Source organism: Methanoregula sp. (genome assembly GCF_028712425.1).
Taxonomy (GTDB): domain Archaea; phylum Halobacteriota; class Methanomicrobia; order Methanomicrobiales; family Methanospirillaceae; genus Methanoregula.
Window position 1 is genome coordinate 1 of the sequence record NZ_JAQTQD010000018.1, and the last position, 55120, is coordinate 55120.

At 53.2% G+C, this 55120-nt stretch carries 49 protein-coding genes and 1 pseudogene; 24 read left to right on the forward strand and 26 right to left on the reverse strand.

The features are described 5' to 3' along the window. Nucleotides 1-217 precede the first annotated feature (217 nt). Nucleotides 218-835 carry a Stigma-specific protein, Stig1 gene (locus PHF39_RS10050; protein WP_300223558.1) on the forward strand — a complete coding sequence of 206 codons (618 nt, stop codon included), beginning with the start codon at nt 218-220 and terminating at the stop codon, nt 833-835. Between the two features lie 142 nt (nt 836-977). On the opposite strand, the gene PHF39_RS10055 is transcribed toward PHF39_RS10050, so the two are convergent. Then, nucleotides 978-1292 carry a hypothetical protein gene (locus tag PHF39_RS10055; protein WP_300223560.1) on the reverse strand — a complete coding sequence of 105 codons (315 nt, stop codon included), beginning with the start codon at nt 1290-1292 and terminating at the stop codon, nt 978-980. 1086 nt (nt 1293-2378) lie between these two features. Continuing rightward, the gene (locus PHF39_RS10060; protein ID WP_300223562.1) at nt 2379-2654 is read right to left on the reverse strand and encodes a hypothetical protein; all 276 of its coding nucleotides are present in this window, start codon (nt 2652-2654) and stop codon (nt 2379-2381) included. A gap of 1083 nt (nt 2655-3737) precedes the next feature. On the opposite strand from PHF39_RS10060, the gene PHF39_RS10065 reads away from it, so the two are divergent. The 3 genes from PHF39_RS10065 to PHF39_RS10075 are packed head-to-tail and all read left to right on the forward strand — an operon-like array spanning nt 3738 to nt 7934. Next, on the forward strand, nt 3738-5099 hold the full coding sequence (locus PHF39_RS10065) for a radical SAM protein (RefSeq protein WP_300223644.1): 1362 nt from the start codon (nt 3738-3740) through the stop codon (nt 5097-5099). Beyond that, on the forward strand, nt 5099-6256 hold the full coding sequence (locus PHF39_RS10070) for an SPASM domain-containing protein (RefSeq protein WP_300223564.1): 1158 nt from the start codon (nt 5099-5101) through the stop codon (nt 6254-6256). Before PHF39_RS10065 ends, PHF39_RS10070 begins: the two co-directional genes overlap by 1 nt. Further along, nucleotides 6216-7934 (forward strand): ABC transporter ATP-binding protein, encoded by a 1719-nt coding sequence (locus tag PHF39_RS10075; protein ID WP_300223566.1) that lies wholly within the window; start codon nt 6216-6218, stop codon nt 7932-7934. The genes PHF39_RS10070 and PHF39_RS10075 overlap by 41 nt, the downstream gene beginning before the upstream one ends. Nucleotides 7935-8445: 511 nt before the next feature. Here PHF39_RS10075 and PHF39_RS10080 read toward each other — a convergent pair. From PHF39_RS10080 to PHF39_RS10100, 5 genes are all read right to left on the reverse strand, one after another. After that, nucleotides 8446-9840 (reverse strand): NEW3 domain-containing protein, encoded by a 1395-nt coding sequence (locus tag PHF39_RS10080; RefSeq protein ID WP_300223568.1) that lies wholly within the window; start codon nt 9838-9840, stop codon nt 8446-8448. A 77-nt stretch (nt 9841-9917) separates the two neighbouring features. Further along, entirely contained in the window at nt 9918-11069 is a 1152-nt protein-coding gene (locus PHF39_RS10085; RefSeq protein ID WP_300223570.1) for an ABC transporter permease subunit, read from the reverse strand. A gap of 108 nt (nt 11070-11177) precedes the next feature. Further along, nucleotides 11178-12332 (reverse strand): ABC transporter permease subunit, encoded by a 1155-nt coding sequence (locus PHF39_RS10090; RefSeq protein WP_300223572.1) that lies wholly within the window; start codon nt 12330-12332, stop codon nt 11178-11180. Further along, on the reverse strand, nt 12325-13257 hold the full coding sequence (locus tag PHF39_RS10095; protein WP_300223574.1) for an ABC transporter ATP-binding protein: 933 nt from the start codon (nt 13255-13257) through the stop codon (nt 12325-12327). The genes PHF39_RS10090 and PHF39_RS10095 overlap by 8 nt, the downstream gene beginning before the upstream one ends. Nucleotides 13258-13612: 355 nt before the next feature. Next, entirely contained in the window at nt 13613-14281 is a 669-nt protein-coding gene (locus tag PHF39_RS10100) for a winged helix-turn-helix domain-containing protein (RefSeq protein WP_300223575.1), read from the reverse strand. 774 nt (nt 14282-15055) lie between these two features. Here PHF39_RS10100 and PHF39_RS10105 point away from each other — a divergent pair. Next, nucleotides 15056-15520 carry a peptidase domain-containing protein gene (locus PHF39_RS10105; RefSeq protein WP_300223577.1) on the forward strand — a complete coding sequence of 155 codons (465 nt, stop codon included), beginning with the start codon at nt 15056-15058 and terminating at the stop codon, nt 15518-15520. Here PHF39_RS10105 and PHF39_RS10110 read toward each other — a convergent pair. After that, complete coding sequence (locus PHF39_RS10110) at nt 15499-15774, reverse strand: hypothetical protein (RefSeq protein ID WP_300223650.1); 276 nt, start codon at nt 15772-15774, stop codon at nt 15499-15501. The genes PHF39_RS10105 and PHF39_RS10110 overlap by 22 nt on opposite strands. A gap of 43 nt (nt 15775-15817) precedes the next feature. On the opposite strand from PHF39_RS10110, the gene PHF39_RS10115 reads away from it, so the two are divergent. Beyond that, on the forward strand, nt 15818-16345 hold the full coding sequence (locus PHF39_RS10115; RefSeq protein ID WP_300223646.1) for a winged helix-turn-helix transcriptional regulator: 528 nt from the start codon (nt 15818-15820) through the stop codon (nt 16343-16345). 705 nt (nt 16346-17050) lie between these two features. Here the strand turns inward: PHF39_RS10115 and PHF39_RS10120 are convergent. The 3 genes from PHF39_RS10120 to PHF39_RS10125 all read right to left on the reverse strand — a co-directional run bounded on the left by PHF39_RS10120 (nt 17051) and on the right by PHF39_RS10125 (nt 17978). Beyond that, entirely contained in the window at nt 17051-17245 is a 195-nt protein-coding gene (locus PHF39_RS10120) for a hypothetical protein (protein ID WP_300223579.1), read from the reverse strand. 241 nt (nt 17246-17486) lie between these two features. Continuing rightward, nucleotides 17487-17708, reverse strand: coding sequence for a type II toxin-antitoxin system HicA family toxin (locus PHF39_RS13970; protein WP_366144228.1), 222 nt, complete (start codon nt 17706-17708; stop codon nt 17487-17489). A gap of 54 nt (nt 17709-17762) precedes the next feature. Next, entirely contained in the window at nt 17763-17978 is a 216-nt protein-coding gene (locus PHF39_RS10125) for a type II toxin-antitoxin system HicB family antitoxin (RefSeq protein ID WP_015286258.1), read from the reverse strand. Nucleotides 17979-18475: 497 nt separating this feature from the next. On the opposite strand from PHF39_RS10125, the gene PHF39_RS10130 reads away from it, so the two are divergent. The 4 genes from PHF39_RS10130 (at nt 18476) to uvrA (ending at nt 25172) form a co-directional block, all read left to right on the forward strand. Beyond that, the gene (locus PHF39_RS10130; RefSeq protein WP_300223582.1) at nt 18476-19627 is read left to right on the forward strand and encodes a DNA methyltransferase; all 1152 of its coding nucleotides are present in this window, start codon (nt 18476-18478) and stop codon (nt 19625-19627) included. A 5-nt stretch (nt 19628-19632) separates the two neighbouring features. After that, the gene (locus tag PHF39_RS10135) at nt 19633-21147 is read left to right on the forward strand and encodes a hypothetical protein (protein ID WP_300223584.1); all 1515 of its coding nucleotides are present in this window, start codon (nt 19633-19635) and stop codon (nt 21145-21147) included. Next, nucleotides 21144-22250: a phospholipase D-like domain-containing protein gene (locus PHF39_RS10140; protein WP_300223586.1), complete on the forward strand. Its 1107-nt coding sequence runs from the start codon at nt 21144-21146 to the stop codon at nt 22248-22250. The genes PHF39_RS10135 and PHF39_RS10140 overlap by 4 nt, the downstream gene beginning before the upstream one ends. Nucleotides 22251-22349: 99 nt before the next feature. After that, nucleotides 22350-25172 carry an excinuclease ABC subunit UvrA gene (uvrA, locus tag PHF39_RS10145; protein ID WP_300223588.1) on the forward strand — a complete coding sequence of 941 codons (2823 nt, stop codon included), beginning with the start codon at nt 22350-22352 and terminating at the stop codon, nt 25170-25172. 33 nt (nt 25173-25205) lie between these two features. Here the strand turns inward: uvrA and PHF39_RS10150 are convergent, their stop codons facing one another. Next, a complete protein-coding gene (locus PHF39_RS10150; RefSeq protein ID WP_015286255.1) occupies nt 25206-25460 on the reverse strand; it encodes a tetratricopeptide repeat protein in 255 nt (84 codons plus the stop codon). Between the two features lie 217 nt (nt 25461-25677). Between PHF39_RS10150 and uvrC the strand changes: the two genes are divergently transcribed. After that, a complete protein-coding gene (gene uvrC / locus PHF39_RS10155; RefSeq protein ID WP_300223592.1) occupies nt 25678-27273 on the forward strand; it encodes an excinuclease ABC subunit UvrC in 1596 nt (531 codons plus the stop codon). 108 nt (nt 27274-27381) lie between these two features. On the opposite strand, the gene PHF39_RS10160 is transcribed toward uvrC, so the two are convergent. Further along, the gene (locus PHF39_RS10160; protein WP_300223594.1) at nt 27382-27696 is read right to left on the reverse strand and encodes a transcription factor S; all 315 of its coding nucleotides are present in this window, start codon (nt 27694-27696) and stop codon (nt 27382-27384) included. A gap of 168 nt (nt 27697-27864) precedes the next feature. On the opposite strand from PHF39_RS10160, the gene artA reads away from it, so the two are divergent. Next, nucleotides 27865-28743, forward strand: a complete 879-nt coding sequence (gene artA / locus PHF39_RS10165; protein WP_300223596.1) for an archaeosortase A — start codon at nt 27865-27867, stop codon at nt 28741-28743. 280 nt (nt 28744-29023) lie between these two features. Further along, the gene (locus tag PHF39_RS10170; protein WP_300223598.1) at nt 29024-29152 is read left to right on the forward strand and encodes a hypothetical protein; all 129 of its coding nucleotides are present in this window, start codon (nt 29024-29026) and stop codon (nt 29150-29152) included. A gap of 207 nt (nt 29153-29359) precedes the next feature. Here PHF39_RS10170 and PHF39_RS10175 read toward each other — a convergent pair whose 3' ends face one another. Further along, complete coding sequence (locus PHF39_RS10175) at nt 29360-29992, reverse strand: CDP-alcohol phosphatidyltransferase family protein (RefSeq protein WP_300223600.1); 633 nt, start codon at nt 29990-29992, stop codon at nt 29360-29362. Nucleotides 29993-30131: 139 nt separating this feature from the next. On the opposite strand from PHF39_RS10175, the gene PHF39_RS10180 reads away from it, so the two are divergent. Together PHF39_RS10180 and sppA are read left to right on the forward strand one after the other, a co-directional pair. Continuing rightward, the gene (locus tag PHF39_RS10180) at nt 30132-30818 is read left to right on the forward strand and encodes a dihydrofolate reductase family protein (protein WP_300223602.1); all 687 of its coding nucleotides are present in this window, start codon (nt 30132-30134) and stop codon (nt 30816-30818) included. Nucleotides 30819-30828: 10 nt separating this feature from the next. After that, a complete protein-coding gene (gene sppA, locus PHF39_RS10185; protein ID WP_300223604.1) occupies nt 30829-31698 on the forward strand; it encodes a signal peptide peptidase SppA in 870 nt (289 codons plus the stop codon). Here the strand turns inward: sppA and truD are convergent. Then, entirely contained in the window at nt 31695-32969 is a 1275-nt protein-coding gene (gene truD, locus PHF39_RS10190) for a tRNA pseudouridine(13) synthase TruD (protein WP_300223606.1), read from the reverse strand. The genes sppA and truD overlap by 4 nt on opposite strands. Further along, nucleotides 32966-33328 (reverse strand): peptidyl-tRNA hydrolase Pth2, encoded by a 363-nt coding sequence (gene pth2 / locus PHF39_RS10195; protein ID WP_015286245.1) that lies wholly within the window; start codon nt 33326-33328, stop codon nt 32966-32968. Before pth2 ends, truD begins: the two co-directional genes overlap by 4 nt. Before the next feature lie 285 nt (nt 33329-33613). On the opposite strand from pth2, the gene PHF39_RS10200 reads away from it, so the two are divergent. Further along, nucleotides 33614-34129, forward strand: coding sequence for a class I SAM-dependent methyltransferase (locus PHF39_RS10200; protein WP_300223609.1), 516 nt, complete (start codon nt 33614-33616; stop codon nt 34127-34129). A gap of 70 nt (nt 34130-34199) precedes the next feature. Further along, nucleotides 34200-34841 (forward strand): class I SAM-dependent methyltransferase, encoded by a 642-nt coding sequence (locus PHF39_RS10205; RefSeq protein ID WP_300223611.1) that lies wholly within the window; start codon nt 34200-34202, stop codon nt 34839-34841. A 617-nt stretch (nt 34842-35458) separates the two neighbouring features. Here PHF39_RS10205 and PHF39_RS10210 read toward each other — a convergent pair. Then, the gene (locus PHF39_RS10210) at nt 35459-35782 is read right to left on the reverse strand and encodes a cupin domain-containing protein (protein WP_300223613.1); all 324 of its coding nucleotides are present in this window, start codon (nt 35780-35782) and stop codon (nt 35459-35461) included. A 119-nt stretch (nt 35783-35901) separates the two neighbouring features. Here PHF39_RS10210 and PHF39_RS10215 point away from each other — a divergent pair, with 119 nt between their 5' ends. The 3 genes from PHF39_RS10215 (at nt 35902) to PHF39_RS10225 (ending at nt 40469) form a co-directional block, all read left to right on the forward strand. Further along, complete coding sequence (locus PHF39_RS10215) at nt 35902-36909, forward strand: ATP-binding cassette domain-containing protein (RefSeq protein WP_300223648.1); 1008 nt, start codon at nt 35902-35904, stop codon at nt 36907-36909. A 2-nt stretch (nt 36910-36911) separates the two neighbouring features. Beyond that, nucleotides 36912-37748, forward strand: coding sequence for an ABC transporter permease (locus tag PHF39_RS10220; RefSeq protein WP_300223615.1), 837 nt, complete (start codon nt 36912-36914; stop codon nt 37746-37748). A 129-nt stretch (nt 37749-37877) separates the two neighbouring features. Further along, nucleotides 37878-40469, forward strand: coding sequence for a calcium-translocating P-type ATPase, PMCA-type (locus PHF39_RS10225; protein ID WP_300223617.1), 2592 nt, complete (start codon nt 37878-37880; stop codon nt 40467-40469). A gap of 89 nt (nt 40470-40558) precedes the next feature. Here PHF39_RS10225 and PHF39_RS10230 read toward each other — a convergent pair whose 3' ends face one another. Both PHF39_RS10230 and PHF39_RS10235 read right to left on the reverse strand, forming a co-directional pair. Continuing rightward, nucleotides 40559-40939, reverse strand: coding sequence for a response regulator (locus PHF39_RS10230; protein WP_300223619.1), 381 nt, complete (start codon nt 40937-40939; stop codon nt 40559-40561). A 114-nt stretch (nt 40940-41053) separates the two neighbouring features. After that, the gene (locus PHF39_RS10235) at nt 41054-43117 is read right to left on the reverse strand and encodes a PAS domain S-box protein (protein WP_300223621.1); all 2064 of its coding nucleotides are present in this window, start codon (nt 43115-43117) and stop codon (nt 41054-41056) included. 814 nt (nt 43118-43931) lie between these two features. On the opposite strand from PHF39_RS10235, the gene PHF39_RS10240 reads away from it, so the two are divergent. Continuing rightward, a complete protein-coding gene (locus tag PHF39_RS10240; RefSeq protein ID WP_300223623.1) occupies nt 43932-44144 on the forward strand; it encodes a hypothetical protein in 213 nt (70 codons plus the stop codon). Here PHF39_RS10240 and PHF39_RS10245 read toward each other — a convergent pair. From PHF39_RS10245 to nudC, 3 genes are all read right to left on the reverse strand, one after another. Further along, nucleotides 44133-44285, reverse strand: a complete 153-nt coding sequence (locus PHF39_RS10245; RefSeq protein ID WP_300223625.1) for a hypothetical protein — start codon at nt 44283-44285, stop codon at nt 44133-44135. The two genes, PHF39_RS10240 and PHF39_RS10245, sit on opposite strands and share 12 nt — an antisense overlap. A 120-nt stretch (nt 44286-44405) precedes the next feature. After that, on the reverse strand, nt 44406-47432 hold the full coding sequence (locus PHF39_RS10250) for a response regulator (protein WP_300223627.1): 3027 nt from the start codon (nt 47430-47432) through the stop codon (nt 44406-44408). 205 nt (nt 47433-47637) lie between these two features. Continuing rightward, nucleotides 47638-48519: an NAD(+) diphosphatase gene (gene nudC, locus PHF39_RS10255; protein ID WP_300223629.1), complete on the reverse strand. Its 882-nt coding sequence runs from the start codon at nt 48517-48519 to the stop codon at nt 47638-47640. 131 nt (nt 48520-48650) lie between these two features. On the opposite strand from nudC, the gene PHF39_RS10260 reads away from it, so the two are divergent. Beyond that, nucleotides 48651-49610: an aldolase gene (locus PHF39_RS10260; RefSeq protein WP_300223631.1), complete on the forward strand. Its 960-nt coding sequence runs from the start codon at nt 48651-48653 to the stop codon at nt 49608-49610. A 25-nt stretch (nt 49611-49635) separates the two neighbouring features. Here the strand turns inward: PHF39_RS10260 and PHF39_RS10265 are convergent, their stop codons facing one another. Genes PHF39_RS10265 through PHF39_RS10275 form a run of 3 tightly spaced genes read right to left on the reverse strand, consistent with a single transcriptional unit; the run spans nt 49636 to nt 52545 of the window. Next, nucleotides 49636-50430 (reverse strand): ATP-binding cassette domain-containing protein, encoded by a 795-nt coding sequence (locus tag PHF39_RS10265; protein ID WP_300223633.1) that lies wholly within the window; start codon nt 50428-50430, stop codon nt 49636-49638. A gap of 47 nt (nt 50431-50477) precedes the next feature. Then, nucleotides 50478-52226 carry an MBL fold metallo-hydrolase gene (locus PHF39_RS10270; RefSeq protein WP_300223635.1) on the reverse strand — a complete coding sequence of 583 codons (1749 nt, stop codon included), beginning with the start codon at nt 52224-52226 and terminating at the stop codon, nt 50478-50480. Next, the gene (locus PHF39_RS10275) at nt 52213-52545 is read right to left on the reverse strand and encodes an STAS domain-containing protein (RefSeq protein ID WP_300223638.1); all 333 of its coding nucleotides are present in this window, start codon (nt 52543-52545) and stop codon (nt 52213-52215) included. Before PHF39_RS10275 ends, PHF39_RS10270 begins: the two co-directional genes overlap by 14 nt. Before the next feature lie 124 nt (nt 52546-52669). On the opposite strand from PHF39_RS10275, the gene PHF39_RS10280 reads away from it, so the two are divergent. Both PHF39_RS10280 and PHF39_RS10285 read left to right on the forward strand, forming a co-directional pair. After that, on the forward strand, nt 52670-54049 hold the full coding sequence (locus PHF39_RS10280; protein ID WP_300223640.1) for a SpoIIE family protein phosphatase: 1380 nt from the start codon (nt 52670-52672) through the stop codon (nt 54047-54049). 2 nt (nt 54050-54051) lie between these two features. After that, complete coding sequence (locus tag PHF39_RS10285) at nt 54052-54477, forward strand: ATP-binding protein (RefSeq protein WP_300223642.1); 426 nt, start codon at nt 54052-54054, stop codon at nt 54475-54477. 16 nt (nt 54478-54493) lie between these two features. On the opposite strand, the pseudogene PHF39_RS10290 reads toward PHF39_RS10285, so the two are convergent. Continuing rightward, nucleotides 54494-55120: pseudogene (locus PHF39_RS10290) on the reverse strand (anti-sigma factor antagonist); the annotation flags it as partial.

Here is a 55120-nt window from a genome sequence, read left to right on the forward strand (position 1 = left end):
GGACGATCTTTTATTTGTCTCCTTACTAGTTGAGCACACATCTTGGTATGGAGACAATGTACCTTAGATCTTTTGGTCATTCGCCGTTCTCTTTTCTCTCGTTCAAAGCATTTCTACAGAGCAAAAAATTTCAACGGCATTGAAAAATACTCGTCCTATTAAAAAAAACTACATCGTTTGAAATAAATATGCATCTCTCATTAATTTATGTACAATTATGTCGTATATTAAGGATAAATTTTACAAAATATCTCCCGTCATTTTTGTCGGGTTACTCTTCGCGCTGATCCTTCTCTCCGGATGTACAGATAAATCTGAACCACCGGTAACTCCGGCTTCCACACAGACTTCGGCAGTACCTGTCACAATAGTAACGACCGGTACGCCCGGCGCATCCGTTACAATGAAAATTCCAACAACTACGAATACGCCGAAAAATCCCGCCTGTTCGTCCGGCCAGACTCTCTGCGATGGTTCCTGTGTCGATACACAGAGCGACCGTCAGCACTGCGGGAAATGCGGGAATGTATGCAATGAAAGTGAACCCTGTTCAGAAGGAACATGCCTGTCGTGGACGGGATCCTGGAAAAGGGATGACGGATGGGTATACAAGCTGACACAGACTGGGACATCGGTGAGTGGGACTAATGATTATAATAATGTAATAATATCCGGTTCAACCAGCGGGAATCCCCCGAGACTTATCGGTATCCTGACTTGGCAAAAGAGTGGAAATTCTGACCCACTAACATTGGATATGGCCCCGGATGGGAAATCGTTTTTTGGCGGGATACCTGGAAAAAATATTCTCACGTTTTTCCGGGAACTTGAGTGACCTGTTACTGGGGCACCTTTTTTAAATATTCTCCCGGACTTTTTATCGTGCAACCCAGGAGTAATGATTTTTAAAATCAGCGTAATTGAAAAATATCAACGGGATTAAAATTTTTCAACGGGATTAAAAAAACGTACACCATTTAAAATAAATTTGTATCTCGCATTATTCTCTCAATAAAAATGTCGTCTATTATGAAAAATAAAATACTCCCTGTCATTTTTGTCGGGTTGCTCTTCGCGCTGATCTTTGTCTCTGCGTGTACAGATACATCCCAGCCACCGGTATCCTTGACACCCGGGCAGAGTCCGGACGTGCCGGTGAATCCAAGAACCTCCGAAACTCCCGGTGCATCCGTCACAACAAAAATTCCAGCAATTACGGATACTCCGGGGAATCCATCCTGTCCCTCCGGCCAGACCCTCTGCGACGGATCCTGTGTCGATACGCAGAGCAATAGTCAGCACTGTGGGGCATGCGGGAATGTATGTAATACCAGTGAACCCTGCTCAGAGGGAAAGTGCCTGTCGTGGACGGGATCCTGGGTCGATCAGTTTGGGTGGGAGTATGAGCTGACACAGACCGGGACATTGGTGAACGGCACCGACTCTTATAAGCAGATAATAATATCCGGTTCAACAAGCGGGAATCCTCCGAGACTAACCTGTACTTGGGTACAAGGAAGAGGTAAATCTTCTGACCCCTGTACGTTTGATATGGCCCCCGATGGGAATTCTTTCACTGGCTCATTGCTCGGATGTAATGTCTTCACCACTTATCGGCAACAGGATTGATTTATTACCGGGTGACCTTTTTTTTAATATCTTCTAGGCTTTTTTTATCGTGTAACTCTGGAGTACAGTTTTTTTAAAATCAGCGTAATTGAAAATTATCAACGGGATTAAAAAACACTCGTCATAATAAAAAAATCTGGACCATTTGAAATAAATATACATATATCATTAATTTATGTACAATTATGTCGTATAATGGGGAAAAATTTTACAAAATATCATCCGTCATTTTTGTCGGGTTGCTCTTCGCGTTGGTCCTTGTCACTGCGTGCACAGATACATCCCAGCCACCGGTAACTCCGGCTCTCGTACAGACATCGGCTGCGTCGGTCACAACAGTAACATCCGATGCATCCGTAACAACAAAAATTCCAGCAACTACAAATACACCGGAAAATCCATCATGTCCCTTCGGCCAGATGCTCTGCGATGGGTCCTGTATTGATACGCAGAGCAACAATAAGCATTGCGGGGCATGCGGGCATGTATGCAATGCAAGTGAACCCTGCTCAAACGGAACATGCCTGTCGTGGACGGGAACCTGGGTCCAGGAGGGAGGGTGTATATTCAAACTCACACAGACCGGGACATCGGTGAGCGGGACCGACACGTATAAGATAAATATATCCGGTTCTACAAGCGGGAATCCTCCGAGACTAACCTGTACCTGGGCGATCGAACGTACAGATCCATGGGTTGAACCCTGTACGTTTGATATGGCCCCCGATGGGAAAACGTTTACCGGGGGGTTACACGGATATCAAATCCTCACATATACCCGTGAAGAGGACTGACTTGTAACCGGGGGCGGATTCCTCTATCCTGAAGTTGTGCAACATGAAAAACACAATATCACACATCCTTGCTGTCGGGTTACTCTTCGCACTGATCCTTGTTACTGCGTGCACAGATACATCCCAGTCACCGGTATCACCGCCTCCCGTGCAGACTTCGACAGTACCGGTCACAACAGTAACATCCGGAACTCCTGATGCATCCGTCACAACAATAATTCCAGCCACCACGATTACGGCAGGAAAACCATCATGTCCGTCCGGCCAGATTCTCTGTGACGGGTCATGTATCGATACACAGAGCAACAGTAAACATTGCGGGGCATGCGGGCATGTATGCAATACCAGTGAACCGTGTTCGGAGGGAACGTGCCTGTCATGGGCAGGATCCTGGGCCGAAGAGTCGTCCGGGTGGAAATTTGAGCTGACACAGATCGGGACATCGGTGAACGGCACTGACTATTATAATCAGGAAATTTTTTATGGTTCAACAAGTGGGAATCCCCCAAGACTTACTGGTACCTGGGTGTCACATGGTAAACGTTCTTACCCCTTTACATTCGAAATGTCCCCGGATGGGAAATCGTTCTCTGGCGCATTGCTCGGAATGAATACCCTCACCTATATTCGGCCGGACTAACTCGTTACCGGGGGACCTTATTTTTTTTAAATCTCTCCCGGACTTTTTTATGCAATCCAGAAGTTATGTTTTTCAAAATCAGCGTGATTGAAAATTATCAACGGGATTAAAAAACACCATTCATAATAAAAAAACAACCATCATTCGAAATATATTACTATAATTTAAAGGAATGGTTTGGCAGGAATATCCGCTGTGTGAATGAATCACGAGACTTCGGATATGATGACTGTCAGAAAAAGTGGGACGGGTTCACCAAAGTTTGCACACTCGATGAACCCGCGCCTGCCAAGAGGCAGAAGTGTGATTGTCGTAACAGGATTTATGATTAACTCCTCCTGCCCCGGAAAAAGACAAAATGGAGGTAAAAAATGGAAACCCTTGGAGTCATTGAAGATGTATCGCCCATGGCCAACTGCAATTGTGCAGCTAATTGCAAACCCTGCACCCCAGCACTCCCTTTTTCAAGTATTGAGAATACGAACAAGGCGATCGACTACGTTGACGCATAATATGCGGGTAACTGCCGATCCCTAATCCTAACTATTTTTTGGAGGAAAAACATGGAATTTGAAAGCCTGTCCGGAAACACCTATTATTATGATAATCAAATCGGGATCGCTTTTCCTTCGAACCCCCTCATGAAAAAACTAATTTCAGCAAATCCCCGGCAAATGGAGGAGATTGCTGCAACCGAAAAAAACAAGGAAGATCTTCTCTTTTACTCCCGGTTTTTGGAAAAGCTCAACAGGATCCGTCCGAAACAGGGAGGTGTTAAACCGAGGTCCCCCCTCAAAGCAGATGACATCAGGCCGCTGATAATACGGGAGGGACTGCAACAGATCATCTTAGGGGTAACCGAAAACTGCAACATGAGATGTCGGTATTGTATTTACTCTGAAGCATATTCCCTCTCCCGGAACCGGACAACGAAAAAAATGGATCTCCCCACAGCGAAAATGGCATTGGATTATTATGTATCATTGTTCCTGGAAGGTCTGGAGTACAACCCAACACGGCTGCCGTCAGTGGCGTTCTATGGCGGAGAACCCCTAATGAATTTTGATCTGATAAAAAAATGCGTAAAATATCTCGAAACCACGTATCCTGAACTGGTTTTTCGCTTCTCGTTCACCACGAACGGGACCCTCCTGACCGAGGAAAAAGATGATTTCCTGCTGGAACATGGTTTTTTTGTTAATTTTAGCATTGACGGGCCGGAAGAAGAGCACAACCGGAAACGTGTGTACCCGGGAGACAAAGGCTCGTTTTCCGATGTGATGAAAAATGCGCAACGGTTCATGAAAAAGAAGTCTGACAGATGCGGCGCAATGTGTGTATACGATTATAAGACCAATCCGTTCGACCTCGATGCATTCTTCAGCACCCCTGATGTTCCCCGATTGGGGAATATTACTTTCCCCAATGACAGGAACGGATGCACCTATTACGATCAGTTCTCTCGTGAGGATATCGCAGCGTTCCGAAAAACCATGACTGAGGCATTCTCGTATTATCTTGAAAATGATCCGTATGATGAGAATGCACATGCATTCTTCTACCGGATCTTCGCGGAATCGGCAAGCCGGATCCTCTATTCACCCTCAGTCCTGAATTCCCGTGAGGGGATGGTCTTCCCCTACTCCGGGCCATGTATTCCCGGGAAGAAGATCTTTGTCGATTGCACGGGAAAATTCCATCTGTGCGAACGCGTTAATGAGTACTTCCCGATCGGGAATGTCAGGACCGGGTTGGACTTCGAGAATATTGCCAACCTGATAAACAGGTATAATGAACATCTGGATTCCTGTGGGTCTTGCAGCATCAACAGGGCATGCGTAAAATGTTATACCAGTTTTACCTTGGATGGATTGTTTGAGAACACCTCAACCGTTTGTAAATCTGACGAAAATCAGAAAAAAATTGAATTGTCCCGGGTATTCAGCATCGGGGAGACCTTCCCGGATCTGCTCAACATCAAGGTCAAAGACCATTATACCTGGCTTTCCGGTGAATCTTCGGCATCGGGTGATTAATGATGTACTTCAGGCTGAACCCGGAATGTTATTACATCAAAGGCGCAAAGAATGGCGCGATCTATGATCTCATTGAGGGAAATGTTTATGCCCTTACGTCCGATGAATCAAGGATGATTGAAGCATGTGAGAAGAACGGGGAAGCTGACCCGCAGGATCCCTTCCTCCGGGATTTGAAGCACCGTGTTGTCGGGAACTTTTATCCAACAAAGGTGTTTATCGAAAAGATCCGGCTGGGGTCCCCGATTGCAGAGTACCAGGAAGGAAATCCCCCCGTGATCAGCGTTGCGGTCCTGGAGATCGGGAACGAATGCGACCGGTCCTGCTGGTACTGCGGGCAGTCGGGGATCTCGAGGAGCAGGGGCTGCCTTGGCTGCAATATCTGGGCTGAAGACGGGACCCCGGTAGGTATGGACCGGTGGAAAGAGCTCATCGACGAGCTCAGCCGCCTCCACTGCATGTCGATCCTGGTAAAAGGCGGCGACCTGACACGGGACTGGGAAAAGACCCGGGAAATCCTTGAATATGCAACGGAACATTGTAAAAAAGTAATCCTCATCGGCCACCGGGAACACTTTTCAGAAGACAAACTCGCGTACCTGGAGAATAAGGTAACCCTCATCCTGCAGACCGATGATCTGTCCGGGATCGGGGACCGCCACTCCTATCTGTTTCCCGTGGACTATGCAAAATCACCGGAATTATCCGGAGATCTGCCTAAAAACGTCATGATAGATATGGTCTCCCGGACATTCACGCCCCTGCAACCCGGCTCGCCCCTGAACGCAAAAAAGAAAATTCCCCGTACAAATCTGTTCACGTTCACCCATCACAACCGGCTGCATCCCTGCCTTGCCAACAGCGTTACGATTGCCTGGAACGGGGAAGTCCTGCCCTGCCCCATGATGCGGGACCATTCTCTTGGCAATATCAACAACCGGAAATTATGGACCTTTTTCAGGAATACCGAGGACAGTATCCAGAAGAAATACTGGAACCTGAGCCTTAATGACCTGGATAAATGCAGCGCATGTGAATTCAGGTACAGTTGTTCCGACTGCAGGGCACTTGAAACAGCAAAGACCGGCGATTTGAAGAGAAAAGTGTTGTGCGATTATGATCCCTCAGAAGGAACGTGGCAGCAACCAGCTGCTTAAGGGACTCGTCCAGTCCCATCTTTTTACAATCATTGCGTTGATACTCCTGAGTTTGTTCGGGACCCTCTTCTCTCTTGCCACTCCCCTGATCCTGGGCCGGTTGATTGATTCGGTCCTGATTGGGAAAGACACGTCCCTGCTTGTACCGATCATCCTCGGAATGTCCGGATTATTTCTGTTTTCCGCACTGTCGGGTTATCTTTCAAACATTATCCGGGGCCGGCTGAACCTGGTACTTTTCAAAGAACTTGCACACGATCTTTTCGGGGCGGTCCAGGAGGCCTCGTTATCGGATCTCCAGAATATAAAAACCGGCGACCTGCTCACAAGGACGATCGGGAATACCTATGCGGCAGTCAGTACCGTTTCGTCGATTATCCCCCAGATTGTGGTTACGATAGTTGGTTTTATCCTCCCCTTCACGATAATGTTTTCACTAAATCCGAATCTGGCGGTAATCATATGTTGCCCCATCGTCCTGTTTATCATCTCGTCCGTGTATTACGGAAACAAGGTAAAAACATACCAGCGGGATTCGCTGAATTCCGCTGCCTGTATGAACTCTTTCTTAAAAGAAACGTATTCGATCGTGCCGCTGACAAAAGTGTTTGTACTGGAGCAGTGGGTTTGCGATAAATTTGACGGCTACCTGGAAAAATACACTGCCGCGTCGTTAGATGTTGTCAGGGTATCATCGATGAGTTCTGCGGTGGGCATGGTAATTTACGGCATTCCAACGTTACTGGTCCTTGTATTCGGCAGCATGGAAGTCATCAGCGGATTGATGAGTCTCGGAACATTTACTGCGTTCATGGGATATATCGGTTTGTTCTATTCACCCATCCAGCTGTTGTCGATGTACTGGACAACGTATAAGAGTTCCCAGGCATCATTTGACCGGATAGGCGAGGTTTTCTCGCTGAAAATGGAACTGTGGGGGAAAAATGCCCTTCCCACACCCGTGGAAAACATCGAATTCCATTCTGTCTGCTTTTCCTATGGCCCGAGGGCCGTTCTCAAAGATTTCAGCGCCACCTTTGTACAGGGGAGGAATTATCTTATCGGTGACAACGGCTCCGGAAAATCAACGCTCATCAGATTGTTATGCGGGTTATACCGTCCGGACAAGGGATCGATTATCATCGATGGCCGGGATCTTGCATCCCTGAGCCGGGAATCTCTCCGTAAATCTGTTTCCGTTGTCTTTGCAGACGCCCTGGTTTTTGACGGTACAATCTACGAGAACATTCTCATCGGCAATCTGTCGGCATCCCGTGAAGATGTTGAGCACGCGGCAAAAAAAGCAGAACTTGACGAATTTATCATGAGACTCCCCAAAAAGTATGAAACCGGGGTTGGCGAGTCCGGCCTGAACCTGTCCAGCGGGGAGAAACAGAAAATTGCCCTGGCCCGGGTTATCCTGCGGGATTCGCCGGTAATAATATTCGATGAATTCACGAGGTCCGTAGATATTGAATCAAAAAAATCCATCTTCTCCGTTATCAGGAAAATGAACGATAAAATTATTATCATCATCACGCATGACCCCCAGGAAATTGAAAGTAGCTGCAATATTGTGGAGATCGAAAAGCATAATTTTCTTGCTCCAATCCCGGAAAAATTCCCTGAACATGAACCAGCCGCCGGCATGGTGACGGTATCGACTGGACTATCATAACGATGACTTACGTGGCTGAGTCCTGTTCATAGATTACAGCAAGGACAACTCCTCAGTAAAAGGAATGTAATGAAAATGTCGTTGAACCGATAACGAAACAAGGACCTGATCGATGCAAGGATCGTTTCGACCCGTACTCGCTATACCCCTTTTTACGATGAGATCCGGGACACAGGAAAGCAAAGAGAGAAAAAAATGCAATTGACGGGTAATATCGCCTGCAACCGGTTATTCCCACATCAGAGTTGGGAAGATCATTGGAAAAATTGTCCTGGCCGGGAAACATCCCCTGAAACGCCCGGCACTGACATAATCTGGTAATTCCGATTGACGGAATCATGGGTGTTTGGCTCGTGATCATCGGCCGGGCTCCGGGATCATCCTGGCATCAGCACTGCCCGATACGCTGAATGGAGATCGGCGCTAAAAAAAGTTGTTTGTGTAGTGAATCATGCATGTGGCAGAAAAATCCATTGCGATAACCAAAAAAAATATTCCCACACCATCGCTCTCATCTCCGCTTGTATTTTCTGAACATGTAGTATACGCCACCTCCGACAATCCCGAGGACCAGTAAACCAAATACAGCAATCATCGACTGCTCTTTGATGAGGATATGGAACTCATCGCTCTTCTCAGTCTGGTCGGAAGTAACCTTGACCGTGATTTTGTACTCGCTGGCAACGATGTTTGCAGGAGGAACGACCTTGACGGAAACAATTGATTTCCCCTCTGGCTGGATGCTAGCGATAGTGTTAGGGGTAATCTCCGCCGTCCATCCCTCCGGGGCCACGACATCGATCTTGACGCTGGTCAGCGGCCCGGCATCCCCCCCGTTTACAACCGTGACGGGGAATGTTATAGCATCGCCCTTGTTCACCTCATACCGGTACTTGTCAGCATAGAGGTTCAGGTCGTAGTTCCCTCGGATCTTCACGCTCAGGTTCTGGGCGTAAACCGTCTCGGACGATTCCGCACTGACGGAGAAATTGTAGTCGCCGGTCTGGATGCCGTACGGGGGAATTGCCTCGATATTCAGGGTTTTGTCGTCCCCGGATTTCAGGTAAATGTCGGAGATATCCGATCCATCGGTCCTGCTCTCATGGAACCGGACGTACCATCCCTCAGGAGTTCCGGCCGAGGCAAGCCGGTATGTGTCGTCACTCTTGCCGATATTCCGGATCACCATCACGTAACTGGGATTCTTCCCGATGGAGCTCGTGATTGACGGTGAATTGACGACCAGCTCCGCGGCAAAGAGGGACCGTTCCAGCATGATGGTCCCGGCCTTCGTGGTGATGCCGCCCTTGACGGTCACCTCCTTCTTTTCGAATGCGACATAGCCGACCTTGGAGATCTTCATCGTGTACTCGTCATCCGGAACCAGTGCATTGACGCTGCCGTCCGCCGCGCTCATCAACCGGATTGTTGGGGAGAATACGTTTTTTGGGACCAGTTCGATGATCGCGCCTTTTACTTTTTCACCCTCGGTATCGACGATCTTCATCTCGAGTGTCCCTTTCTCCCCGGCATGAGTCTTCGAAACCTTCGGGTACAGCCAGTACCAGCCATCGCCGATATGCAGCCGGACGGTATAGTCGCCGACCGGGGTATCCGAGCTTGTCTCGATGACGAACGTGATGTTCTTGGACGTATGCTGGTCGATTGCCAGGATAGTGATCTCGTTGGAATCGTCCATGAACTTCATCTTCCAGTCAAGCCGTTTCCCATCGAACGTCTCGTACCAGAGCTTGCGGTAGATCTCCGGCCCGTTGTTCGTTACTCTGAGATCGAACCGTACGGTCTCGCCGGCCTCGATGACTTTACCGGGGACATCGCACTTGATGATCATGTCGCTGTTGGGCGAGGAATCAATTGCAGTAACCGGCTGATTGAAAACAATCATTCCTGTTACCAGCAGGAAAAAAATCAGCCGGATCCTGAGGGGGATTCTCTGTGGGGAATTATCCGGAATCAACAGCCTCACCGGATATCCATTCTCATGAACCTGACATACGCAAGCCCGAAGAATACTGCCGGCATGACCAGCAGGGCTGTGAGATTTCCGGTAAGCATGGCGATGATGCTGTAAACGTCAAAGTCAACGATTTTTCTGGATTTATACGTGACAAGGATCGTCCTATCGTCATCGTTCATACCTCCGGATGTCCCTGCCCCCGTCAGACCGTAGAGTGTCTCGCTCATCGCGGTCGGATTGGTCATGAATGCGGAGATCCTTGCATAATTATTCGTCGGAGAGAGCAGTACCTGGTTATTGACCCACCAGGTAATACTCTCTTTATACGCCATGTTCTGTTCACCGTATCTCTCCAATGCATCCCGGTTCTCTTTCTGGATCCGTTCGATTTCTGCAGCATGGTCTGAGGGATTCGCTGTGTTCTCCGCAGGGTAGGCGGTCATCTCCGGCATTTCCGGTGCCGGGCCGAGGACCTTCTCCATCACGAGAGGCGACATGATCAGCGCGGGAATAAATGTCCCGAGCATGACATAGGTGATCAGGGTGTATACGAGCGACTGTCCGCTCTCTTCACACAGGGTCGACATCAGGATGGCAATGGCAAAGAAGCTGAAGATGAGCAGGAATGTCGCAGCATAAAAGACCAGGATCGGGAGCATCTCAGATAGTGTCGGCACGATCCCGAAGAGAAGCAGGATTGCAAGCGACACCGCCATGGTACATCCAAGGGCGAGGATGATCGCTGCAATGCCGCCAAGGGTCTTGCCGTTGATCACCTGGTCCCGGTACACCGGGTGCGCCAGGAGGATCTTCAGCGACTTCCTCTCCTTCTCCTTGGTGATGAGATCAAATCCCATGGCAATGCCAAGGATCCCCCCGATCAGCTTAAATGTCAGACCTATCTGGTAAAAAACAAGGAGCACGGACGGCTTTTGTTTCATATAAAGGTCAACCGGTGATACCGACCCGCCGGATCCGGAAACGGACTGTTGCAGGCTGTTGTAACTTGATACTGACGTATGATAATCGGAAACACCGTTGAGGATCCCGATAACCGACACAACAAGGAGGATCCCGAAGATGAGCAGGAACTTCCGGCTGATCAGCTGATCGAAGAACTCCTTTCTAGCAATGGCAATAACAGAATAACCCATCATTTTTCATCCCGCCCCTGCGATCTTGTTCCTCCGGCTTCCCGCCGCTTATCAGAAGGCCTGCGTGTTTTTTTGTTATTTGTGTAAAAGTTTCCGTCATTCACGTATCCCCTACCGGATATCCATTCTCATGAACCGGACATATGCAAGCCCGAAGAACACTGAGGGCAGGATACAAAGCGCGATAATGTTGCCGGTAATCATGGAAAGAATACCGGAAAAATCAAAGTCCAGGTCTGGCATGTAAAAGGTATCAACCGTCAGTGCATCTCCCTTGCTGTCAATCGTTTGTACCTGGGTCTCAACGTGGGTGAAGTAGACCACATAGCGGATCATTGTCGGATCAGTGAGACATGTTACGATCTTTTCGTAGTTCTTGACTGGCGAGAAGAAGTACTGGAAGTCCCTCATGCTCATCTGCCGGTCCCCGTATGCCCGGGTCTGCTCCTTGAAGCGGCTCCATGCCTCACGGCTCTGTTCTTCTGTCAGGTCATTCTTCTGGGACCCGGTGCCGCTCTTCTGCAGCGATGTCAAAACCTGGTCGCTCAGGGCCTGGGGCATCTCGGGTGCAGGGCCGATGACCTTTTCCATTATGAAGGGGGTACTGAGCACGGTGGGGATCAGGAACCCGAGGACAATGAAGATCACGAGCGAAAAGATCAGTGCCCTTCCACTCTCCTCGCACGCTGTTGACATCATGAGGGAGATGGCAAAACAGGTGAAGATGTAGAGGAAGGTGACGGCCGAGAAGATGAGGATATACATGAGTTCGAGTCCATCGGGGACAAGACCAGAAATAAGCAGGAGGGCAAGTGACAGTACCATTACCGCCGCAAGAGCGATAGCGATGGCAGAAATACCTCCAAGAGCTTTGCCGTTTATCACTTCGTCCCGGTACGCCGGGTGTGCGAGGAGGAGTTTTAACGACTTGCTCTCCTTCTCTCTGGTGACGAGATCAAATCCCATGGCGATCCCGAGGATACCCCCGATCATCACAAAGAGCGTCCCCATCTTGTTAAAGACCAGGAGTACCGAGGGTTTTAATGTCAGGTACTCCGGGAGCTTGGATTCTCCCGGGGGAGAAGCGGAAATTATACTCCGGAAGCTGTCGTAATCTTTTACTTCTGCATGGTAGTCCGCGATTCCGTTGAGAATCCCAACACATGCAACGACGAGCAGGATTCCCAGGAGAAGGAGAAACTTCCTGCTGCGGACATGATCAACAAACTCCTTCTTTGCTATAATAATAACTCCGGGCTCAGCCATTATGCGGAACTCCTGTATTGTCATAGTAAGAAAGGAACATATCCTCGAGCGAGGCACCTTCCCGGTGAATCCCATGCAACCGGACCCCCGCCTTCGTGCAGGCATCAATGACAGCGTCGCTGATATCTGAGTGTGTAATAATGGTTGCAGTCTTCCTGTCATCAGTATACGTTGCAGAAACAAGGTCTGCGTGAGTAAACTCCGGCATCGGGTCGCGGGTCTCAACAGTGATAGTGATCCCGGCATCATCACCGACATGCAGTTCCCGGCTCAGGTCCTCCCATTTCCCCTTCGCAATCAGCCGTCCTTTCGAGAGGAGCCCGATCGACGTGCAGACCCGGCTCACTTCCGAAAGGATATGCGATGAGACAAACACGGTCTTTCCCTCCTTTGCAACACCGGCAATGATCCGACGGTAATCGGCAACACCCTGGGGATCGAGGTTAGCTGTCGGTTCGTCAAGGATGATGACGGATGGATCATTCAGGAGCGCATTTGCAATCCCAAGCCGCTGCCGCATCCCTTTGGAATACCCGCTGACATTTTTCGTTACCCCGTCAAGGCCCACGAGCGACAGGAGATCGGCGATCCGTTTCTGGTATTGCGCCCGCTCCATCCGGAACAGTCTCGCGAAATAAACGAGATTCTCTTCCGCTGTGAGGGAGGGATAGAATCCTACGTCTTCGGGCATGTAGCCGATGTGCTGCTTAACCGTGATCGGGTTTCTTGCCACTTCAACACCATCGATCAGGCAGCATCCACCGGTTGGTTCAATGAGCCCGATCAGCATCAGGATCGTCGTGCTCTTCCCGGCGCCATTTGGGCCAAGGAGCCCGAATACCTCGCCGGATTGGATCTCAGCAGTAAGATCGTTCACTGCCAGAACCCCGTCATACTCTTTTGACAAGTGATCAAACTGGATCATGTTCATCCTCTCGGAAATCTCTTTTTTGCCAGGGGATTATTACCGTGTCCCCAATAACTATCCGGGTTGTTTACCGGCACCGGGACGGCAAATCCCGATATTGGAAATAGCGGGCCGGCAACTCGGGTATAATTGGAGTTCCCCCTCATGTGTAAATGTATTGATATTTACAATATAAAATGTTTGGGAGTAGGATCCAGGTATATTCCAATCCCTTGTGTAAAATGTTTTCATGTGCAGGATCCTCTCAAACATTGTAGAAAATTTTCATTCGGACGATAATTTGAAGAAATAATCCCTTATGAAAAAGATCTGAAATTTTTTTATCGAAGTTACTCAACATTCACGATTCTCCTCAGTACTGCCCGTCTTTTTTAACCGGATGGGAGCGTTTAAAGAAGTAGGAGAAAACATCCTCGCCCCATTTTACCGCCATGGGATCTATACTGACGAGATCTCGTTTTGAATCAAATAATCCGGTTTTTGTGAATAGTTCCATACAGAGATTTTTTTCTGTTACAATAGTGGAAAATCTCATGTCATCCTCATATACTGAAAGATGCGCATTTTCGTATTGTAGCCCCTCAAGAAAGAGATCATAATATTCTTTCCGGATTTTGGCGAATGCGTTTTTCGACAGAATAATCCTTACTTTTCTCCCGTCTTGTGCAAGAGACCGGAAGAGTTCCGGGTATACCGGATGGACTACCGGGGATATACCCGACACTTTTTTTGACTTCATGATCATGTCAAGGGACTGTGCATGCGGTTCCAGGCTCTCTTCAGTCCCGGCCTCGTTAATCTGGGCCTTTTTTAATTCACCCAGCCGAAAGAAAAATTCCTTGGGTAATGCCCGGATATCATGTTCCTGCCAGTACTTTTTCTGCTGACCGATTACCCTCAGGGTCCTGTCGAATTGTTCCAGGTGAAATGCAACAATCTGCCCAGAATCAGTAAGCCGGAATTGTCGTCCCTCTTTAACGACCAGATCCTCTCTCTCAAGGATCTTTATCTGGGGAAGCATCCCGGATGCCTTGACATTCAGCGTGTCTTTAATTTCCTCCCAGAGTCGGGGACCATTGAGTAAAAGGATAAGAAGATTTTTCCGTTTTTCAGACGTGGTAACCGTTGCGAGAAGATTTGAAATAGAACCACCTCGGTTTTTTTATTATCATGGGCATTGTGGTGTGTTGTATACGTCCATGCAGCTCGGAGAGAAGAGGTTTTATGTGGATGTTGTGTCGGCCTCTCTCCAGACTGAATGGCAGGACAAGTGAATATTGTCCACAGGTGTCCATTTGATGGGGTATTTAAAACGGTTTATCGTTCAAAACTGAAACTATTCATCGTAACCGGGAATTTACCCTCATTATACAATGATAATCCCCGGACTGTCACTATCCAACCTGACAGTTATGATTTTCCCATGAATCCAGACATGATGCCGAACAGCCACAAGAAATGAAAATTTCAGGACATTTTCCTATTAAATTGACCTCTTCCGGAATTGATGATGGGGATTGAGACCCCCATACCCCCTGATAAGTTGCCGGTTTTCATGGTTTGGGTGTGAACTCCCGTTCATGTATGTTTCTTCGGGATAACGATCCGGGAAGTAACTGTGATTGTGATACCATGTCCTCCCCGGACCGGCGAATACCAGATGATACCCGCGTCTCCATGGTATTACATCGTGCCATAAATGTTCTCTCGTTCAAAACTCAGTCTTTCCATGATAGTTCAACTTTTGAACGAGAACGAGTATTAAATCGAGATTCAGATGCTTTCCCGTGATACCATGAAGGTTCACTTGTTAGCACTATTGTTGGTGATCGGTGCAGCAGTGGCTGTACCGGCAGTATCGGCAAAGATTGTTGAAGAAAAAGACGGGTACATCGTTATGACGGGACCGGATACATTGAACGTGGATTCATTGAACCTGCGGGATATGTCCCTTCGCAGTTCATCATCTATTTCCCAGGGCCAGTCCCAGTGGTACGCGACATCAGTATCTTCGGGAAATACTGCGTTTTATTCTGGTCTGAATTGGGGGAATCCTTCGAATTCACTTACTCTTACAATCTATGCTCCGGATTCCCTGTTTGGTCCCTATTATGATGATGTCGATGGTGTCATTGATGGCTGGATCAATGTACAGATAACACGAACCGGTGGTCTTACTTCCGGCACATGGAGATCTAATGTCTATGGGCATTCTGTGACCGGTTCACAAAGCTACACTTACTCGGCATATGCAGTGTAAACCGAAACCTTTTTTTTATCGTATAGAAAATTTTCACATATGCATAAATCAATTAAAATCATTTTTGTTTTAATCTTATTACTGTATTCTCTATCGGCAATCGCATTACCGGCCAGTGCAGTTTCCAATGGATACAGCGTAAAAACGGTGGCTCCTGAGGTAATCACCGATACACACCCAAATATGGCCGTCCCGATAGATGCCTCGGAAGTCCCGCCCCTGATCCTCCTCATGGCTCTCGCACTGTCTGTCACTCCTGTTGTTGCATTCCCGTTCGAATTGTTCTTGTTTTTTAAGATGTTTTCTTACCTGGGATACTGGAAAATCTCAAAAAGCAGGGTTTTTGATAATGCTGCCCGGCGTCTTATCTACTCGTGCATACAGGACAATCCGGGTATTAATTTTAATGCCATTGTCCAGATGACGGGGATCAAATCCGGTACTCTCCAGTACCATCTTTTCATTCTTCAGACAAGGGAGAAAATTTCAGTCTTCACGAGGAAAGGACACTCCCGGTATTTTGAAAATTCCGGACATTTTTCCGACCGGGAAAAAACCCTCCTGTCCTTTATCCGGAACGATACAGACAACCGAATTCTCACCCTGTTGCTGATAAATCCTGACATCAGCTGGAAGGATCTCAGGGACTCACTCGGAAAACCCGGTTCCATGATCACGTGGTACATCAACCGGATGCGGGATGCCGGAATTATTTGTCTTAAAAAAACCGGGAAACATGTCCGGTACGAGATCGATCCGGAGATGCGGCAATACCTGAAACGTTATCTTGTCTGTCATGAGAATATCCTATCAGAAATTCAGTAGTGACCGGTTATTCAACTGATAATCAAACACCCGAGTGCACGGAAAACTTATCTTAAATCTGGTGAAATGGGTGTTATGCCCCGCCTCTGTGAAACAACAATAACCTGCCAAAATCCCGACTGTTAACAGTATCACATTGAAAGCAGGAAAGACTTACTAAAAAACGGGCGGAATTGTGCGGGAAATCAACAGTATTTGTGCGAGCATTGCGGGAAATATTTCATCGAAACAAAAAATACGCCCCTGTACAATTCTCGTCTGGACCGTTCGAGAGTCGAGTTAATTTGTAAACATAATATGGAAAAAACCTTGATTCGGGGAGTGGAACGCGCGACAGGCCATCACTGGGATACGGTATCCCGGTATTATCATCTCATTGGAGAACACGCAGAGATCCTGAACGAATGTTATCTTTGGGACAGTGCACCGGGGCGGGTTGAACTGGATGAACTTTGGACCTTGATCCAAAAAAAAAACAAAAACTGTGAAGATTCTGGGTAAGAGGGCATTGGAGACTTTTGGATCTATACTGCGATCAAAAGCGATCGGGGTTGTTGAATCGCATACCGGTCCGCTACCAGATGGCTGGTAATCTGGCAGAGAATCACGTCATCGCCATCCCGGTGTCGCAAGGATAAGGGCCGGGCGTTTCTAAAGCGCTGTTCAGATCCGAAAAAGGAAATAAGACAACAACTACGTCGCCTTTTACATGTCCGCCCATGCCTTGTCTTCCTCAGGACGCAGCCAGTCCTTTTTCAGGGAAGATTCGCTGGCAAGTGCCGTTTCGGAAATTATTTTGCCGGCTTTCTTCTTTTTCGCCCGGATAAAATCAAGGATCTCAAGGTAATGCTGGCGTGGCACCTGGTGCAGTTCCCTGATGATCTGTTCTTCGATTTCCACGGCTCTTCACCTGCTGCTTGTTGGTCAAATCATCATGTGGTGGAGATAATCAGGTTTCCTGTCAGGGATGTGCTTACTTTCTCCATTTCGGCTGTGCATGGGGGCGGGGCGGGCTTGTCGTGAGCGGGCGGACCCGCGAGCCGGTTTAGTGCCGGACCTGTCGTCAGGTGTCGGGACCGGACGGATCAGGACACAAGCGTGAGGTGGATTAGTCTAAAAAAAGATTGAAAGTATCTGTTTCTTATCGGAATCCCTTCTTGAAATCTTCGGCCTCTATCCCGGCCTGTTTAAGGATCCCGATCAATGTTCCTCTCTTTAATTCGCGATGAAGAGGCACAGAAAACACCCGCCATTCTTTCTGCACGACAATGTGACTCGAAGTCTGACGTCTGATCTCGAATCCCTGCTTTGCAAGGTATTTGACCAGCTCTTCCCCGGAAATGACCGGGAGTTTATGCGACATCCGCCACTTCGACCTCCGAGTGTTTCTTCAGAATCCGAGGATGAGAAGTCTGCATCAGCAGACTTCGACTTGTGAGATTTCGCGGTGATGTGCTGGTGATCTCTTGTGAAGTTCTTCCCGCTGGACTTCGAGAACCAGTTCTATTGCTTCCTTGATATTGGCGAGCGCTTCTTCCCGGGTCTCACCCTGGCTGATCGCTCCGGGGATCTCGACGCACTGGACTGTGAAACCGCCTTCTTCCTGGGGTTCGAGCACCACCGTATATTTCATAGGTACAGAATATTCGTGGGAGAGTATACAATTTTTCCCTCTGGGATTTAATGGCCGGAAGCCCCCCTTGCGCCAGCCCGCCCCCAAGGGGGCGTGGGCGCTGGCGATGGGGTGGTATTACCTGTACGGGAAAAATTGATAGAGTTGTGAAAAGGTAATGCGGGGGTGAGGCCGGTTAAACAAGTCCCGTCATCAATGGTCGGAAGATGGAGGATTGGCGTGTGTTGGAACAGAAGGGTAAGGAGATGTTGTAGAAATTGACGATGAAGATTAGAACGATTTAATTTAATGATGTTAAATCCCATTAGATGAAGGATACCCTGTAGATCAATAAGAATTATAATTTTCACACCGCTCGCTAATCATTAAAAATACCGATGATTTGTAAGCATTAAAAAGTAGAAGTCTCACTCAAATGATTCAGAAGAAATTAATTATACAATCTTATATCATCGTTCCATTGTACTATTTGGATAAGTAACTGATTGGAGATCATAATGCTAAAAACAGAATTTTATTCGAATCAAACCGTTGCTTTTGATCCCATCCCTAGTTTGATTAGTTGCGATTGGAACTTTCCTGGACAACGAAATGGTGAAGGTCTGTACAATCTGCATCCCTATCCAGCAAAATTTATTTCACAAATTCCGAAAACGTTAATTAAAACTTTCAATCTTCCGAAAGATACTGCGATCCTCGATCCGTTTTGTGGTTATGGAACTACATTAATTGCTGCACAATCTTTAGGTTACTCATCCATTGGCGTTGATTTGAATCCAATTGCATGTCTCATTGCACGAGTCTCGACTCAAGATTGTTCACAAAATATTGTGGACTCTGCGACTCGTTGCATCCAGAAAGCAAAAGCCACTGAAGGATTAACATCAATTCCTTACATACCGAATCTGGATCATTGGTTTAAAAAACCAATTCAGATTGCAGTTTTTGGATTAATCACGGCTATCAATGAAATTGAAGAAGAAAATCTCAGAGATGCATTACGGTTAGCATTGTCGAGTATACTAGTCCGAGTTTCAAATCAAGATAGTGATACCCGATATGCTGCAGTAAATAAACCCGTGGAAAAAGATGATGTTTATTCAATTTTTTCCCGCGTTTGCCGACAATATATGCAGGTTTTACACTCATCGCAAGAAGCGTACCCAAATGCGTTCGTCATAAATAAAAATATTTTAGAAGTTACTCCATCGGATATACCTAGAAAAGTTGGATTAGTTATTTCATCACCACCATATCCGGCTGCTTACGAATACTGGCTTTACCATAAATATCGGATGTGGTGGTTAGGATTTGATCCACTATCAGTAAAAGAGCATGAAATTGGTGCGAGATCACATTTCTTTAAAAAAGATCATCACACCCCAAAAGACTTCGAAAACCAAATGCGGAAAGTCTTCAAGCTCCTATCGAAAATTTGCACTCCCAATTCTTACGCATGTTTCGTTGTTGGGAATTCAAAAATTCATGGAGAAATAATCGATAATACTGAATTATTGATTTCCGCTGCAGAGCAAGAAAATTTTGAACTTCGGACAATACTTCCACGGAATATTCCATCAAATCGGAAGTCGTTCAACCTATCAAATTCAAGAATTCTAACCGAGAATATTATTGTTCTTCAGAAGTGATTTTCTTGAAAAAGCCGATTAGTGCTTATCTAAAGTGGCATGATTATCGGTATTATCCGTACGAAAAAATTTTTGCTTTTCGAGAAGTAGAATCCTTACCCGGTTTTATAAATTATACACCAACCGAAGACGGAATCATAGTAAATTTTGATACGGCGATCCCAGATAAACTAAATAGACTGGTTTATTTTTCTAAATATTCCATCGGAGATGGACCCCTCACGAAAACATTCCAAGCTCTTTTGGAGAATGGATATACAAAAAATAACACCAAACGCCAAGCCACTCGATATCTCGTTCATGGACTTCATGAGTACAAAGGAAAATTTAATCCTCAGGTTGTACGATGCATTCTCAACTGGTACAATTTACCTGATGATTCTCAGATCGTTGATCCATTTTGCGGAAGCGGGACGTCAATTATTGAATCTGGACTCGCAGGTTTTGAAAGTATCGGATGGGATTTAAATCCGTTCGCTGTTTATCTCACAAATGCGAAAATTCTTGCATTAAAAACAGACTTAGATATTTTAAAAGAGCAAGCAAAAAAAATATTTTCGCATGTGCCCAACGAAAAGAAAATTTTGTGTGAAAAAAGTGGAAGACTTGAATATCTAGAGAAATGGTTTCCCAAAGATACTCTAGAAAAAATTGAACAATACAGATCAATTATTGAAAATGAAACAGACCAAAACGAATCCTTCTTTAAGATCATTTTGAGTGATTTATTGAGAGATTATTCACTTCAAGAGCCTTCAGATCTCAGAATCCGACGGAGAAGAAGTCCTTTTCCAAATATTTCCATTGAAAAATCCTTCAAAATCTTGCTCCATAAACAATTGGACGAATTAGAACGAACAATAGAGATCACTAGCGGCAAAAATTTCAAAACTGTTGCCTTCCAAGCAGATGGACGTTTTGTTAATGAGGTCTCGTCACGATCTCCAACAAAATTACGCGCGAATTTTGCTATTACAAGTCCTCCATACTCTGCCGCTCTACCGTATATCGATACTCAAAGACTTAGTTTGATTTGGCTAAATTTAATCAATCCCGATGAAATAACCACGACTGAAAAAACCCTGATTGGAAGCCGTGATGCTGCGGAGAATATTTTGCGTGATTTGGAAGACCAGATTTTGATCAATTCATCAAATCTTCCAGATTCTATTCAGTTACTTTGTGCCAATTTGCAAGAGCGGTTAAGCGCTGGAGACGGTTTTAGAAAGCGTGCGGTTCCAGGGCTACTATATCGATATTTTTCGGATATGAAACAAACCTTTCACACCGTTCGTTCAATTATGAAACCGGGTGGAGTGTATACCCTAATCGTAGGAACTAACCGGACAACTATTGGCGGTCAAACCGAAAACATAAACACGCCGGAATTACTTTCTGAAGTCGCAGTCTCGTCAAAATGGAAAAACATGGAATTATTACCCTTGGAAACTTACAAACGATATGGTATGCATGCTGCAAATGCAGTTCAAGGCGAAACTTTGTTGGTTTTGAAAAAATGAGTGAATTTTGTTTACAGCCGGATGTTTATCGGACAGGATCATGCAGAAATTTGTTAGGTCTGCTTGAAGACATCTGGATTAATCGGGCACCGTTAGGAGAGGGAACATTCTATATTGTATCAGGTTTTGGCAATTATAATGGGGGAGTAAGATTCTTTTCAACATTAAAACGCCATGTGGATTCAGGAGGTAGGGTCGAATGTTTTTTTGGTGCGGGTACTTCTCAACGTCTTACAAGCTATCAGTTGGTGGAAAAATTACTCTCTTGTGGTTGTGATGTTCATCTAATCAATAGAAAACAAATTTTCCATACGAAGTGCTATGGGACCGGCAATTCTGGTGATCGTTTAATAGTTACATCGGGAAATTTTACTGCTAATGGAATGGCTCATAATGTCGAATCTGCGCTTTTCCTAGATTATGATTTAACCCGTCAAATTCAATTCCGATGGTCGGAATTCGCAGATTCAATACTTCGACAGAAATGGGAGATTTACACTCCTTCCTTATCTGATCTTGAAAGTCCTGCTTGGAAAGTTGTTTACGATGAAAGAGAGGAGCGCATTAAAATCGATGATAGTCAAGCAGTTAGTATGGTAGTGACTCTTAGTCACGCAGATACAGCTAGAATAAATGCCCCTCTCGGTTCAAAAGCAGGTTTGGGAACACAATATTTCTGGTTAAGCAGAGATGCGTATGATTTTTTTCCACCATTAACAATCCCAAATAAGCGAGGGATCAAAGATACTTATTCGTGCCATATAAATTTACATTATAATGACCTTGGGTTTGTCGATCAATCGACAGTTACGTTCGAAGCAGGAAATAACGTTGATTTTCGTTTGAGAACCTCAAAATATCGATATACTCATGTTGCCGATAGGGGAGATCTTGCGGTTATAAGTCGCATATCAGAATATGATTATGAGATTCGCATTGTCAGACAAGGCTCAGATCGATATAATGCATTATCTCCATTTGCGACCACATTTATTGGAAATAGAGATAAGAGATTAGGATTCATTCCAAACGAAAAATTGGAATCAATTTTGGGTATCCAACTCCCAACGCGGAAACAATTTGCTCAACTTCCCAGAGCTTAATTTGTTTCGTCGTCCAACCCGGGGAATTTCACATCTTCACTTTCATGCCCCGAACCTTACTCCTTTAACTACCGGAGCTAATTGTCTGAGCACATACGCATGAAAGATATCATCATCAAAGGTGCCCGCCAGCACAACCTCAAAAATATCAGCGTGGAGATCCCGCGTGACAAGTTAGTCGTCATAACCGGCGTCTCCGGCTCCGGCAAATCCACGCTCGCGTTCGACACGCTCTATGCGGAGGGCCAGCGGCGGTACGTGGAGTCGCTCTCCTCGTACGCCCGGCAGTTCCTCGGCATCATGCAGAAGCCGGACGTTGACCTTATCGAAGGGCTCTCGCCGGCCATCTCCATCGAGCAGAAGACCACGTCGAAAAATCCGCGGAGCACGGTGGGGACGACCACCGAGATCTACGATTACCTCCGGCTCCTGTATGCACGGATCGGGACGCCTTATTGTCCCGAGCACAATATCCCGATCGCGTCGCAGACTCCCGACCGGATCGCGGACCAGGTTGCAGCGGAACATCCCGGCATGGTCACGGTCCTTGCTCCCATTGTCCGGCAGAAGAAGGGGACGTACCAGCAGCTCCTCCGGGACCTGAACGCGGAAGGATACACGCGGGTACGGCTCAACGGGCAGATCATCCGCACTGATGAGGAGATCAAGCTCGACCGGTACAAGAAGCACGACATCGAGATCGTCATCGACCGGCTCGAAGCATCCGACCGTTCGCGGCTCACGGAAGCGATGGAGAACGCTCTCAAGAAATCCGGCGGTCTGGTTATCGCTGTTGACGAACAGGAAAAGGAAACCCTGTACTCCTCGCTGATGGCCTGCCCGGTCTGCGGCCTCACCTTCGAGGAACTCCAGCCCCGGATGTTCTCGTTCAACAGCCCGTTTGGCGCCTGCGAGGAATGCCACGGCCTCGGCGTGAAGATGGAGTTCGACCCGGACCTCATCATCCCGGACAAGGACCGTTGCCTTGCCGATGGCGCCGTGGCCCCGTACCGCAACCCAATGGACGGGTTCCGCGGGCAGTATCTCGCGACCGTTGCAAAGCACTTCGGGTTCTCTCCCATGACACCGATCCGGGACCTGACTGAAGAGCAGTACAATGCCCTGATGTACGGTTCGGACGAGAAGATGCACTTCTCCATGAGCACCCGGAACGGGGATGCGCAATGGTCGCACAACGGCCAGTGGGAAGGTCTCCTCCCGCAGACTGCCCGGCTCTATGCCCAGACCAAGTCCGAGTGGCGGAAGCGGGAACTGGAGAATTACATGCGGGTCTTCGAGTGCCCTGCCTGCCACGGGAAACGGCTCAAGGACAAGGTGCTTGCGGTCAGGATCGGCGGCCGGTCGATCATCGATCTCACGGACCTCTCCATATCCGCCCACCTTGCCGTGCTCCGGGAGATCCGGCTGACCGAGAAGGAAGCCGAGATCTCGCGCCAGATCCTCAAGGAGATCACCAGCCGGCTGTTATTTTTGGAGAAGGTGGGCCTCGGGTACCTCACGCTCTCGCGGAACGCGGGGACGCTATCGGGCGGGGAGGCGCAGCGTATCCGGCTTGCCACCCAGATCGGCGCGAACCTGATGGGCGTGCTCTACGTCCTGGACGAGCCCTCCATCGGCCTCCACCAGCGGGACAACCATAAGCTGATCGAGACCTTGAAGACCCTCCGCGACATCGGCAACACGCTGATCGTGGTCGAGCACGACGAGGACATGATCCGCTCGGCCGACCACGTCATCGACATGGGGCCCGGGGCCGGGATGCATGGCGGAGCGGTCATTGCCGAAGGGACCCCGAAGCAGATCGAGAAGAGCAAGAAGTCCCTGACCGGCCAGTACCTTGCCGGGACAAAACAGATCGATGTGCCGGGGAGCCGGAGAAACGCGAAGAAGTTCCTCACCGTGAAGGGCTGCCGCGAGAACAACTTAAAGAACATCGACGCAAAGTTCCCGATCGGTCTCCTGACGGTCATCACCGGGGTCTCGGGGAGCGGCAAGTCCACCCTCGTATACGAGACGCTCTACAAGGGGATGATGCAGCGGCTCCACAAGTCACGCGACCCGGTCGGGAAGCACGACAAGATCCTCTTCGATACGGCAATCGACAAGGTGATCGTCATCGACCAGTCCCCCATCGGCCGCACCCCGCGGAGCAACCCGGCGACCTACACGAAGGTCTTCGATGATATCCGGAGTATTTTTGCCGAAACGAAGGAGGCAAAGATGCGGGGTTATGGGCCGGGACGGTTCTCGTTCAACATCAAAGGCGGGCGGTGCGAGGCCTGCCAGGGCGACGGCCTGATCCGGATCGAGATGAACTTCCTTCCCGATGTCTTCATCGAATGCGAGGAGTGCAAGGGCAAGCGGTACAACCGCGAGACGCTCGAGGTGAAGTACAAGGGCAAATCGATCGCCGATGTCCTGGACATGAGTGTTGAGGAAGCCCTGGCGCTGTTCTCGAACATCCCGTCGATACGGGCAAAGCTGGAGATGCTCTCCCGCGTGGGCCTTGACTACATCAAGCTCGGCCAGAGCTCGACAACGCTCTCGGGAGGCGAAGCACAGCGGATCAAGCTCACCCGCGAACTCGCAAAACGGGCCACCGGAAGGACGCTCTACCTGCTGGACGAACCGACTACCGGACTCCACTTCGACGACACAAAGAAGCTGATCAAGGTCCTCGACGACCTCGTGGCCAAGGGCAACACGGTTGTCGTCATCGAGCACAACCTTGACGTGATCAAGTCAGCCGATTATATCATCGACATAGGGCCGGAGGGCGGCGATGCCGGCGGGAAGATTGTAGCCACCGGGACACCGGAAGAAGTATCCGCAATCCCCGGGAGTTATACCGGGCAGTTCTTAAAAGAGATGCTTGCCCGGAATCCACCGGCCAAATCCTGATAGTCCCCTGCTGCTCTAGAGCGGGCGGGACGATCAGGCATGGGCCGGCACCCGGGGATCGATATGGGTTGCCCGTTCATATTTTTCCCGCGCCTCATCAAACCGGCCGAGCCGGGCGCAGCAGTTCCCCATCTCGAAGAACGCCTTTGCGTACCCGGGCGCTATGATCACCGACTGCCGGAGATATTTCAGCGCCTCGTCATCCCTGCCGCGCTGCGAATAGTCCAGTGCCTTCCGGTACAGGTACTGGGCCTCGATGGGTATTCCCTTTGCATAGATCCATTCCATATGTCCTCTCCCCCGTTGTTCCCGTGTGGAACCCTGGACAAAGAGAACATCATCACCAGCCGGCTATTTAGGGATTTGCGCAGCAGGACTGCACTGCAGATCCCGGTGCAGTGACGGCAGCATGAGCGTCATGCAGAATCCCCGCCGTACATCCTTTCCGTGTCTCTTCCCCATCCCCAGACCTTAATAGTCCAAAAGAGAGACGCTAGTACAACACATGTTTGATACCGCGACCCTTCCTCCCGCCCCCGGCTGTTACCAGTTCTTTGACAAAGGCGGGACGATCATCTATGTCGGAAAGGCCAAGAACTTAAAAAAGCGGGTGAGCAGTTACTTCCAGAAGAAGGATCATGACCGGAAGACGCAGAGCCTTGTTGCCTCCATTGCCCGCATCAGCGTCGTGGTTACCAACACCGAGACCGAGGCGTTTCTCTTAGAAAACAACCTGATCAAGAAGCACCAGCCGAAGTACAACATCGATCTCAAGGATGCCAAGCGGTACGCGTATATCGAGCTGACCCGCGAACCGTTCCCGCGGATCGGGATTGCCCGCCGTACCGGGGCCGGCGAATCGGTGTATTTCGGCCCGTTCGTCTCGGCTGCCGAGCGCGATGAACTGGTCCGCATTGTCCGGAAGATCTTTTTGATCCGGTCCTGCCGCAGGCTCCCGAAGCGTGCGTGCCTCCGGCACCACCTGAATACCTGCAGCGCACCCTGCGTTGGCGCCATCACGCAGGAGGAGTACCAGCGGCAGGTTGACCGGGCCGCAGAACTCCTGAAAGGAAAAAGCACGGAGCTCCTCCATACGCTCCGCGAGGAAATGGCGGAATATTCCGCACGGGAGGAGTACGAGAAGGCGCTTTCTGTGCGGAACCAGATCGGTGCCGTCACCCGGCTCTCCGAGCGCCAGCATGTCGAGCGGCCGAAGGAGACGGACCAGGACGTGATCGGGTATACGATCTCCGATGATACGGTCTATCTCATGGTCTTCTCGGTGGAAAAGGGCCTGCTCATGGGAAAGCAGGAGTACTCGTTTGACAACCGCGAGGACTTCTTCGAGGAGTTCCTGGTCCAGTATTATTCAGACCGTGTCCCCCCCTCCGAACTCATTGTGTCCGTCGAGCTTGATGAGGCGCTGGCCGGGTACCTCTCGGAGCGCAAGGGGAAGGCAGTCCATCTCACGGTGCCGAAGATCGGCGAGAAGAAAAAACTGCTCGACCTTGTCCAGAAGAACCTCGAGTACGCGTTTTTGAAAAACGAGATGAAGACAAAGGACCTGCAGGCAAGCCTCGGTCTTGCCGACTCGCCTGAGGTTATCGAGTGCTTTGATATCTCCCATCTCTCCGGCACCGCGATGGTCGGGTCGATGGTGCAGTTCAGGAACGGTGTTCCTGACAAGAAGAACTACCGGCGGTTCCAGGTAAAAACCGTGGAAGGCATTGACGACTTTGCCTCCATCGCCGAGATCGTGAAGCGGCGGTACGACCGGCTGATCCGCGAGGACCGGGAGCTCCCCGACCTGATCATCATCGACGGCGGGAAAGGGCAGCTCTCCGCGGCCGGGGAATCGCTCCGTGACCTTGACCTCACCATCCCGGTCATCGCCCTTGCCAAGCAGGAGGAGGACGTGTATATCCCCGGTGAGGTACTGCCCCGGAAGCTCGATCCGAAGGGTATGGCACTGCATTACCTCCAGGAGATCCGCGACGAGGCACACCGGTTTGCGATTACGTATAACCGGCTGTTGCGAAAGAAGACGGCGATCGGCAGCACAACCTCATCGGGCAACAAACGGAAGAAGAAAAGCTCCTGACCGGAAGGGAATGAGGCCAGTTCGGCACGATCCTGCAGTACGTTCCTGATCAGGGATTCGCCGGCAGACAGGATCTGGAAGGGAAAAGTATGGGTGTATAACCCGGCCTCAGTCGTACTGGCGCCAGGTGTGATCGCATTCGGTGCACTTGAAGAACCGCACCTCGCTCTCATCGGCAGCCCGGAGCTGGCGGAGCCACCAGAACGCGAGGTTGTTGCCGCACTTGGGACACTTGATCTGGGTCGTGGGGAGTGTTCTTATCTTTTCCCCCTCGTCGTCCACGATCATGATCTCCTTTTCCACGCGTTCCCGCTTCTTTGTCATATTGTCGGTGGACTCGATCTTCCGGATATAACCGCACTTGCGGCACTTGAGCTGGCCACCGGAAGATATCATAAGAGACTTGCATTCAGGACAAAACATCGGTATACTATGCGTGATGATACCAGATTAACTCTCGGGTACTACCTGCACCCCCTGTCAACGGGCCGGCAGGAAGGAACGGGAAGGGAAGGGAGAGCGGACCATTCCGTACGTCAGGGGTATGCCTGATGAGAATCCTTTTTTTGGTTCTGCGTGGATAATTCTATAATGATCGAGTATCTGGTCCTGCTTTCCTGTGCCGGTTTTCTGGCATTCCTGATACCCGGTCGCCACCGCAGGTATGCTGCCATCATCGGATGGGTCTTCATTGTCCTGACGCTGTTCGCGTCGCTTCCCGAGTATTTCCGGGAGAACAATTTCATGTACCCGCTGGTTGCGGCTATGTCGGTGCCGTTTCTCGCGATCACGGTCAAGTATCTCCTGAACAACGATGAGCGGGCAATGCACCTTTCCCGGGCGGCAGCAGTGGCGTTTCTCATCTATGCGCCGTTCGGGTTCACCCAGGTGCCGCTCTTTGCCTGGCTCGGGGACCAGCTCATCTCCCTTGTTGTCTCGCAGGTGCTCTGGATCCTCGATCTCCTCAACTTCACGGTCTCGCTCACCTGCATGGACCCGGTGACCGAACGGGCACTGGACCCGTCAGCATGCGCCGGGCTTCTGCGGGACACCATCACAAGGAACGGGTACAGCGTCCAGATCATCCTTGGCTGCACCGGCATCCAGAGCATCGCGATCCTGCTCGGGGTCGCAGCGGCAGTCCCGACAACGCTCCGGCAGAAGTTATTCGCGTTCCTCATCGTTGCCCCGACAATCTATATCCTCAACCTGCTGCGCAACGCCTTCGTAATCATGGCCTATACGGACCAGTGGTTCCCGTACTGGCCCGAGGTGGCAAGCAACGGCGAGATGGGATACGAGAGTTTCTTCTGGGCTCACAACGTGATCGCCGAGCTTCTTGCTCTTGTCATCCTGGTGATGATCGCCTACTCGCTTTTCACCCTCATTCCCAGCCTGGGGAAATTCGCCGATGACCTTTACCAGATGTACACCGGGGAATTCCGGAAAGCGTTCTGCAAGGGCAGATAAACGCTCCCGTAATTCTCCCGAGATTTCCGGGCCCGCACACCGGAACGCGGCGGTCGGTTCATGAAGTGACTCATCCTGTTTTTAGAAGAAAATTGTGACGAGCTGCTCTATAGAAACGCTTCTCATGCCGCACTCAGTGGAATTACGAGTGTGACCCCCTCTCTCCTCGAAGAACGCCGATGCGTTCAGGAGAAGGTCACCGACCTTCTCCTGCCGCAGATCTGGCGACCTGTGGCATTCTACAACCTCCCTGCGGTCGGTCCCCAGAGGGGGAGTCCGAATGGTCCATCAGGGCCATGAGGAAGGAGAAGAACCCGAAGGATTCTTCGAGGGCGAGAAGATGCCGCACATCTTCTCGTCTCGCAGTCCAATGACTGCGAAGACAGCCCAAGGGGGCAAGCCCCCTTGACCCCCGTATTCATTTTTGAGGCTCTTATGCCGCCAAGCTCCACGGGGCGAGGGTCGGTAGACCCCGAGCGCCCGTGGTTCCATCCTTATCCAACACTATCCTGTACAGGTTTTCCATATAGCCTGACGAGCCTTTCACTCTGGTATGGGTATTCGCCCCGGCATTCCGGAGAATGACAGGCCAGGCGGTCCTTTCGTGTCACCGTAATCAGGAGAGCGTTTTGTAGAGGTACGTGATCCGCTGCAGGGCCGAGAGGTTCGTGCAGACCGCGATGATGATGACCGCAGCCCATATGAACCCGGTGATGCCCCCGATGATCAGGACCAGGAATGTCTCGGGCCGGCCGAAGAACCCGACGCCTTCGAGGGGGTCGTCGATCTTGCCCTCGACTTTTTCCTTGTACCCGATCTCCGCGTACACTACCGGCTTGATGAACGTGTTCATCAGCGACCCGATGATTGCAAGCGTTACAACCCCGAAGTCGGCAACAGGGGAAACCGCGACGAACTGGCTGACAATGGCGATCCCGGAGAGCCCGATGCCAAGCAGGGCGAGCGCGTCTACGTACTTGTCGACAATCCAGTCGAAAACGGCGCCAAAGTTCGTATGGGCGCCGGTCTTCCGGGCAACACTGCCATCGATGAGGTCGAAGACTGCCGAGATGAAGAGAGCGAGAGCCCCCAGCAGGAACTCGCGCTGGAAGAAGAGGTATGCACAGAGAATGCCGGTGGCAAGCGAGAGGAGCGATATCTGGTTGGGCGTGATTTTCAGCCGCACAAAGAGATCTGCGACCGGCTCCAGATACCCGATGAAACGGGGCCGGAGTGCAGTAATATTCATACCGGAAATCATGGGAGGAGGAACCATTAAAAGTTGCTTATGCGGGGCCTTCCTCTTGTCCCCACGCAGGTACCGATGGCCGCTATCGCCACGTTATTTATAGTGGCCGCCCAATAATTCCGGAGAAAAGAGGAAAGTTATGACCGATCCTACCGACCGTCCGCACGTCCTGATGATGTCAGAGATTACAGCCGACGGCAAACTCACGCTCAAGAAAGGGGCATCCTCCAAGATCCTGATGAAATACATGTCCCACGAGACCGAGATCCTGCTCCACACGACACGGGCAGAATACGACGCGATCATGGTCGGGGCCAATACTATCCGGATCGACAACTCGTTCCTTACCGTACGGTACGTTCCGGGGAAGAGCCCGCTCCGGGTCATCCCCTGCAGCATGGTCGACATCCCCCTTGATGCAAACGTGCTGGGCCCCGATGCTCCTACTGTTATCGCGGTTGCGGAAGCAGCGCCTCAGGACCGCGTGGACGCGATCAAAAAGAAGGGTGTCAACGTTGTCGTGGCCGGCAAAATGCATGTCGAACTCCCGCTGCTGATGAAGATCCTGCGCGAGAAGTTCGGCGTGAAAAAACTCATGATCGAAGGCGGGCCGACCCTGAACTGGCACATGCTCCACGACCGGCTCGTGGACGAGATCCGGCTCATCCACCTCCCCTTCATCGTGGGAGGGTCCGACACCCCGTCGCTTGTCGGCGGCATGCACATCAACGACGAGAACGAGATGATCCGGCTCACCCTGAAGAACTACTATCTCTGCGGCACCAACCTCGTCTCGGAATTCGATGTGCTCTACGGCCGTGAATAACGGAGGGATCATGGACGAAAGTACCATCGATGGATCCCTGGCACCCGAAACGCAGCCTGTCCCCGCGGCCCCACCCGTACCGGGCATGCCGGAGCACAAGGCGGCACCCGCCCCTGCCCCGCGGAAACGCCGGGGCAGCCTCATGTGGCTTGTGGTCCTCATTGCCGGTATCCTTCTCGTGCTCGCGGTTCTTGTTGCAGCCTATGTCCTGATGGACACGGACACCCGCGGGGTGACTGTCATCCGTATCGAGGGCACGCTTGCGACCGGCGCAGTATCCGACGGGGATATTGCCGGGAGCGAGGCAATCGGTTCGCAGCTCCGCGAGGCGGCGGACGATCCCCTGGTCGAGGCCATCGTGCTCAGGGTGAACAGCCCGGGCGGAACCCCGTCGTCGGCGCAGGAGATCATCCGCGACCTTGACTACGCGAAGAGCAGGAAACCGGTGGTTGTTTCCATGGGCGACATTGCAACGTCCGCTGCTTACTACATCAGCGCTCATGCCGACCGGATCTATGCCAATCCTGACACCTTCACGGCAGGCGTTGGCGTTATCTGGGAGTTCTCCGATGTCAGTTCCTGGATGGAGAACGAGGGGTACAACCTGAGCGTGTACAAGTCCGGCAGCAAGAAAGACATGGGCTCAACGGCCCGGTCCCTGACCGAAGACGAGCAGGCCTATGCAAGGAAGGTTGTCGAGGACAGTTTCGAGACGTTCATCAGCGATGTCACGACCCAGCGGGCGATCAACCGTGCCGATATTGAGGACGGGCGGGTCATCCGGGGCGCCGAAGCCGTCAGGATGAACATCGTGGACGAGCTCGGCAACCTCAACGACGCCATCGATGGCGCAAAGCGGCTTGCCGCGTCCCGGCGTTAGACCATCCGCACGGGATCTGCTTTCATGTACTCGCGGCAGACCGTTGTCGCGTAATGGCCGGGCGGGAGCGTGAACTTCAGGCTCACGTCCGTTTCCCCGGTGGAATACTCAATCTCTGTTTTGAGCGAGATCGGGCGGAACGCCCCTTCGAACTTCGTGCCGACAAAGCGCGATGCCCGGGCAAAGTCATCCGCGGTAATCCCCTTCTCTGCAAGGAGCGAATCCATGACCGGTTCTCTGAGAACAGGGCTGCTCTCATTCCCGCGACCGGGCATGAAGAGTGCGATGCTGCACCGGCCGCGCCGGATATGGAGGGCGGCGGCAGCGGCGTTTGCGTTTGTCACCATGTCGGTCCGGCCATTGGCAAAGACCAGATGGTCGCCCGGCACCGGTTCCGAGAGTCCGACCCCCTCATCGAACCTACGGCTCAGGGCGCAGTTGAAGAGATACGACTGGAATGCCGAGACGAACATGGAGAGGAGCTTGGGCGGGAGCTCGCGGAGGGCGCCGGCGTAATCGCCCGGGGTGTTGTGGAGGTGCTGGAGCATAGCCCGTTCGTAGTTCATCTGGACGGGAAGGTCGCGGAGCGCCGGAGCCGGGTCGCGGTTTTCGAGGAATGCGGTGCGGACGGCCCGGACGCTTTCGTTCTCCGAAGGGAACGGGAGGCCGATGTAGGTAAGGACCGCTTGTTCATAGTTATCCCGTAGGATCCATTCGCCTACGGTGTGGGTGACCGGGCGGATCGCCCCGAACCGCTGGAGGCCGAAGTAATTGGGGACACCTTCGCGGACAGTCCCGGTTATCTCTTCCACCCGCCCGGCAAGGTCGTCCGGATTGGTGTCCCGGATCACCAGCGCAAACCGGTTCCCTTCCAGCTGGCTGAGGGCGAGGGCCTCGTTGGCGTTCCGCAGGGGCTCTAATACAATGTCTTTCAGCTGCACGCCCCGGACCTGCTCGGCGGTCACATCATAGATCGAGATCCATTGTGTTGTTATCGCGTTCCGGTCCTTGGTGCCGGCCCAGCCGATCCGGCGGTGGCTGATCCCGAGCCGTTTTGCGATCTCCTTTACCGCATGCTGGAGCTCCCAGTTGGTCTTGGTCAGCCGGCAGATGAGGTACGGGCCTGTAGTGCCGCCCTTTCCCTCGATCGGGATCTCCTCCACAATAAAGTCCGAGGGACTGGAGCGGAGCCTGCCGCCGATCCCGTCGCCATCGCTGGCATACCAGCGCATGCCGAGTTCGCGTTCGAGGGGGAAGGTGCTCTCTCTCATAACAGGGTGAGCGTTCCGGTGATCCGGTCAAGGTCCTCGCTCTTTGCCGGGCCAAGGCCGAGCGCCGTGATCGTGCCCGGCGGGATCTCGGTCATGCCGGCGTCCTGGATCAGGGATGTCGAGATGCCATTCCGCTCGGCAAGCACCTTCAGCTCGTACAGGGTCCGCTCATCGTTTGCTTTCAGCACGACCTTCTTCTGCCCCTCGGAGAGCCAGGCTTTCTGGAGCGCCTTGTCCGCGGCATTGTACGCCCCGATGGCGGCATGGCCGGCCTGGGCACACCGTTTGCCGCAGCTCATCTTGACATCGTTCCTGATGATCAGGCACTGCTTGTACCGGAATTCGGGCTCTTTAACCATTGGCGTATACTTGGTTTTTGCACGTCAAATAAGTATAGCAGGAAGGCAAACGATCGATAACAATGAACTCCTCCGCCCTTTCCGTGAAAGAGCACTACGACCGTTTCCTGGCCGGGCAGTATGCCTGGATGGCCGGGGGTTTCGACAGTAACCTGGAACGGAACCGCAGGTTTTTCGTTCAGGCGGGCATTGTCCCCCGCTCTACCGGTACCACCATAGACCTTGGGGCGGTTTTGCGGTTTTGCGGCAATTCCTCTTGTGGAAGCGGGATTCCGGGTTACGGCCGTGGATTTCTGCCGGCCGCTCCTCCGGGAGCTGGTGCACCGTGCCCCGGGTATCGCCACTGTTGAAGGGGATATCCTTGATTTCCCGCTCTGGGCCGGCAGGGACCCGGAACTCATCGTCTGTATGGGCGACACGCTGGCGCACCTGCCGGGTGCCGGTTCTGTACGGGACCTGCTCCGGCAGTGTTATACGGAACTCGTGCCGGGCGGGAGGCTCATCCTTGCACTGCGGGACTATTCGCGTGAGGAGGAAGGGAGCGTTATCGTCATTCCGGTGCAGAGGGATGCAGACCGGATCTTTTTGTGCAGGCTTGAGTATGATGAAGAGAGTGTTGGCGTGACGGATATCCTGTATTCGCGGGTGTCCGGGTCATGGGAGCGGTCAGCCGGGGAGTACCGGAAACTGCGGATCACTCCCGCATTTCTTGAAAGGGAGCTGACGCGTACAGGATTCCGGATTGAGGATACTACTGTTGGTGAAGGGCATATCACGATCATCGCAAAAAAAGACGCATAAGGTGATGTGCGAGGATTTTTCCCTCAGCCCCTCATACATCCGGTGAAGACCGATGGCCGGTGACAATCCTGTGAACGAGGAAACAACCATTTTTGACAACCGGGCTGCTGCCTGGGACGACATACCCCGGAGGGCGAAGCTGGCAGCTGATGTTGCACGGGCAATCTGCAACACCGTGAAGATAATCCCGGAGATGGACGTACTGGATTTCGGGTGCGGTACCGGGCTCCTTACCCTCCGCTTTCAGCCGCTGGCCAGGAGCATTACGGGGATCGACAGCTCGAAAGGGATGCTTGCGGTCCTGGAAGAGAAGATCCGTGAGCAGGGGCTCACCAATGTCACGGCCCAATGCATCGATGTGGAGAACGGGAAGATCCCTGACGGGAAGTACGACCTCATCGTGAGCAGCATGACCTTCCACCACATACGGGACGTTCAGCCGGTGCTTGCGATCCTCTCCACGCTGCTGAAACCTGCCGGCACACTTGCCATCGCCGACCTTGACAACGACAACGGGAAATTCCACGACACGCCGGAGGGCGTGTTCCATAACGGATTTGACCGGTACATCATGAAGAACCAATTCGAAGCAGCGGGTCTCACCTGCGTCCGCAACCGGACAGCCGCCATAGTGCAGAAGGAGTCCCCGTCCGGGGAGATCCGGCCATTTACCGTGTTCCTGATGACCGGGAGAAAGGAGATGACGGTGTAAACCGGGTTTTGGAGAATTCCTTGTTTTTTAATATGAATCCCCCTCTTGCGCCACCAGAGTCAAAGAGCCTGATGGCTCTTCTCCAGACTGCCCTTCCTGATGGAACGGCAGTCTTCCCCCAATGGGGGGACGGGGCGCATGGCGATGTTCACCAATTACCTGTTTGAGTCATTGTGAAATTCTCTTATGGGTAATATGGAGGCATCGCCTGCGCCCCCTAGTCGAAGAACACAAGGTGTTCTTCTCCTGCTTCGGGTCGTAAGACCCTTAGCACCCCCTTGGGGGAGCTTCATTCCGAAGGAATGAAGCAGAGGGATTTTGAAAAATCCCTCTTGTCGAACCTCTTCAGACCCGAGACACGAGAAGAACCTGCAAGGTTCTTCGAGTCTGGGCTTCGAAGAACGCATCCGCGTTCTTCTCATCCTCCTGGTTTTTCAAACCAGTCGGATTTCGAAGTTTCGAGGGTTATCAAACCCGAGAAATGAGAAGAATCCATCAGGATTCTTCGAAGAACGCATCCGCGTTCTTCTCATCCTTCTGGTTGTTCAAACCAGTCGGAGGCGCAAGGGGGGGCAATAGCAGCAGAGAACTCGTATTCTTCAGAGAAAAACAGGTTTTTACTCCAGGTAATCTTCCCGCACCGGGCAGAAGACCTCGATTGCCATTGAATCTTCATGGATCACGGCCGAGTGCTCAACGTTTCCCGGAATATTCCAGCTGTCCCCCGGACGGATGTCCGATTCCTCGTCATGGATCCGGAGGGTCATGTGCCCCGATACGAGATATCCGGTCTGCTCGTGCGGGTGGGAATGCCGTGGGAGGGTGGAACCTTTTTCGAGACGGAATTCAGCCATCAGGGTATTTGTTCCAAAGACGAGGGACTTCTGCGTGATTCCGGGAAGTGATTCGCGGTAGCCGGTTTTTGTATGATGAGAAAACATGGGACAATCACCCGGGTATTGGCCAACTACATCAATAATGATACCGTAACTGTTCCGGCATGGGGGCGGAGCTGGGCACGATCACTGGGTTTATTGAGATCCACCCGGAATATTCCTGCATGGCAGGACCGGTGCCCGCGGGAGATGCCCCGATCATCCTCGTAGAGGGCCTCGAACATATCTACGGGGACTTCAAAGCAGTGGACGGGATCAGTTTCTCTGTCAAAAAGGGCGAAATTTTTTCGTTCCTGGGCCCGAACGGCGCCGGGAAGAGTACGGCCATCAATGTCCTGATCACCCTCCTCAACCTCCAGAAAGGGAGGGCCGCGATAGCCGGGCACGACGTGAAAACCGACCCGCAGAAGATCCGCGAATCCATCGGAATCGTATTCCAGGATATTACCCTCGACCGTGATATGACCGTCTGGGAGATCCTGGAGTTCCACGGAAGGCTCTATCGCATGCCGCTTGCGGAGCGCCGGGAACGGATCGAAGAACTGTTACAGCTGGTCCAGCTCGATGCAAAACGGAACGAACTGACAAAGAAACTCTCCGGCGGGATGAAACGCCGGCTCGAGATTGCCCGCGGGCTGATGACCCGTCCCCTCGTCCTCTTCCTGGACGAACCGACCATCGGGCTTGACCCGCAGACACGGATGCGGATGTGGGAGTATATCCGGGGCGTGAACCGCGAAGGGACGACCATCTTTTTAACAACGCATTACATGGACGAGGCCGACCAGCTCTCGGACCGTATCAGCATTATCGATCACGGCAGGATTGTTGTGACCGGGACGCCATGGCAGCTGAAGAACACGCTCGGGCAGGACCTGATCTATCTTGAGACAAGCGACAACCCGGCCGCCCGCCGGCTGCTTGAATCCCTCCCTTCCGTGCGGGAGATCACGGAAAAGAAGCAGGGGATTATCCTGATGGTGAACGAGGATGGGACCCGGGTTCTGCCCGGGATCATCGACACGTTGCGGGAAAACGGTGTCGCCATCAGTACCATCAACCTGAAGAAACCGACCATGGACGATGTCTTCGTCTTCTACACGGGAAAAGAGATCCGCGACGAGGGACAACAGCCGGCGCGGGGCGGGTTCCTGCGGGCAGCGAGGCACTGATCATGCAGGACGGCTTTCTGACCATCTACTGGCGGGACATGATCCGGTTTGTCCGGTTCAAGACCCTGCTTGTCTCGTCGCTCCTCCAGCCTGCGCTCTGGCTTGCCTTCTTCGGCATTGCGATGGCAAGCAACTTCGATGTAATGATGGCGGGCATGCCCGTGCCGGAAGGAGTGAAAGCTGTGGGGTACCTCACGTTCATGGGCTGCGGCATCATCGCGATGACCACGCTGTTCACGAGCCTCTTCTCGGGAATCGTGATATTGTTCGACAAGAACTGGGGGCTCATGCGGGAGATCCTGGCAAGCCCGGTGAGCCGGAACCACATCATCATCGGCATCGCGCTTTCCGGCGTAACCAAGTCCTTCATCCAGGCGGTAATCATCATGGGCTTTGGCGTCCTGATCGGGGCGGCGTTCTTTGCCGGGTTCACCCCAGTCCATGTCCTGATCGGGATCGTGGGTGTCCTCGCGTTCGTTGCCATGTTCGCCCTCGGCTTCCTCTTCCTCTCGGCCGCGATCGCCATCTCCATGGAGAGCCCTGAGGGGCTCCAGGGCATAATGACGCTCCTCACGATGCCGATCTTCTTTGCCAGCAATGCCCTGTACCCGATCAACAACTTCCCGGAGATCCTCCGGGTCATCTCCGCGTACAACCCGATGACCCTGCTCATCAACGGGATACGGTACTTCGCGATAGGCCCGGACTTCTATGCCCTCGGGCACCATTATGCCTTTACGCAGATGGACATCCTGCTCTCGTTTGCGGGCCTGGTCGTTTTCACGGCGATCATGTTCGCCCTTGCCTGGTGGAGGTTCCGGAACGCGGTGGTGACCTGAGGGATTCCGCGGGGGAAGTACCTGCGGGAGACTGCCGTGAAGGCTCTCCATCCCCCGAATACATACATGACCTATACCATTTTACCCGCCCTCGTCCAATACTGGTGACCAGAACTGTAGTGTATGCCCATGAAGGAAGAGTCGCTCGTTCCCCTCGAAAAACTCATTGACATAGCCGGCACAGAAGGCCTCGCGTCCGACCGTGTCGAACCGATGCGCACAAGGTATGGCGCCAACATGATGACGCCCCCGGTGCGTGACCCGCTCTGGAAGCAGTACCTGGAGAAGTTCGACGACCCCATCATACGGATCCTGCTCTTTGCTGTTGCCATCTCCACCATAGTTTCGCTCATCCAGGGGAGCGGTCTCCTTGATACCGTGGGCATCATCGCCGCGATCCTCCTCTCCACCGGAATTGCCTTCTTCAACGAGTACCGGAGCAGCCGGGAGTTCGATGTCTTAAACGCCCACCGGGACGAGATCGCGATCAAGGTGGTCCGCGACGGTCATCCCGTCCAGGTCGCGTCCCGTGACATCGTTGTCGGCGACCTCATTCTTCTCGAAGCCGGGGACGCGGTCCCTGCCGACGGCTGGATCCTTGCATCGGACGGCCTGGTTGTTGACGAATCCGCCTTCACCGGAGAGAGCGAGCCGGTAAAAAAAGGCGAACAGGAGCGGGTCTTAAAAGGCACTTTTGTTACGGCAGGTAAAGGCCGGATGCTCTCGGGCGCTGTCGGTGACCGGGCCGAGATGGGCGTGATCGCGGCATCACTGGGAATCGATCATGCCACCCGCACCCCGCTTGAGATAAAACTTGAGGCGCTTGCCGGCGTGATCAGCAAATTCGGGTACGCGATGGCCATCCTCATCTGTGTCACGCTGTTTGCCCGGGGTGTGCTGACCGGGGACGTGAGCGGTTTCAATCTCGACACGGCAAACCATGTCCTGCATTACTTCATGCTCGCGGTCGTTATCGTGGTCGCGGCCGTTCCCGAAGGCCTGCCGATGAGCGTTGCCCTTTCCCTCTCGCTTGCCATGCGGAAGATGACCCGGGCCAACTGCCTGGTACGAAGGCTCATTGCCTGCGAAACGATTGGGTCTTCCACCACCATCTGCACCGACAAGACCGGCACGCTGACAAAGAACCAGATGCTCGTTGCCGAGTCCTCTGCCGGCAATCCTGTCAAACCCGAAGCGCTCCCGAAAATCCCCATCGGGTGGATAACACTCAACGCGGCCATCAACGGGACCGCGTACCTCGATGCCCATGGTGAGAAAACCATCGTGATCGGCAACTCCACGGAGGGGGCGCTCCTCCGCTGGCTGAAGGAGTACGGCCTTGACTATGCGCAGATCCGGGCTGAGATGCACGAGACAAAGCAGTACCTCTTCGATGGGAACCGGAAACGGATGTCCACGGTTGTCAAGATCGACGGGAAGCCGTTTCTCCTGGTCAAGGGTGCGCCGGAGATCCTTGCCGGCCTTTGCGTGGAGGCCCCGGACCTCTCCGGGGTCATAGCTCTCGCAAAGCGTGCAATGCGGACTCTTGCCTTTGCTCACAAGGAGATTGTCAATGGAGATGAGAGCGAGACGAACCTTGTCTGGGACGGGTTCGTGGGAATCCGCGACCAGCTCCGCGACAATATCGCGGACTCGGTTGCAACCTGCAAGAGGGCGGGGATCCGTGTCCGGATGGTGACCGGGGACAACCCGGAGACTGCCCGCGCCATTGCACTGGAGTCCGGTATTCACAAAGGTGGTACCGTTGTGACCGGCCCGGCCTTCCGGGCACTGTCTCCCGAAGAACAGGTCCCTGCTGCCCGGGATCTCGACATTATGGCCCGGGCCGAACCCATGGACAAGCTCCTCCTTGTCCAGGCGCTCCAGAAGTCTGGCGATGTGGTTGCCGTTACCGGAGACGGGACGAACGATGCCCCTGCTCTCAAGCATGCAAACGTCGGCTTTGCCATGGGCATTGCAGGGACCGAGGTGGCCCGCGAGGCAAGCGACATCATCCTGCTTGACGACTCGTTTGCGTCCATCACGCAGGCAGTCTGGTGGGGGAGGTCGCTCTACGAGAACATCCAGCGTTTCCTCCTCTTCCAGCTGACCATCAACTTCTGCGCCTGCCTGCTTGTCTTCATCGCCCCGCTCCTCGGGTATCCCGAGCCCTTCACCATTATCCAGATCCTCTGGATCAATATCATCATGGATACGCTTGCCGCGTTCGCGCTCTGCTCTGAAGCCCCCCATACCGGGTTGCTGGAGCGGGAGCCTGTCCCGCAGGATGCAACAATCATCTCCCCGTTTATGTGGCTCTCGATCCTTGTAACGGGAGCGTTCCTGATCATCTTTGGCCTCCTCCAGCTGGCGACCGGTTTCCTTGGCGGATCAACGCCGGAAGAGATCACGACTGTCTTCTTCTCGGCCTTCATCGTGGCAGCGATCTGGAACGGGGTCAACTGCCGTGCCCTTGACGGGAAGATGCCCCCCTTCTTCAAGGGAAACCCCATGTTCTTCCTCATCATGGGAATGGTTCTCCTCCTCCAGATCCTCCTGGTCCAGTTCGGGGGAAGCGTCTTTGCGACCGTGCCGCTCTCCGCGATGCAGTGGGTGACGATCATCATAGCATCGGCATCAGTCCTTGTTGTCGGGTTCCTGCTCCGTGTCGTTTACCGGTACGTGACTGAGCACCGGCCGGGTACGACGGTGAAAACTTGAAAAAAAGGGCCATCCTCTCTCCGGGAGGGCGGTTGACCCATTCTCTTCAGGATGATGGGAAGGGGCGAAAATGCCCAAAAACAAGATGACTACTTCTTTTTTCTGGTAACGGATTTGATCAGCCGGTGCAGTTCGGCAAATTCCAGGTCGGGATCGCCGCCCCGGTGGAGGTAATGATCAGCCCCGCAGTCCAGCGTTGTCCGGATATCGGAACTGAGGGAATAACCGGTGTACAGGATGATGAACGAGGCGCACCCGTCGCTTCTCAGTTTCCTGATAAGGTCGGTGCCGTTCATCCCGGGCATGCGCCAGTCAGCAATGATCACGTCATAGGGTGTCCGGGTGACTTTTGTGATGGCTTCGGTGGCTGTGCTGGTGGTGTCCACCGCGTTCGCCGGGTCATCCTCGAGATCGAGCCGGATAATATCAAGGATGTCCTTATCATCGTCGACAAGCAGGATTCTGGGCATTACACGTTCCTGACGTATTGTACAGTACATCAGTTGCAGAAAAGTCGTATTTATGCGTTGTTTTTTTATTGCCGGTCGATTATACGGGGAAAAGGTGGTGTCCGGGCCGGCCGGTCAGGCAGTGCCGGGAACAAAACGGTAATAGGTTTCCGGGACTTTCACCTCAAACCGGGCTCCCTTCCCGAACTCGCCGTTCTCGGCCAGGGTGATGCCTGTCAGGGAGAGGATCTCGCGTGCGATATAGAGTTCGCGGTTCCCCGATCCATCGCTTTTTAGTTCAAAGATACCTTCTTTCTCCTCGGGCCGGTACCCGGGCCCGTTGTTCTCGAAGATGATGAGAAGTTTTCCATCGCTGACCCGGTAGCTGACCCGGATCTCCAGGTTTTGGTCTTCATTCTCAAGCGACCGTTCGAGGAGCCGGTCGAGAACATGCTCCAGCTTGCTGTCTGCGTAGATCTCCACGCGGGGCAGGTCTATTGATATCCGGGAGGGGATTACTGCGTACCTGCCGGCTACCTCAGAGATCAATGTGGAGACGTCCTGCCATTCGGGGGGATCGATACCCATGTCCTTGAAATCCCGCGTCAGGTTGATCTCGGTCCTGATGGCCTTTGCAGCCTGCTCCTGGTGACCGAGATAGTCAAGGAGCCGTGGATCGGTTACCGCCTTCTTTGTCCGGCCAAGGTAGGCAAGCAGGACGGTTATCTTGTTCTGGATGTCGTGCCTTGCGATACTTGAGTAGACATTGAGTTTCTTGTTTGCCTCTTTAAGCGCCTGGTCCATCCGGATCCGTTCTGAAAGGTTGCGGGATGAACAGTACACGAATTCCTTTCCCCGGTACTCGAAATATGTAAGCCGCACGTCTGCCGGAACCCTGGCGCTATCTTTTTTCACCAGGTACGTCTCACGGGAGACCTGCCCTCCCTTTTTTAAGTCCTTCCAGAGCCAGTCCCATTCTTCACGTGAATATCCCCCGACAACATCCCCGAAGAAACTGTCAATAAGCCCGGACTTTTCATACAGCAGCTCCGTTGCCGCTACATCATTGGCATACCGGATCCGCCCGTCCAGTCCGATCCAGAAGACGATATCGGTTGCCTTGTCCATCGCGAACTGTGCGAGGAGGAGTTGCTCCTCTATCCGTTCCCGTTCTGCAATCTCCCCATAGAGCTGGCGGTTGATGTCCCGCAGTTCTTCTGTCCGCTGGACGATGGACTCTTCGAGGGTCTCATGGGCTTTTTTCAGCTTCTGCGATGCGATGACCTGTTCGGTGATGTCAATGCCAAACGAGTTGATGGTGTCCAGCTCCCCACGGGCATTGAAGAGCGCCCGGTCCTGCCAGCGCTGGTACCGGAGCTCCCCGTTTGCCATCACGGCCTTGTATTCGATCGTCCCGACCGGGTATTTCACGGTAAGGCGGGCAAGATGTTCCTGGATCCGCACAGCATCCTCCGGGGAGACCAGAGGCTTGAAGGGGCGGCCGAGCAGTTCTTCCTGGGTCTTTCCCACGGCACGGCAATAAGTCTCGTTCACGTACCGCGTGATCCCCTCAGCAGTCCTCCGGACAACATATTCCATCTCATCGTCCAGGAGTTCCAGGAGGTCATCGGCAGGGTGGCTTCTCCTCCGGGGTCCGCTGGGCAGGTTTTCGGGGTCAGCCACAAGAGCAACGCCGGGCCTTCCGTCCTGGAAGACAACCGGTATCAGGAAAAGGATTACCGGCACGAACCGTTCGCCCTGCCGGATCTGCGCCCGGGCCCGCTGCTCTGAACCCTTCAGGGCGGTTTTGATAAGGTTCAGGAGTGCGGTCCCGTCGGTCAGGCGGATCGGGACTGTCTCTGTTGACTGCCGCATCAGCTGATCTGCAGTCATCCCGGCAAGGGTGCAGAACTCATGGTTTGTATCACAGATCATCCCGTCCATGTCAACGACAAAATAGGGGCGGGAACAGACTTTTTTTAACGAAAGGGCCGGAATGCGTTCGGTCAGGAAGAATACCTTGGAGGTTCCCCTCTTGCGCCCGTCAGCGGCCCCCTGGATCTGGAGGATCTCCATGTACTTGGCAACGGTGTTCCGGTTGATCTTCAGCCGTGAAGAGATGTCCGTGATGCTCATCCCCTCCCGGTTTGCAGCCAGCAGCTCCCGGATCCTGTGGATATCTTCCTGGAATTCCTCCATCGCATTCCCCGTTGATTACTCTGTTCTTTGATTTACCGTATAAATCCTTCGAATTTGCCTTGCACATCTGCCATGCAAATAAGATTGTTTATCAGGGATTTTTTGCACAAATGCCTGTGCAGCACCAAAACGCAAGGCAGAATCTCAACACTTGAACTGGTGCTGAACAGGGGAGTAACAGGATGGGAAACACTACACAGGATCTTTCAACAGGATCGTTGTCATCGGATGCCAGGTTACGGAATGGCCTTGAGGAACAGCAGGAGATACTGGACCGGTTGTCGAGGGAGCTTGACGACTACTTTACCCACAGAGGGTTGAGCAAAACGGAATGATAACAAGGAGCTGATCAGCCATGATGTCTACGGATATGAAAATGCGGAGCCCTGCCGGGTTCTGGCGTGAAATGCCGATCGTAATCGGAGCAGCATCGTCTGATGCCAACCGCGCCCGTCTCCTCTACGTCTGGCTGCGCTCCACGGGTATGGATGAGATGGACGAGATCAGGGGAATGTGGTAAAACAGTAGAGAATCCGGCGATGGAAAACACCAGATCCGGATCATTTCTCGGGCATTGAAGGGATCATCTGCGGGCTCTCTGCAATCTATACCGGCCTCGGGCAGGTCATGAACGAAGTCTGTAAGGAGAAGGTTATCAACCCCGGGTGAGCGAAATGGTGGAATCACAGTATCTCCTGGAAATGTTTGAAAAGAGCACCTTGCACAGATCATACTCGACTCCGAATTAAAGATCCTGGTAGTAAGCGACAGATTCTGCAAGGTTGTCGGGTATGGAAAGGACCGGTTAATCGGCATGCCAATTGGGGATTTTAGGACCCGGCAGATGATCAAGTATCTCGAGGACTCCGGCGAAGGTCTCATGGATGCGCTCAAACAGAAACGAATGACCGTAGGACAGAGCACCCTTGAAACGCTTTCTGGTGTGTTTGTCATGGTCCGGACCTGCATTCCTGTCCCTCCCGATGAGCGAGGAGGGCTCTTTTTATTTTTCGTTTCAGGCCGGTGATGTCAGGATGAGGACATAGATGATCAGGAACGCGAGGATCACTGCTCCTGCGAGCACGATGATGAGCTTGTAATCCGAATTCGTTTTCTCTGCTTTTTTGTTCTTTTCAAAGGTTTTCGGTCGTTTCTTATTCGGGGCCATTGCTGCTCCAGGATGAATTACGTGATCAGGATGCGTGATCCAATGCCATAAACATACTCTCCTGTTACCTGTGGTTCAGGTGACGTGTGATGGAGGAGTTGTCTCAGAAAAAGGACCGTTTCAGGAGAACCGGTACCCCTGTGCCTGGACGAGCGAGAGCATCTCGTGCACCTGTTCTTCCTGTTTCCGGGTGAGTTTCCTGCCTTTCTGGATGAGCCGGCCCATCTTCACGATCTGCATCCTCTGTTCCTGCGAGAGTGTGCCTGAGTGGTGGGCCCATTTCAGGACGTCAAGCCACTGGGCGCGGTTGAACGCTATCCCCGGGAAAGGGATGCTCCCGCTATGGTCCGGGACACGTGGTGCTGCATCGTCGTTATCCGGCAGGTCATCCTCACCTGTTGTTTCCTCTTCGGGGATCTCATCATCCTCTTCCGTTTCTCCTTCATCGTCACCGGACAAGGGCATTTCAGCGCACAGGTCTTCGTCGCCTTCCCCGGCCGCAACTTCCTGGATGATGGTGACTTTCGGCAGCTCCTCTTCCTCTCTTGTTTCTTCCGGCTCGTCTTCGAAAAGGTCCTCGACATTTTTGATCTGCGGTTCAGGCGGGGTGGCCGTGCCCGGCATCTTCACCGGGCTCAGGGACTGCGGTTGTTTTCCGATACTGACCGGCAGGTCGGGCCCTTTTACAACCAGTTCCCTCTTCTTTGCTTTCTCGGACTCCAGTTCTTCTTCCTGCAGGGAACCGGACCGGGAGGAGCTTTTCGCCGCGCTGGCAACGAGCCGCTCCTGTGCATCCATGTGGCTTTCCCATTCATCGGCTAGTGCCACCCGGGCATGGTCAATCTCCTCTTCGAGGCTGACCACCTTGTCCTCTGCTGCCTGCTTTTCCCGTGACAAGGTTTCGACCCGATTCTCCAGTTCCTGCACCGTTGCCTGTGACAGGTCAAGCTCCGCATCCAGGTGCTGGATTCGATCGGAGAGCTCCGCCTCCCGGGTCTTCCCGGTCGCTTCTGCCGATGCAAGCAGCCTAAAGAGGCGTTCGCGTTCGGATTCGGCCGCGCGACGGTCCTGTTCCTCTTTTGCCAGGGCTGAAGCAAGGGATTTTTGTTCGGCTGCTGCCGTTTCCAGCCCGGCTGCGATCCGTTCCCTCTCTTCTCTCTCCCCTTTCTGGGATTCTTCCAGGATGTCTCGTTCCCGCTGGCTGGATTCCAGTTCCGTTCTCACCCTCCCAAGTTCATCCATGAGGGAGGCGATCTCTGTTTTTGATTCGGCATGGTCGGCCCGCGCTGTGGCAAGTCCTGACTCCATCTCCTTTGCCCCGGCTTCAGCCTGTTCGAGAGCCGCCCTGAGCGATTCCACCTGGCGGGAAGTTTCTGCCTGGAGAGAGCCGGCCTGCCCGAGTTCCGCCTCAAGGTCCCGGATGCGCAGGGAAGCCTTCTCAAGGGAGTTCTCGGCTACAGATCGTGTTGCAAGGGCCGCGTCCCGGTCAGCAAGGACCCGGTCCAGCTCTTTTCTGAGCTCGTCCCGCTCTCCCCGTACCGCCTCGTACCGGTCCTGCGCCTCTTTCACGGCTGCGTCCCGCTCGCGTGCCTCTTCTGCCACCTGGTCTTCTGCAGCCCGGAGTGCTTCGCCTGCCTGTGACAATGTCTCCTTCAGCGCGCTGAGTTCCTGCCTCAGTGCTGAGCTCTCGCTCATCGCCGTGTCGCGTGCGCCGGTTATCGCGTCAAGTTCGGTTTTTAACCCGGCAATGTCCAGCTCCCGTGCCTCCAGCACTGCAGAAACCCGGGTGAGTCTCTCCTTGAGTGCACCGATCTCCGTTTTGGAGGCTTCCCTGCTGACCCTGAGTTCCTCTTCTGCCCCCTGTTTTCCGGTACTGAGATCTGCCACCTGCTGATCAAGGGAAGCGGTACGGACTTTCTCTGCCTCCAGTTCTTTTCCCGTAAGGGAGAGGTTTTCTTCGAGGTTCCGGATTGCCTCTTCCTGCTCCTGGATTTTCGCTGTCAGCTCCTCACTGCTCTTCCTGCTCACATCGGTAAGGGCAGCTATCTCGGTGACCAGGTTCTGCACCCGCTCTCTCTCGGAAAGGAGATCGGCTTGCAACTGCTCACCCTCAAGAGCGAGTTCATGGGCCATCTTCTCGGCCTGCTCTTTTCTCGCTGTTGTCTCAGAGAGAAGCGTCTCTGCGTCAGTATTCTTTGTTGTCTCAAGGGCAAGCGATTCCTCTGTTGCCTTGAGATCTGCGCTCGTTGCAGCAAGGTGCTCCGAGATCGTTGCGAGCTGCCGGCCCAGGTCGCCTGTCTCCTCGGTATAACGCCGGGCAAGATCGGCAGCCTCACTGGTAAGCCGGTTGATCTCCCCCTCAGCGTCAGCGATATGGGATTTCCCGGCACTGATCTCGGCTTCCAGCCTCCGGATCTCATCAAGGCTCTCCTGGTTCCTTTGGTCTTTCTCTGCCCCCTCTGTCGTGAGCGCTCCAATGGCCTGCTCTTTCTGGCGGAGCGTCGCGTTCAGTGCCTCGATGGACCTGGACTGGTCACGGACCCGCTCTTCAAGTTCCACGATCGATGCCGAGAGGTTCTCTCTTTCCCCGGTTATGCGGATAATATCCCCTGAACGGTTGACCGCGATCTCGAACGAGGAAAGGAGGAATTCCAGCAATCTTCGACGGTCTGCTGTTACAACGAACTGCTGGTCATCATGCTGGATCTTGAACTGCGTCTTGATCTGTTCCGGGGTGGGGCGCTCAACAGGAGTGACCAGCATTCCCTGGACCAGGGAAGCGAAGTAGGCAGGATCGAAAGGGGAGGAGATGAAATTGTCTGCATTGCAGTCAAGGACGTGGAGGAGATCGGATAGGTTCGATGCAGTGGTCACGATAAGGACCGGAACGACCCAGAGGTCGTAATCGGCCTTTAAGGTCTGGCAGAGCTCGTAGGACTCCTGCCGGAGCGTTACCGAATCGCAGATCAGGAGGTTGGGTTTTCCTGACCGCAGCGATTCGAACAGTTGTTGGGCGTCGGAAAAGAAGGTTGCCCGGTAACCCAGGTTTTCCAGGTCGCGGGCCTGCAGGGGTGAACCGGTTGTGCTGGTACTCAGAACGAAAATATCAATGATATTATCGTTCCCATCTGACAGGGAGCCGTTCATTACAATCTCTCACACGTGTGACTGGGTCTCATCCATCCAGGATGCCTGATTAATACTATAATATACTCTATTATAGCATTTCTGGTCGATTGGGCCCTGTGAATGTCACGAAAATCAAAAATCCGTGCAAAAATGCAGGCGCATGGGCGGGTGCCTGTGGGGCGGGGCCCGATTCCTTTTCCGGAACAGTTTTGCTATAGATTTTTTACCGCCCCGATTCCTCATGCCCTTCTGCAAGCCACCAGTCGATGAGTGCCCGGGCAATGCTTATCCTTTTGGGGATGTCAGGCAGGCTTTCCCTGTCAAACCAGCCTGCTGAGACGATCTCGTTGTTGTCGATCGCGATCTCCCCGCCGGCATAGTCCACAACAAACCCGATCATCAGGGAGTCCGGGAACGGCCAGGGCTCGCTGCCCAGGTAGCGGATGTTCGTAATTTCAATGCCAACCTCCTCTTTGACTTCTCTTCGTACCGCCTCCTCAAGGTTCTCGCCCGGTGCGACAAAGCCGGCGAGAACGCTGTGGAATCCGGGAGGAAACCGGGGAGACCGGGCAAGAAGAATCTGGTCATCCTTGCGGATCACGACGATGATTGCAGGCGACATGCGGGGGTACGTCACCTGGCCGCAGGAATCGCAGACTTTTGCGCGCTCTTCCTTTGACTGCCGCGTCTCGCTGCCGCACTGCCCGCAGAACCGGGTTGTCCGGTCGAACGCGATGATACGCACGGCAAGGGCGGCGAGAGCGAGTTCGTTGTCGGAAAGGATTAGATGGAGAGCGCGGATATCCGGGTAAAACGCAGAGCCGGGGACTGCCGGATCCTCCCTCACCTCCATCGCATAACAGGCCACGCCGTTCCGGTGTCCTAAGTACTGGCTGCGCACGATTTCCCGGACCGCATCTATTCTGTCGCGGCTGAACAGGAGGGCGGGAGGGTCGCCGGATTGCAGGTAAACACCCTGTTCCCGGACAATTACCCATTCTGCGTCCTTTGGCGGCTCTGCCGGCTCCGGGTAGAGCGGTTCGAGAAATGCCGATGAGAAGACTGCCTTATGGGGGAATGATTGGTGGACGTATTCTGTTGCCATCGCCAGACCTTTTGGAAGGTTTGCCCCGGAACCACAAAAACAATCGCCCCGGTCTCCCTTGATCCACCGAGAGGTTATTAACCGCGATCCGCGGATAGTTAATCATCGCGATCCACGGAGGCAGGATTGTTTTGGCCTACCAGGTAACCCTCATTACCCCCGAAGAGAAAGACCGGCTGGCTGCCCGGTTCATGCCCTCGGTACGGTACGAGATCAAGTCCGAGATCTATGGCTGCTGCATCAAGCTCCTTTCCGACGATCCCGTACTGAAAGACACGTGGCAGGAGAACTTTTACTCCATGTCCCAGAATATCCGGTCGCACGGGAGGATGTTCGTTTTCCGCGACCCGGAATCTCCCCCCGATTCGGTCTTCTATGATTCCAAGACCCGGACCGTGTTCCTCTTCAATGTCGGATATTACGGGTGGGTGAAGTCGCTTGCCCTCAGCCTGGCAGGGGATATTCTCGAAGAACAACATGCCATCTTCTCGATGCATGGGGCGCTTGTTGATATCCGCGGAAGCGGTCTCTGTCTCACGGGAACCTCCGGGGCCGGCAAGACAACACAGACCTATGGCCTGCTGAAGGATCCCGGCACACGCATTGTGTCGGACGACTGGTTCTTCTCCCGGGTCTTCGGCCCCGAGATCCTCTCCTACGGTTCCGAGAAGAACTTCTATATCCGGCAGGATCTGGAGACGGTCTGGAAAGAGTACGGCGGGCTCGTCCGGGCAGATGAATACGACCGGGACGGGCGTGCGGTTGCCGACATCCGCTGGGTGATTGGCAAAGGACGTCTCCTCCCCATGACAACGCTGAGGACCGTGATCATTCTCAAGCGCGACCCGTCCGACCGGAATGCCGTGCAGTCCCTCAACCCGGATACTGCCCTTGACCTGTTCACGGAACACCGCTTCTTCAACCCCCACCATCTCGACTCTTCCCCCTACAAGATGGCAATCCGGACACAGTACCTGCGGGACCTTCTCAACCGGACCACAGTCTACGAGGTGAATACCACCGGGACGCCGGCGGAGACCCAGCGGCTGATCCGGTCTCTTGCGGCGATCCCGCAGGACGATTCACCCTGATTACAGTGGGCAGCCGGCCGGTACTTCAGTACCCGGTCGCATAATAATACCCGTCATCCTTCCGGATAGTGACCGGGACATCAAAGAGCCGGCTGATCGGGCCATCGGCCAGCAAATCTTCTTTTTGGCCGTCACCCACGAATGTCCCGTTCTTCATCAGGATGACCCGGTCGATCTCCGGTATGATGTCCTGCAGGTTGTGGGTGACAAGAATAATCGCGGTTCCGGCAGAAGCGATCTTCCGCAATGTCTTGCGGAACGCATGAAGCGCATGGAGGTCGAGGCTGTTTGTTGGCTCGTCCAGGACCAGGACATCCGGGTCATGGACCATTGCCCTCCCGATCAGGAACCGGCGCGCCTCTCCTGATGAAAGTTCTGTCATCGGCCGAAGGGAGAGATGGTCCACTTCGAGAAATGCGCTGATCTCGTCTGCTTTCTGCTCCATTTCTGGTGTTACGTCGCGGTTGAATAACCCGATACTGGAGAAGAAACCAGAGAGGATGACCTCCCTTCCGGTGATCTCCCGCGTGAAGGCATACTGGAGATCATTGGAGACCACCCCGAATGCCGAACGCAACGAGAACACGTCCCACGTATCCTTCCCGCAGACCCGGAAGATGACCGGCCCGCGGTCAAGCACCGGGTAAAACTCCCGCATGATTGTTTTTATTAACGTGGATTTACCCGCACCGTTGGGCCCGAGGATTGCCACGCTCTCGCCCCGCCGGATAGCGAGCGAGAGGGAATCAAGGACCATCTTCTCCCCGTGGAAGACCGTGACGTTCTCAAACTCCAGGAAGGGGGGATCGTGTGCGTTCATGTTCAGGCAGGTTCCCTTGGTTTTTTCCCGTGATCCGATCTTCCGGATTATACAATCCTGTTTACCTGGATCATGTAGGTGTTCCGCGTGTCCTCCCCATGACTTACCGCGAGTGAGGCACCGGCCCGTTCACAGAGCCCGGTGAGGAACCGGTCTGTTTTCCGTGACTCGCACTCCGGTGAAGATGACGGGGTGGTGCCGGAGATGCTGACTGTCGCGTCGCCCCCGCTGCCGCATACCGCTATCCGGATGGCAGGGGATCCTTTTCCCACGAGGTCTTCGAGAATATAGGTCAGGATATCGGCAAAATTTTCACGGTCAATGGTAACAAACAGCGCATCCGGCGCGTTGCCAATCACCACGTCCATGTCCTCAAGAAGGGGTCGGGTCCCGATGCTTGCGAGCAGGACACGGGCAAATGCCTTTTCATCATCTGTGGAGGAGAACACCGCATTGCAGGAGATGGGCGGAATTGTCAGGCCTTCGATAAGGGCTTCGATGAGTGACGAGAGGTCCACTACGGAGACCTCGCGCGGAGGCGTGAATCCGCGGAAGATGGTGATATAGTCCGAAAGGAGCCGTTCCGTGCGGCGGACAATGCCCGGGTCGATGATATGCGCCAGTTCGTCCGTTTTGAACGTCCGCTGCAGCTTGCCGACCACCTGCCCGGCCTTGAGTGCCAGGTGGACCGAGACGCCTTTTTTCTTATGGTGTTCGTCGGAGAATGTCCTGAACGCATCAAGGAGCTCATCAATGTCATCACCCTTGATGAGGGTGCCGAGTTCCTCTGCTGTCCCCGACTCCTCAAGTTCATCAAGCACATACGAGACATAATAGAGCCGCCCGGCCATGACCGTGAAGAGCTGGTTCACCTGCTCCATGATGTCTTCGGCATACGTAGCAATCTCTGCAGCGCGGTCCGGGTTGAATTCGGCAATATCGGCAAGGGTGGCGGCGTCCCGCTTTACGAGCGGGAGCATCTTTTTAGCATCGGCAACGGGGATAAGGCGCCCGTGGCCCGGGCAGAGCACTGAGATCTCCCCCTTGTCCAGCAGGACGCCAATCCCGTCAAGCGAGCGGACGAGGTCCTCCTGCGACCACCCGACCAGGCCGGCTATCCCCGGGTTGGCCGCGAAGAAGAGGTCACCGATGAAGAGCAATCCGCCCATGCGGATGCAGATGCTGTCCCTGCTGTGGCCGGGGGTATGGAAGACCTCAAGCGGTGGACTGGCAGGCCCGAACACGATGGTCTCCCGGTTGAGGCTCAGGGATGTTGCACCTGCAGGGAACGCTGTCACCGTAGCAAGTGCGCCATTTGAGAAGCAGAGCTCAACGGGCTCCCCGGGATGTTCCCTGCGGTCGCTGGTGACGAGATGGAACCCTGCCTTTATCGGGGCTATTGTTGTATTGAACATCGCGGCCTGCGTCATCGCAGCATCACCGCGTTCGAGGCAGGCGGCGCCTTCCTCCTGCACCATGAGCACCGCTGCCCCGGCAACCGCGAGTGCCGGCGTGTTCTGGATCGCGATAAAATGGTCGATATGTGCATGCGTCAGAAGGATGAAAAACGGGCGCTCCTTTGCGGCCCGGCACTCCGTCACCACCTGCATGAGCTGTTCTGCCTGTGCGGCAAGGCCGCCAGGATCGATCAGGATGATGGCATCCGGCGTCTGGATGATGTATGAGTTGGACGATACGGTGTCGATCTTCCGGATAAGCGGAAAAATTGTTGCCCCGCCCGCTCCGGGCAGGGGCTGCCATTCAAGAGAAACCAGCTGGTCGTTACCAGCCGGCAAGGGCCTCTCCCTCAGATGGGTAGATAGAAAAGATCGAGGTGAATCCTGCAAGCTTGAGGATCTTCAGGACCTCGGGAGAGAGGGCGCAGATCCCGAATTTGTCCCCGGGGTTTTTCAGTTTCTTTGCCGTGGCAAGGAGCACGCGGAGGCCGCCGCTGCTGATATAGGTGACACCGGCAAAGTCCAGCAGGACCTTCCGCTGTCCGCCATCGATAACCTTGTTGATTGCCTGTTCCAGTTCCGGTGCAGTGGCAGTGTCAATCCTGCCATTAAGGGAAAGGGTGGTTGCATTGTCCTTACTGGTAGTTTTTATTTCCATATTTGTTCCCCAAAAGTATCCTGAATTCTTTTGTTATGTCGGCGCTGGAAAATGATAATCCTATCTCCTTTGCATTGTGCAAGCAGGCTTATGAAGAAACGGGGCACATGGGTAATGATAATTCATGGCAACAACCATCCTCTCATCTCTCATCGTCCTTCTCCAGCTGATGTGCGTCATCATCGTTGCCGCCTACCTGCTTACCAGGAGCCGGTTCTTTCCCGAGGTTCTTGAGGGCAGGCCTTCTGTCAAAGTGCAGGCAATCCTCATCATCTTCTTTGGGGCGCTCTCGGTCTATGGCACGGTGGCAGGATTCGAAGTGAACGGGGCATTCATCAATGTCCGCGATCTCGGCCCGATGCTCGCCGGCCTGCTGGGAGGCCCCGTGGTAGGGCTCGGTGCCGGCCTGATCGGGGCAATCCACCGCCTGTCAGTCGGGGGATTTACCGTCTATTCCTGCTCCCTTGCCACCGTCCTTGCCGGCCTCTTTGGCGGCCTCATCTGGCTTGCCCGGAAGCGGAAGTTTGCCGGGATCACGATCGCCGTCATCTTTGCAGTTGCCATGGAAGCGCTCCACATGCTCATGACGCTTGCCATCTGCAGCCCCTTTGAACAGGCCTTGTCTGTCGTGGAACTGGTCTCGATCCCCATGATCGCGGCCAATGCAGCAGGGATGTTTGTCTTTGCCTTCATCATCGGGAACCTCCAGAATGAGCGGCGGATGCAAAGAGAGCGCGACACCCTGATCAAGGAGATCCAGAGAAAGGACACCGAGCTCTCGATCGCCGCCGAGATCCAGCAGAGTTTCCTTCCCGAAACGATGATCCCTCTCGAAGGGTTCGACATTGCGGGGCGGAACGTAATGGCAAAGGAAGTGGGCGGGGACTTTTTCGATGTCATCCCGCTGGAGGTGATCCCGATCTCGCAGCACCGGCTCGGACTGATGATTGCCGATGTGTCGGGAAAAGGGATCCCGGCCGCGCTCTTCATGGCCCTGTCACGGATCGTTGTCCGGGTCAATGGCTCGTGGTACCCGGATCGGCCGGCCGAGGCCATCCGCACGGCGAACGCGATCATCTCTGCGGACTCCAAATCCGGCATGTTCGTCACCCTCTTTTACGCAACGCTCAATGCAGAGAACCGGATCCTGACCTACGTGAATGCCGGCCACAATCCCCCGCTCCTGTACCATGCCAACGGCTCGTTTGAAGAGCTCGAAGCAACCGGCATGGCAATGGGGGCCCTGAAGGAAGCGGAATACTCAGCGGGAAAAAAGACCCTTGAGAAGGGCGATGTGCTTGTCATGTACACCGATGGCATCACCGAAGCCGAGAATGAACGGCAGGAGATGTTCGGGGAAGCCCGCCTGCGCGATGTTATTGCCCGGTCGCAGGGGATGGATTCAAAAGCGATGATGGCAAAGATCCTTGATGAGGTCAAAGCGTTCTGCGGGGACTACCCCCAGTCAGACGACATCACGCTGATGATTATCAGGACGGTATAACCATGAGTGAACGGCCGGCTGTACTGTCAATCAGGTCCGATATCAATGAGATACCCCGGGTCTCGGACCTGATCGAATCGGTCATGCAGGGCCACCAGTTTCCTGATGAGGACATCCTCGACACGCAGCTTGCCGTCGAGGAAGTAGTGACCAACGTCATCATGCACGGGTACGGGGAAGCAGGGGGGGAGATCCTTGTATCCCTGTCCTACCATGAAGATGAGTCAGCCATGGAGATCCGGGTCGAGGACAGCGCTGAACCCTTTGACCCGCTCTCCCTTCCTGAACCGGATATCTCTTTAGGCATCGACGACCGGAAGATCGGCGGTCTTGGAATTTTCCTGACCCGCCAGGTCATGGACGATATACAATACCGGTATGAAGACAACAAAAACGTCCTCATCCTGAAGAAAAAGAGATCGGGATAAGCCGCTTCCTGCGCTTTCAGGGCTCCCGGGCAATGTCCTGGATATAGGCGATCCCGATCTTCGCCTTCCGGAGCCGGGTCGTATCGAGAAGGTGGCGCATGTCCACGAACTCGCCATCGGTTACAATCTTTTTTACCTGCGTGTTCAGGTCAAGGGTCGCGTCATAGGGGATATTCCGGAAGACAACGCCATGGTTGTGGAGGTACATCTCTTTTCCTGCACCCTTGTTTAAGGGATTTGCATAATAGAGTGCGTCAAGCGCCTCCGGGCTGAACGACGAGAGATCGGCGGTGAGATCGATCCCCACACCGAAACTGACAAGCGTGTCGCCCTGGTACGAGGTCCCGGCGTCCGATGCCATCCATTCATGGGCCCGCGAAGGAGAGAGGATCGACTCACCTTTCGGGAGCGACCCGGCAACCGGTGCCTTCTTCAGCCCGGAACTGGCGAATCCCGAGAGGACACCCCACATGGTCACGGCAACAACGCCCCGGTAGGTCTTCACCCGCTCTTTTGCCGATGAGAAGATGACACGGTAGATGTCGGCAATGGAGACGCCCCTGGGATCAGCAGCGTCAAGGGTGAGGTATTCGTTGAACGGGCCGTCCAGCGTGATGTTGTACCCGGTATAGACCGGAATGTC

Bases quoted from the DNA above. Each gene is read 5' to 3' on its own strand.
- PHF39_RS13970 (WP_366144228.1), bottom strand. From the start codon at position 17,708: ATGTCGCATAAACTCCCGGTCATTTCCGGGGAAGAGCTGGTCAAATAC.
- uvrA (WP_300223588.1), top strand. From the start codon at position 22,350: ATGAAAGATATCATCATCAAAGGTGCCCGCCAGCACAACCTCAAAAAT.
- PHF39_RS10245 (WP_300223625.1), bottom strand. From the start codon at position 44,285: ATGGCCCCGAATAAGAAACGACCGAAAACCTTTGAAAAGAACAAAAAA.
- PHF39_RS10140 (WP_300223586.1), top strand. From the start codon at position 21,144: ATGAGTGAATTTTGTTTACAGCCGGATGTTTATCGGACAGGATCATGC.
- PHF39_RS10235 (WP_300223621.1), bottom strand. From the start codon at position 43,117: ATGGAGGAATTCCAGGAAGATATCCACAGGATCCGGGAGCTGCTGGCT.
- PHF39_RS10220 (WP_300223615.1), top strand. From the start codon at position 36,912: ATGCAGGACGGCTTTCTGACCATCTACTGGCGGGACATGATCCGGTTT.
- PHF39_RS10280 (WP_300223640.1), top strand. From the start codon at position 52,670: ATGGCAACAACCATCCTCTCATCTCTCATCGTCCTTCTCCAGCTGATG.
- PHF39_RS10250 (WP_300223627.1), bottom strand. From the start codon at position 47,432: ATGAACGGCTCCCTGTCAGATGGGAACGATAATATCATTGATATTTTC.
- uvrC (WP_300223592.1), top strand. From the start codon at position 25,678: ATGTTTGATACCGCGACCCTTCCTCCCGCCCCCGGCTGTTACCAGTTC.
- PHF39_RS10210 (WP_300223613.1), bottom strand. From the start codon at position 35,782: ATGTTTTCTCATCATACAAAAACCGGCTACCGCGAATCACTTCCCGGA.
- PHF39_RS10275 (WP_300223638.1), bottom strand. From the start codon at position 52,545: ATGGAAATAAAAACTACCAGTAAGGACAATGCAACCACCCTTTCCCTT.
- PHF39_RS10075 (WP_300223566.1), top strand. From the start codon at position 6,216: ATGATCCCTCAGAAGGAACGTGGCAGCAACCAGCTGCTTAAGGGACTC.
- PHF39_RS10160 (WP_300223594.1), bottom strand. From the start codon at position 27,696: ATGTTTTGTCCTGAATGCAAGTCTCTTATGATATCTTCCGGTGGCCAG.
- PHF39_RS10070 (WP_300223564.1), top strand. From the start codon at position 5,099: ATGATGTACTTCAGGCTGAACCCGGAATGTTATTACATCAAAGGCGCA.
- truD (WP_300223606.1), bottom strand. From the start codon at position 32,969: ATGAGAGAGAGCACCTTCCCCCTCGAACGCGAACTCGGCATGCGCTGG.
- PHF39_RS10130 (WP_300223582.1), top strand. From the start codon at position 18,476: ATGCTAAAAACAGAATTTTATTCGAATCAAACCGTTGCTTTTGATCCC.
- PHF39_RS10125 (WP_015286258.1), bottom strand. From the start codon at position 17,978: ATGAAATATACGGTGGTGCTCGAACCCCAGGAAGAAGGCGGTTTCACA.
- PHF39_RS10100 (WP_300223575.1), bottom strand. From the start codon at position 14,281: ATGCTTCCCCAGATAAAGATCCTTGAGAGAGAGGATCTGGTCGTTAAA.
- sppA (WP_300223604.1), top strand. From the start codon at position 30,829: ATGGACGAAAGTACCATCGATGGATCCCTGGCACCCGAAACGCAGCCT.
- PHF39_RS10285 (WP_300223642.1), top strand. From the start codon at position 54,052: ATGAGTGAACGGCCGGCTGTACTGTCAATCAGGTCCGATATCAATGAG.
- pth2 (WP_015286245.1), bottom strand. From the start codon at position 33,328: ATGGTTAAAGAGCCCGAATTCCGGTACAAGCAGTGCCTGATCATCAGG.
- PHF39_RS10085 (WP_300223570.1), bottom strand. From the start codon at position 11,069: ATGATGGGTTATTCTGTTATTGCCATTGCTAGAAAGGAGTTCTTCGAT.
- PHF39_RS10115 (WP_300223646.1), top strand. From the start codon at position 15,818: ATGTTTTCTTACCTGGGATACTGGAAAATCTCAAAAAGCAGGGTTTTT.
- PHF39_RS10240 (WP_300223623.1), top strand. From the start codon at position 43,932: ATGCCAATTGGGGATTTTAGGACCCGGCAGATGATCAAGTATCTCGAG.
- PHF39_RS10230 (WP_300223619.1), bottom strand. From the start codon at position 40,939: ATGCCCAGAATCCTGCTTGTCGACGATGATAAGGACATCCTTGATATT.
- PHF39_RS10050 (WP_300223558.1), top strand. From the start codon at position 218: ATGTCGTATATTAAGGATAAATTTTACAAAATATCTCCCGTCATTTTT.
- PHF39_RS10105 (WP_300223577.1), top strand. From the start codon at position 15,056: ATGAAGGTTCACTTGTTAGCACTATTGTTGGTGATCGGTGCAGCAGTG.
- PHF39_RS10065 (WP_300223644.1), top strand. From the start codon at position 3,738: ATGGAGGAGATTGCTGCAACCGAAAAAAACAAGGAAGATCTTCTCTTT.
- PHF39_RS10225 (WP_300223617.1), top strand. From the start codon at position 37,878: ATGAAGGAAGAGTCGCTCGTTCCCCTCGAAAAACTCATTGACATAGCC.
- PHF39_RS10215 (WP_300223648.1), top strand. From the start codon at position 35,902: ATGGCAGGACCGGTGCCCGCGGGAGATGCCCCGATCATCCTCGTAGAG.
- PHF39_RS10170 (WP_300223598.1), top strand. From the start codon at position 29,024: ATGGTCCATCAGGGCCATGAGGAAGGAGAAGAACCCGAAGGATTCTTC.
- PHF39_RS10080 (WP_300223568.1), bottom strand. From the start codon at position 9,840: ATGATTGTTTTCAATCAGCCGGTTACTGCAATTGATTCCTCGCCCAAC.
- PHF39_RS10265 (WP_300223633.1), bottom strand. From the start codon at position 50,430: ATGAACGCACACGATCCCCCCTTCCTGGAGTTTGAGAACGTCACGGTC.
- nudC (WP_300223629.1), bottom strand. From the start codon at position 48,519: ATGGCAACAGAATACGTCCACCAATCATTCCCCCATAAGGCAGTCTTC.
- PHF39_RS10180 (WP_300223602.1), top strand. From the start codon at position 30,132: ATGACCGATCCTACCGACCGTCCGCACGTCCTGATGATGTCAGAGATT.
- PHF39_RS10150 (WP_015286255.1), bottom strand. From the start codon at position 25,460: ATGGAATGGATCTATGCAAAGGGAATACCCATCGAGGCCCAGTACCTG.
- PHF39_RS10090 (WP_300223572.1), bottom strand. From the start codon at position 12,332: ATGGCTGAGCCCGGAGTTATTATTATAGCAAAGAAGGAGTTTGTTGAT.
- PHF39_RS10175 (WP_300223600.1), bottom strand. From the start codon at position 29,992: ATGAATATTACTGCACTCCGGCCCCGTTTCATCGGGTATCTGGAGCCG.
- PHF39_RS10095 (WP_300223574.1), bottom strand. From the start codon at position 13,257: ATGATCCAGTTTGATCACTTGTCAAAAGAGTATGACGGGGTTCTGGCA.
- artA (WP_300223596.1), top strand. From the start codon at position 27,865: ATGATCGAGTATCTGGTCCTGCTTTCCTGTGCCGGTTTTCTGGCATTC.